The organism is Kitasatospora sp. GAS204B, from assembly GCF_029892155.1.
Classification (GTDB): domain Bacteria; phylum Actinomycetota; class Actinomycetes; order Streptomycetales; family Streptomycetaceae; genus Kitasatospora.
Genome location: NZ_JARZAG010000001.1, coordinates 339,138 through 396,455, shown reverse-complemented (window position 1 = coordinate 396,455; position 57,318 = coordinate 339,138). Strand labels below are relative to the sequence as shown.

The window sequence follows — 57,318 nt, the reverse complement described above, 5'->3', positions numbered from 1 at the left end:
TGGTGCTGCTCTCCTCGCGCCCCGGCCGGGTGGCCCGCGAGTGGCAGATCGACCTGCCGCAGCCGCGCCGCATCGAGTCCGCCTGCGTCGCGGACCTGTCCGTCGAGATCACCGAGCACCTGCGTGGGGAGATCCGCCGCCATGGCCAGCACTGAGACCGCCCCCGCCGCACCCGAGGCGCCGGCCACACCCGAGGCGGCTCCGCACCAGGACCTGGCCGGTGTCGAGGCGGGCCTGGACGCACTGGACGCCGTCCAGCCGCACCGCACCTCGCCCGCCCAGCTGTTGCGCGAGAAGGTGCTGCCGCCGGTGCTCGGCGTGCTGCTGGTGCTCGGCGTCTGGCAGCTGCTCTTCAGCCTGCACGTCACCCCCGAGTACAAGCTGCCCAGCCCGCTGGACGTCTGGCACAGCCTCACCGACCTCTGGTACCAGGGCACCCTCTTCTCGATCATCTGGACCAGCGTCTGGCGCGGCATCACCGGCTTCGCCGCCGCGGTGGTGATCGGCACGCCGATCGGCCTGCTGGTGGCCCGGGTGAAGTTCGTCCGCGCGGCGCTCGGCCCGGTCCTGTCCGGCCTGCAGTCGCTGCCCTCGGTGGCCTGGGTGCCGGCCGCCGTGATCTGGCTGGGCATCGACGACCAGGCCATGTACGCCGTGATCCTGCTCGGCGCCGTCCCCTCGATCGCCAACGGCCTGGTCTCCGGCATCGACCAGGTCCCGCCGCTCTTCCTGCGGGCCGGCCGCACGCTCGGCGCGCGCGGCCTCGGCGGCGCCCGGCACATCCTGCTGCCGGCCGCGCTGCCCGGCTACCTGGCCGGCCTGAAGCAGGGCTGGGCGTTCTCCTGGCGCTCGCTGATGGCCGCCGAACTGATCGCCAGCTCCCCCGACCTGGGCCTGGGCCTGGGCCGCTACCTGGAGAACCAGCGGGACGCCTCCGACATGTCCGGCGTGCTGCTCGGGATCATCCTGATCCTGACCGTCGGTGTCGCCATCGACCTGCTGATCTTCACCCCGATCGAGCGCCGCGTGCTGCGCAGCCGCGGCCTGCTGCAGACGGGACGCTGACCCGATGGCCGCCCCCTCCCCCACCCTGCTGCTGATCGCCCACGGCAGCCGCGACCCCCGGCACGCCGCCACGGTCGACGCGCTGGTGCGGGAGGTGCGCGCCCAGCGCCCCGAACTCGACGTCGCCACCGCCTTCCTGGACCACTGCGCCCCCCGCATCCCCCAGGTCGTGGAGCGCCTCTCCTCAGCGGTCGCCGTCCCCCTCCTGCTCAACCGCGCCTTCCACGCCAAGCACGACATCCCCGCCGCGCTGCGCGCCACCGGCGCCGACCTCCCCGTCGCCGACGTGCTCGGCCCCGACCCGCTCCTCCTCACCGCCCTGGAACGCCGGCTGGCCGAAGCAGGCCTCGACACCGCCTCCCCCGCCACCCGCGCCCGCACCGGCATCGTCCTGGCCGCCGCCGGCTCCTCCGACCCCACCGCCGACGCGGTCACCCGCACGCTCGCCGCCACCTGGCAGCACCGCCGCGGCTGGGCCGCGGTCACCGTCGCCTACGCCTCCGCGGGCGGGCCCCGGGTGGCGGACGCGCTGGCCCAGCTGCGCGCGACAACCGGCGTGCGGCGCACGGCGGTCGCGCCGTACCTGCTCGCCCCGGGGCTGCTCCCGGACCGCATCGCGGCAGGCGCGGCGGAGGGTGGCGCCGACGTGCTCGGCGCGGTGCTGGGCGCGGCCCCGGAGGTGGCACGCGTGCTGCTGCGGCGGTACGCGGCGGCGGAGGCGGAAGGCGTGGGGGCGGCGGCGGTCAGCGCTGCGTGAGCGTACTGCGGTGCGGCCTAGGTCAGCGCAGCAGAACGCTCACGCCGTGCTCCTCGAAGATCTCCAGCACCTCCGCGAGGAACGGCGCGGCCAGCCGTGACCTCGCGGCCTCGCTGTGCCGCCACTCCACGGTGAACGGCGGTGTCGCGCCCCACCGGCCGCCGGCGCAGTCGTCCAACGCGCTGAGGTTCCAACCGAAGTACCCGCCGGGCCCGTTCACCGCCTCGCCCAGAGCGCAGTAGAAGCTGTCCTCGTCCACCATGTGCCGACCGTCCAACTGGTAGACGGCCCCAGGCGGTTGCTCGGGCACCGCGCGGTAGGCCTGGTGGAAGAGCGCCACGGAGAGCCAGCCGCGCCGGCCGGACGGGCCCAGCGAGCGCCACAGGCCCGGCCGGTCCAGCGACCCGGTGCGGCGCAGTTCCCACGGCCACCCGGCATGCGGCAGCGCGTTGGCGCACCACAGACGCACCGTCAGGTCGACGAGCCCGTCCCCGTCCGCGGCGGACCCCACCGCCTGCACCGTCACGTCGTTGACGAAGTACTCGCCCATCTCCGCCCCGGCCACGTCCAGCAGCACGAGGTTCGCGTTACCCGCCACCGCGCCCCTGGTCCCGATCCGCTCGACAGCAGCGCGCAGACCGCCCTGCGGCGCGACGCCGAGCAGCCTCACCCGTCGGGAGCCGTCCTTCAGCGGTGCGAAGAGCCCGGTGGTCGCGGTAACGCGGCCCCAGACGTCGCTCTCGTCACCGTCACTGGTCAGCGTGCAACCGGGCCCGACCTCGCTCATGCGCACTCCCCCGAGTCCGTATTCCCCGCAGACAGGCCAACACTACTTCCGTTCCACGTGGGTCCCGACTGAGGGGGCAGTACCCCGCCAGCATGGCCGGGCACCGCCCCCTCATCTGTCACGGGAGCGTCGGCAGCACCGCCGCCCAAGCCGTCAAACGCTCGTCACCTTCGCATCCGCCGACCGCGTGGAGGATCGCGAGCGTTGGCACCAGAAGGTTCTTCGCCGCACGCAGGCGGCGAAGGGCCGCGATGTCACGCGTGTGCCAGTCGACCACGGCCTCCTGCGCCTCCGCGATCGACACCGGGGTCTCGCGCAGGAAGACCTCGACCACCCGATGGGCATCCAGGAGGTCGACGTCGGGATCTTCCGGTACACGGCGCAGCAGGGCAGCGGTGAGGTTCAGGCGGCGGACCACCGTCTCACCGTGCTCCATCTCACCTGCCGCGACCGCGGCGTCCAGCGCATACCCGAACGCCGCCGAGCAAGATGCCCAGAAGTCCGGCCGCAGGTTCGCGCAGCCATCGGTCAGACGTATCGTCAACAGCTCGACGACGGCGCGCCACTGGCCCGTGCCCAACTCGGACACCGCCGGATCACGGGCCGCCAGGCGGTCCACGAGTTCACGCAGATCGAGCGGAACGAGCTGATCGAGGTCAGACATCAGAGGTGGACTCCCGCCGCTGCGAAGGCATCCTGCCAATGCCCACAACGTTCCAGTTCCGTTCGAAGCAATGGCCGCTGTGATCGTCAATGTCGAGCCCAAAGTAGTTGACAAGATCCAGCGGGGCCTGCGTCAGCCGTTCACAGCAGTCCGTTCGGCATGTCGGTGGCCTCCGGACGGCTTGAGTACCTTACTCCGGATCAAGTCGGCCAAGGGTGACTTCATACTCCCCGCTGGCCACCAGGTCCTTGGCAGCGGCGAACATCTTCTGAGTGCCGGGATCGCGGATCAGCACCAGATCCGGGCAGGTGAAGTATCGACCGCCGAGGCATTCTCCGCTGGCCGCCCACCTGTCCATGAGTCTGCCCAGCTCGGCGTAGGTCAGGAAGGTCGCGGACCACCTGGACCCGTCTGGGAGCAGGAGCCAGCCGTCGGCGTTCTCCACCGTCTCGGGCGAGTCCTCACCCAACTCCACTCGCAGTCTTAGGCCGCCTTCGGCGATCTCGTACATGCTCAGCTCCCGTAAAGCTTCTTGAGCCGCTCGATCACCTTCGGCTCGTTACCCTTGTCTGCCTTGGCCACAATCTGCATGCCCTCGTTCGTGCTGCGGAAGAAGACTCGGCCGCAGTGTCGCGCGCATTCTGCGATCTGCGCCACCAGGACGCTGCGGAGCTGCTCGTCCTCACCGGGTTCAGGACCGAGGTGGGAGAAGCCGGCGTTCTGGGTCGGGCCGGCCAGGTCACCCCGGGGAGCAGTCAACTGCAGCCCCCTATCGACCGCTTCGACCGCGGGCTGCACCGTTGACTTCCGCCTATTGTAGACCTGCTAGTATTCCTGCCATTCGACGCATTCTGGACGCTTCCCCGCCGAGGCGATGAATTCCCTTAGTGCCTGACGTACCAGGGCGATCGGAATCTCAGAGTGCGCTGGAAACTCCGTCATGTGCCCCTGGATGAAGTATGCGAGCTCGCCGTCCTTTTCCGGGGAGCCGAGAGTGACAAAATTTCCATACTCGTCCATGAAGGCGAGGATCCCGACCTGCTGCTCCTTGTCGACCCCTACCAGCAGCTCGTGGTCGGGGTATCCGGACGGCAAGAGGTCTCGGTCGAGGGAGTGGATCTGAGCCAGGTTCTCGCGTGATGGACCGGTCAGGAGCGCGTCGATCAGCAGGTCGGCTTCTTCGGGTGCGCTGATGAGTTCAGGATTCTTACCGTGCTCCAACCGGTAGCGAACCTCAGCGAGGGCCTTCATGTCTAATGTCCTCCGTATGTCAGATCGTGCCAGGCGCCATCTGCATCCCGCCAGTGAACAGTGAGGGTCCGCGTGCTGCCGAGGAGCGCATCCATCACGTCATCGCAGCCCAGCCTGACGGTACAGGGTCCTGTCGGAAAGTTGATGACCAGGTCGGCTCGTGCGATCCCGTCGCGCGCCATGATGGCGGCGAATTTCTGCTCGACATCGGCTGCGCGACCGGATTTTGCCACCCCCTTCAAGATCCCCAATTGTCGGAGTGTACTGTTCACCCAGTCGATCAGTGCGGCGTCTTGGTTTCCACTCACCAGGTCGTATGCTTTTCCATTCGCGGCAATGGCGCGTCCGGAAGTAGCGCCCCCCGCATAAGCGGGAAGCTTAGCCGCCTCTGCGTCGCGATCGAAAACGGTCAACGACTTCTGGACCGCGTCGGCTTCCTGCTCGAGTCGTGCGATTGCCTCGGCGTCGAGGCTGCTGGCCTTGACTGCCTTGAGGGCGTCGGCAATGCCCACGCCGCTACGCATCGCGTCCTGGAGGATGCCGACGGCTTTGGCCGCGTCGGCGACCTTGGCCGGAGGGATGAACCAACTGGCGGCCCAGACACAGCCAGTGACGCTGCCATGGGAGCAGTCGGTGAAGTCCTTGACGGTGCTGTCCCACATGCCCTTGAGGACGGCTTTGTCGACGCTGGAGACGATGTCCCAGTTGCTGAAGTGGTGGACGACCTGCCGGGTGGCATCGATGGTCTTGGTGTCGAGCCAGGTCGTGGCGTACGGCGGGCACCCGTCTGGGCCGACGTCCCCTGGTGCGACGGTGTCGCACAGGTAGAAGTCGATGGTGACGGTGAAGTGCTGAGTGAAGGTGACATCGCAGCCGGTGTTGCCGAGGCCGAGGACGCAGGTGTTGTCCGGTGTGGGGTCTCCGTTCTGCGTGACGCTCGACTTGGTGAACACCTTGGGTGTGCTGGTCGGTCCGCCGTTGCTGACCGCCGCCTGCTGAGCTTGAGCTGCCTGGGCTGCCGCCGTTTGGGCGGCGGCTTCCTGGTCGGCCTGTGCGAGTGCCTCAGCGTTGACGGCATTCTGCTGAGCCGTCGTCGCTTGTTGCTGGGCGTCCTTGGCGGCTGCGGCGGCTGCGGCGGCGTCCTTGGTGGCCTGGTCGGCGACTTCCTTGGCGGTGGTGGCTGCGGCCTGGGCGCTGCCGGCGGCGGCCCACGCCTTGCCCGCGTCGTCGGTGGCGGCGACCGCCGAGGTGTGGGCGTCCGTGGCATCGCCGGCTGCGCCGGTGGCGGCTGCCTGAGCAGCCGCGGCGTCGGCGGTGGCTGCCGTGTCGTACTGCACCGCCCGTGCCTGCGAAGCCTGAGCCAACGCAGCAGCGGCAGCCGCCTGGGCACTGGAGGCGAGCGCGTCCTTCGCGCTGGCCTGCGCCTTGGCCGCGGAGGCGGCGGCCTTCGCGGAGGCGAGGTCGGCCGCCTGCGCATCGCCTGTAGCGGCGTTGGCCAGCGAGGCGGCCTGGTCAGCGGCCTGTTGGGCCTGCTGGGACTTGGCCTGGGCGAGGGCCTGCTGCTGGTCGGCGATCGACTTCGCGTCCTGGCCCAGCAGCACCGCCAGGCCGGCCGAGGCGTCGGTGTCCTGGTAGGGCGCACCCAACTGGACAGCGTCGTTGGCGGGTTGGGCGACCTGCTTGGCCGCCGAAGCGGCGGCTGAGGCGGCCTGGGCGGTGGCGTAGGCGTAGCCGGCCGCCGCTGCCGAGGTGGACTGCGCCGTGCCTGCCTGGGCCCAGGCCTGGATCGCGTTCTGCTGGGCGGTGTCGGCCTGGGTCTTGGCGGTGTTGGCGTCGCTCTGCGCGGCGGTCGCATCGGAGGAAGCCCGGTCTGAGGCGGACATCGCGTCGGCCGCAGCCGACTGGTCGGTGCGTACCGCGGCGTCGGCGGTGGCCTTGGCCGCGTTGGCGTCGCTCGCGTCGCTCTGCGCCTGCGTGGCGGCTGCCTGGGCCCGGGTGGATTCGGCCTCCGCTGTCTGGGCCGCAGCGGAGGCGGCCCCGGCGTCGGTGGTGGCCTGGCCGGCGGCGCTCTGCGAGTCGCCGGCGTCCCTGTCCGCGGCCGCGGCCGCGTCCTTGGCGCCCTGGGCGTCAGCGCCCGACGCCTGGGAGGCCGCGTACGCATCGGCCGCATCTGCCTTGGCCTGGTCGGCGTTGTGTTTCTGCTCCGCGTCCCACGCCTTCTGCTGGGCCTGCCGGGCGGCCTGGTCGGCTTGCTGGGCAGCGGTCTTCTTCTGATCCGCCGTCACCCCGGCCGCCTGGGCGGCCTGCGACTTGGCCACGGCGGTAGCCGCCGCGCTCTGCGCCGCGCTGCGGTCGGTGGCGGTCTTGGCCTGCGCGGCGGCCGCCTTGTTCTTCGCGTCCGCGGCGGTGGCCTGCGCGCCCTCCGCGGCCTGGCGCTTGGTGTGCGCGGTGTCGGCCGCCTGCTTGGCGCTCTGCTCAGCACCCTGAGCGGTGGTCAGGTCCGCCTGGGCGTCCTTGGCGGCCTGCGCCGCCTTCTGCGCCTGCAGCGCCGCACCGTCAGCGGCCGCCTGTGCCTGGTCCGCGGCCGCCTGAGCAGCCGTGCCGCGGAACTGGGCCTGCGCGGCAGCCGCCTGGGTCCGGGCGAGTTGCTGAAGCGCCTGCGCGTCCGCACCCGAGGCCATCGTGGCGTCGTAGGCGGTCTCGGTCGCCTTCGCCACCGCGGCCGTGGCCGCCGCCGAGGCGAGCGTGGCCTGCGCCTCCTGCTGGCCGGCCAGCAGCCCGCGCCCGCGCGGCTCACCCGCCGCATCCGCGACCGCCCAGGCCTGTTGCTGCGCCTTGACCGTCTCATCGGCCGCCGACTGCGCGATCGCCGCCTGCTGCTGAGCGACCTGCAACTGCGCCTTGGCCGCCTGCTGCGCGGCGGGCAGGGCGTTCTTCACCCGGTCGAACTCGGCCTGCTTGGGGAAGGACGGGCTGTCGCTGCCGGTTCCGGTGCCGCGGTTGTCCTGCTGGGCGTCGAACTGCTGCTGCGGGCTGCCGTTGCAGTCCGACACCTGCGAGGTCTGGCCCCAATTCGCCGTGTGCAGGTCCAGGCACAGGTTCGAGGCGGGGTTGTAGAACCGGGTCAGCCCGTTGGTTGTGGTCAACTGCCACTGCTGGTTGGAACCGCCGTTACAGTCCCAGATCTCCACCCGCGAGCCAGCATGGGTACCTGTGCTGCTCCACGGGATGTCCAGGCACTTGTTGGTCCCGTTGTTGACCAGCGCCCCCTGCGCCGTCAGGTGCCACACCTGGTTCAGCCCGCTGTTGCACCCCCACGCATCCACATCATTGCCGTTTGTCGGATCCCAACGCGGCACCTCCAGGCAAGCACCCGGCGCCGGATGCAGATGGAACGTGATCGGCCCGGTCCCGACCGCGCCCTGACCACTCGAGAAGTACGCCTGCCACGCACTCAACCGGTCCGCCGCCCAGGACTGCCCCAGCGCATTCCCCAACGCATCGGCCGAGGCCTTCAGAGCCGCGACCGCCTTGGTGTTCTGCGCGACGATCGCATCGCGCTGCGCCTGCTGGCCTGCGACCTCCGCCTGCCACTCACCGGCTGCGGTCTGCACCTGCTGACCCAGCACCTTGTTCGGATCGACCGCGTCCGGGTTGCCGAAGTCGCAGTTCGCGAACCGGGCCTTCAGGTCCTCCACCGCCACCCGGTATTCGCCGGTGCCGGGCTGCGCGGCACCGCGCGGGAACCCGCCGGCGGCCAGGAAGATCCGCAGATCGTCGGCCGACAGGGAGAACCCCGGGTGCAACTGGGTCCAGGCGGTGCTCTCCTGCGCGTCCTGAAGGTAGTTCGGATCCTTGCCCACGTCCGGGAACGTCCCGTAGCGGCCCTTACCGAGGTCCTCGGCGGCCTGCCGCGCGGCCGGATCGACCGGCAGAGCAGCCGGCTGCCCGGCCAGGTCCGACTCCGACAGACCCAGGACCTTCGAGGAGGACGAGCTGGCCCACAACTGGGAGAAGAGGTCCGGCGGCTCGTAGAAGGCGGGCTGGGTCATCCCCGGATTCGTCAGCCCGTCAACCTGCTTGTGCCAGGAGTCCTTGCTCGCCTGCTCCGCCTGGACCGCCTGCCCGTACGCCGCCTGGTCGGCGAGATACGCATCGTGGAACGGCGTGCTGTGGCTCCGCGTGTCGTCGTCCAACGCCGCGTGCAGCTGCGCCGGCGTACCGTCCATCGCGCCCGCGACCAGCGTCTTGACCGCCGGACCCCCGCGCCGCAACACGTACGACGCGACGCACTGGTCCTTGCGGTACTGCGCCGCAGCACCCGGGTCGTACCCGGCGGTCGGGGCAGGCGTCGGAGTGTCCGCCAACGCCTGGACGCCCGAGGCCGTCAGAGCGGCGGCAGTGGCCAGCGCGGTGACCGCGACCAGCCGCGACAAAGCGCTCCGACCCCGGCGGCGCCGGAGCGGAGCTATGAGAGTTTTCAAGTGCAACAGTCCTGTTTCAGGGCGCACTTGTACTCGGGAACGACGCACACGCCCCCCAGCACATGCACGCCGATCCCTCTGTGCGGCCGTCAGATGGACGGCCGGCCCCCGGAAGCGCACACGGTCCGGAGATCGCGTGCGCGAACACTCAGTATTTACTCAGGAAACCCTCAGGGTCAACGCTTTTTTGGCGCTGCCCCAACACCGACTTCACACCTCCGCCACCGCATCCGACTCCTCCCCCGCCCCCGCCATCGACCCGCGCAGCGGCACCTCGCGGATCAACCAGCTGACCGCGAACGCCACCAGCGCCAGTACCGCTCCGCCCAGGAAGACGGCGTGCACCCCGTTGGTCACCGCCGCCTCGAACGCCTGCCGCACCGGCGACGGCAGTGCCTTCAGCGCCTCCGGTGGGATGTGGGCCGAGATCAGCGCGTGCCCCTTGGCCGCGCCGAGTTGGGCCGTGAGGTGGCGGTCCAGGCCGCGGGTGTAGAGGGAGCCGAGGAAGGCGATCCCCAGGGAGCCGCCGATGGTGCGGAACAGGGTGACCGAGCCGCTGGCCGCCCCCATGTCGCGCAGGGCCACGCTGTTCTGGGTGATCAGCATGGTGTTCTGCATCAGGAAGCCCATGCCGATGCCGACCACCACCGTGAGCAGCGAGGCGACCAGCAGCGGGGTGTCCACCTGGAGCAGCAGCAGGACCAGCATCCCGCAGGTCAGCACCGCGCCGCCGATGATCACGAAGATCCGGTAGTGCCCGGTGCGGGTGGTGATCTGACCGACCGTCAGCATCACGGCGAGCATCCCGAACATCAGCGGCAGCAACAGCAGCCCGCTCGCGGTCGGCGACGCGCCCTGCACGTACTGCATGTACTGCGGCAGGAAGTTCACCGCGCCGAACATGGCGGCGCCGACCAGGAAGCTGAGGAGTTGGGCGACGGTGAAGTTGCGGTCCCGGAACATGTGCGGGGGCAGGATCGGCTCGGCCACCCGCTGCTGCGAGCGGACGAACGCCACGAGTGCGAGCAGCGCGACCACGCTCAGCAGCAGGATCGGCGCCGAGCCCCAGGCGTACTGGCCGCCGCCCCAACTGGCGACCAGCGTCACGGCGACCACCGAGACGGTGAGCAGCGCGCCGCCCAGGTAGTCGAGCCGGGCCTGGATCCGGCGGCGGGGCAGCCGCATGCCGAGGCCGGTGACCAGCAGCGCGATGACGCCCAGCGGCACGTTGACGTAGAAGCACCAGCGCCAGCTGAGGTGCTGGGTCAGGAAGCCGCCGAGCAGCGGACCGCCGACGAAGGCGATCGGCATCATGCCGCCGATCGCCGCCATGTACCGGCCGCGTTCGCGCGGTGGCACCAGGTCGCCGAGGGTGGCCATCGCGCCGACCATCAGGCCGCCGGCGCCCAGGCCCTGCAGAGCGCGGAAGCCGATCAGCTGGTTCATGTCCTGGGAGATCCCGGCCAGCGCCGAACCGATCAGGAAGACCACGATGGCGGCCATGAACATGATCTTTCGGCCGTGCAGGTCGCCGAGCTTGCCCCAGAACGGGGTGGTGACGGCGGCTCCCAGCGCGTACGCGGTGACCACCCAGGAGAGCCGGGCCAGGCCGCCCAGGTCACCGACGATGGTGGGCAGTGCGGTGGAGACGATGAGGTTGTCCAGCATCGCCATCAGCATGCCGAGCATCAGCCCGGCCATCGCGATGTGGATGGTGCGGCGACTCGGGGGCTGTTGGTCGGTCTCGATGGGGAGAGCCTTGGTGCCGGTCATCGACACACTCCTTGCTCAAGCTGCTCGAGCGACTGGGCTCAGGAGCCGATCCGCTCGTGGAACTGGAACCGATCCTGCGTTCCAGCTTACCCATTCGTTGGCATTCGCGAACGATTTCCCAGCCCCGATCATCGGCCCGGCGATACGATGAGAACGTGACCCCTACGTCGACCCAGAGCGCTCCGGCCATCGACCGGCTGGGCTTCCTGCTCGCCCGGCACGGCCGGCTGATGAAGGCGCGCATCCGCGAGGCGCTGAGCGTCAGCGGGCTCGGCCCCCGGCACGGCGCGCTGCTGCTGCACCTGGCGCAGGCCGGCGCGACCAGCCAGCAGGCGCTGATCGAGGCGCTCACCGTGGACCCGAGCACGCTGGTGGCGATCCTCAACGACCTGGAGCGCGACGCGCTGGCCGAGCGCCGCCGCGACCCGGCCGACCGCCGCCGGCACATCGTGCGGATCACCCCGGCCGGGCGCGCCGCCGCGGCCGCCGTGGAGGAGGCGGTCAGCGCCGTCGAGCGGGAGGCCTTCGCCGATCTGGACGAGGACGAGATCGCCCAACTGCACGCGCTGCTGGCCCGGGTGCGGATCTGCCCGGAGAACGGCGGGTACGAGGCCTGACGGTTACGTGCAGAACCTGCGCCGACTTCTTTGACATGTGTACAACATCCTCGTTCGGGGCCTAACTTGTGGCACGACCGGCGGTCGCACCTGACCGCCCTGACGAGGAGGCCCCCTTGCCGCTTCTTCACGTCGGACGGAACCTCACGCCCCGTCAACCCGTCGAGATCGCCCGGATCGGCAACCGCTACCGCGTGACCCGCCCGTGGCACCCGGGCCTGCGCCCGTTCGTGCGCGGCTACGCCGGTTACGCGGAGTCGGAGGTGACGCCCTACCAGGTGCGGCTCATCCCGAGCGGCCGCGCCGTGCTGGTGATCAGCCTGGCGGAGCCGTTCACCCAGGTTCGCCGGCTGGGGGCGGCGGGACCGGGCAGCGGGCGGATCGGCTCGCTGGTCACCGGCCTGGAGTCCGCGCCCGCCGTCTGCGAGCACCCCGGCGGCCAGGAGGCGATCCGGGTCGAGTTCACACCGCTGGGCGCCTATCGGCTCTTCGCCATGCCGATGGCCGAGTTGACCAACCGCGTGGTGGAACTCGCCGACGTCCTGGGCCCCGGCACCGGGCAACTGGTCGAGCGACTGGCCACCACCGACGACTGGACGGCCAGGTTCGACCTGCTGGACGCCGCGCTGCTGGCCCGGATCGACGGCGGCCCGGATCCCGCGCCGGAAGTGGGCCAGGCCTGGCGGCTGCTGGCCGACAGCTGCGGCGCGGTGCCGATCGCCCGCCTCGCCGACGAAGTGGGCTGGAGCCAGAAGCACTTGATCCGCCGGTTCACCGAACAGGTCGGCCTGACACCGAAGCTGTCCGCCAGGGTGCTGCGCTTCCACCGCGCGGTGGAACTGCTGGGGCGCGGGGCCGGCACGCCGGCCGAGATCGCCGCGCTCTGCGGGTTCTACGACCAGGCGCATCTCAACCGCGAGTTCCGCGCCCTGGGCGACACGACGCCCGGCCGGCTGGCGGCCGCCCGCCGGGTGGAGGGCGCGCTGACGCTGTGAGCAGCGGCGAGCAGCGGCGCGCGGCGATGCATGGGAGGCGAGGTCAGATTTGTCCAAGCCCGGCCCACCCCCGCCCCGGTAGCGTCACCGCACGGGGGTCGGAAGTACGGGCACGGGCGAGGCGGGGACGTCCGCGCCCGTACTTCCGAACTCGCCGCCCGGTCATGGCGCCAGGCCCGCACGGCGCATTCGGGAGCGCAGCATCGGCGCGCACCGTGGGCAGTTGCACGGCGGCCACTCGCCGCTGACCGGGCCGCTCCAGTAGGACTCGCCGGGCCAGACCTCCTGACGCGAGAGTTCGATCCGCTCGCCGGAGCTGGTGATCCGGTAGACCTGCAGCGTCATGGAGCCGAGCCGGGGTTCGGGCTCGGGGTCACTGCTTGGGTCGTGCATGGGGTCGTACATGGGTGGCTCATTTCGCTTCGCACACCAGGCAGTTCGGCCAGCCGAGCGGGCAGGGCCTCGCCCCGGACGACGCGGCCGAGGCAGTGCGCGTGATCAACGACGTAGTGCGTGAGTGCTTCGAGCGTCCGGACGCCGCACCCACCGATCTCGACGTGGAAGCCCGCCGGGGTACGGCTGATCCGGCCGCCGCCGGCCAGGCCAGGCAGCGTAGGCAGTCCAGCCACCGCGAGAGCGTCCGCGAAGGCTCGGACGGCACGCTCGGCGGCCTCGCGCAGCTCACGGATCTCGCGGTCCTCGGGCAGCTCAACTCGACTGCTGGGCACGGGCGGCCAACCCCTCGCGGAGCAAGGCGGCGATCCCGCGCACCACATCCGGATGCGCCCGCCCGAGGTCGACCAGGACCAGCCCGGTGAACCAGCCCTCGTGCGAATCCTCGCCGAGCGAGGGCAGGGTGAGCCCCGCTTCGGCGAGTACGGTGAGCAACGCGTCGACCGCGTCACGGGCGTTCGCGCGGGCCTGGGCGGCGAGTTCGCCAATGCGAGTGGAACCGTGGCGGTTCACCATTGAACAACTTCCTTTCGTCGCATTCTGCTAACAAGCATCGGCACTCCGTAGTACCTTGGCGAGACCTAATCCCCTGACATCAGCCGCATGGCAAGAAAGAAGGTTGGGACATGGCCGCACGGCGTTCCGCAGGACAGGCCGTTCCCCCGCTCAGCCGAGAGGCGTTCGGCTGGCTGCTGCGGGACATGCGGGAGTCGGCTGGTATGACAATCGCTTCGCTCGCTCCCCAAGTTCCCTGTGACAGTTCGCTGTTGTCACGCTTCGAGTCGGCCGAACGGGTGCCGAAGCTGTCGACGGTGCAGCGGTTGGACGTACTGCTGGAGACCGGTGGGCGGCTGGAACGGGCCTGGCACAAGGTGGATTGGCATCGGGAAATCGAGCATCCAGATTGGTTCAAGGAGTTCGCCGAAACGGAGGCGATCGGGGTTCGTCTGGGCGAATACAACATTTCGCGAATCCCCGGCCTGCTGCAGACCCCGGAATACGCCCGCGCGCTTCTTGTGAGAGGTCCCGCGCGTAAGGACGGCCCTTCTCTTGAGCAGCGTGTGGTGGCTCGAATGAGCCGTCAGGAACGCTTCCTCGTCGAGGACGGGCCGCTGCTCTTCTTCGTCATCGACGAGGGCGTCCTGCGGCGGATGGTGGGCGGCCGCCTGGTGATGTACCACCAGCTGAAGCACATCCTGGACGTGATCGAGCGCTATCCCAACATCGTGGTGCAGATCGCCCCGGACGAGTTGGGTGAACGAGTCGCCTCTTCCAGGAGCTTCACCCTGGTGGAACTACCCAACGGCTCCAAGGTCGTCTACTCGGAGAGCGTGACGCGTGGCCATCTTTCGCGCCATCCAGACGAGCTTGAGCGGCTCTCGCGGGCCTATGATCGGCTACGAGCGGATGCCCTCTCGGCGTCCGAGTCAGCCGACTTGATCCGCCGCATCATGGAAGGACTGCTCAACGTGAGCCCAGAAATCCAGCCGCTCCCGACCCAGATCTCGTGGTTCAAGGCCAGCTACAGCGGCGAGGACGGCGGTCAGTGCATCGAGACCTCGCACGACCTGCGCCCCACCGGCCTCATGCCCATCCGTGACTCCAAGAACCCCGATGGCCCCGCCCTGTTCTTCCCCACCGACTCCTTCGCCGGCTTCATCAACGGCGTCAAGGACGGCGGTTTCGGCACCGTCTGACCCTGGAAGGACAGCGGACATGACCCTCACCTGGTTCAAGTCCAGCTACAGCGGCAGCAACGGCGGCCAGTGCATCGAGGCCTCCCACGATCTCCTCCCCACCGGCCTCGTCCCCGTCCGCGACTCCAAGAACCCCGACGGCCCCGCCCTCACCTTCCCCGCCGCCTCCTTCAGCACCTTCGTCACCGCTCTCAAGACGGGTGCCCTGCCCACCACTTGAGCCCCCCGACCCCGCACCCCGTCACCACCAGGGGTGCGGGGTTCGGCCTGCGCGGTCGGCTTTCGGCGAAGTAGGAAGCACGAACCACCCGGACACGGCACACTGGGCGCACCAAAAGTCATCTGACGAAACGTCAGACCGCACACACGCCGAAGTGGAGCCTCCCGGTGCCCGATGAGATAGTCCTCGCGCTGAGCGCGTCCGAAGCCGCCGCAGGTACCACCGTGACGCTTCGGCTCCCGGACAGCGCCGAGTCGATGACGATCCGCATCCCACCCGTCGAGCACGGCACCGTCCTGCGCATCCCCACCGCCACGGGTGATCTGATCGTACGCATCCAGGTCACCTCCGACGGGGTGCCCGGCGCGCCCCTCGGGCCCGCGTTCGCGCCCAAGCCCAGGCCGCGCAGCGGGGCCAACGGCAAGCTGATCGCCGGTTTGCTGGCCGTCGGCATCGCCATCGTCGTCGGGGTGATGAACAGCGGCCATCACGGCGCGTCGACAGGGGATTCCGCCTACACGCCACCGACGTTCGGCCCCGTCCCCTCGTTCACCTACTCCCTCCCGACACTGCCCGCCCTCCCCATCCCCACCCTCCCCATCCCCACCTTCAACTACGACCCCAGCCAACTGGTCCACCCCATCACCACGCCCAACGATGCCCCGAGCGACACCCCCAGCAGTGCGCCGACCTTCGCCGTCCACGACTGCCTGTCGGGGACCCTGCCCGACTCCACCACCGCGCAGAGCGTCGACGGGGTCGACGTGATCTCCTGCTCCTCCGCGAACGCTCATTACAAGGTGATCCAGAGCTTCTTCGGCACCACGGACCTGAGCAAGTGTCAGGACAATCCGGACAGCCAGTACTCGTTCTCGGAGGAGACGACCTACGGCGGTGCCACCATCTCCTCCGAGGTCTACTGCGTGGTCGGCCTGGGTTCCTACGCCCGGTAGTGCCGCAGACCCGCTCCGGCTCGCACCGGCCCCGCCGTGCAACGCGGTCCGTGCAATTCGACGCGGGGTGGCCGATCCCTGAGCGTGGAGGTGCGGTGTACGTATCGACGGTGTCGATCTCAGGTGTCCGGGGGTTCCTCGGTAACCGCCGGGTCGAACTCGACCTCCGACGGCCCGACGGCTCGCATGCCGGCTGGACGGTCATCGCCGGGCGCAACGGGGCCGGCAAGACCACTCTGCTCCGCGCGATCGTGGTGGCCTTGGACATCCACCGGCCTGACGACCTCGCCGGCTGGCGCTCCGCGGCGGAGGGGCGAGCGGCGGTGCGGCTCAGCGGCGACATCGAGGAAGTGGAACTCCTCCTCGACGATGGCGAAGGGGAGTCCCCATGGGCGTTCGTCGGCCGGTCCCAGCGGCTGCCGCAGGTCCTGGCCAGCTGCGTCTGGCCAGGACCGCTGGGGAAGGCGAGGCGGCGGGCGCGGCCACGCTGGCGCCAGGTCCTGCTCTCCTCCCGTGGCAAGTCCGGTGGGCAGCGGCTCATCGATGAGGACCTCTGGCAGATCGCCGGGGTGGAGAACATCCTGGCCTTCGGCGCGTTCCGTCGGCTGGGCCGCCGCGCCGGCTCAGCCGACGAGTCGACCTATTCGAACGTCGCGACCCTCTTCGATGAGGATGCCACTCTCGCGGGGGGGCATGGAGTGGCTGATCCATCTTCATCATCGCGGCCTGACAGGTGACGCTGAAGCTGCCCGAACGGTTGACGCCGCGATCGCCCTGCTGAACGACGGCCTCCTCCCGGACGGGCACGTGGTCACCGAGGTGACGCCGGAGGGCCTCAGGCTGCGGGACGGCGATTCCGAGTTCCTCATCACGGAGATGAGTGAAGGCCACCGTGCGGCCGTGGCGTTGGTGATCAACATTCTGGCGATGCTGTCAGCTCCGCTGATGCCGGGCCAAGAGGAGTCCGAGGCGTTCGACGTCTTCACACTCGGGCCGTCACCGACGGTTTGGGTCCCCGGCGTGGTGCTCATCGACGAGGTGGACGCGCACCTGCATGTCAGCTGGCAGCAGCGGATAGGCGGTTGGCTCAAGACGCACTTCCCGAATGTCCAGTTCATCGTCACCACGCACAGCCCCCACATCTGCCAGGCCGCCGACCCCGGTGGGCTGATCCGACTGGCCGGCCCCGGAGAGGACGAGCCACCAAGGGTGGTGGACGAGGAGCTCTACCAGCGCATCGTCTACGGCAGCGGGGACGATGCCGCCATGTCCGCGCTTTTCGGCCTGGAGAGCCCGTACTCACCGCAGGCCGAGGCGGAACGGCGGCGCTTGGTGGCGCTGGAGCGGCGCGTGTACGCCGAACAGGCCTCGGCCGAGGAGATCGCCGAGTACGAGGCACTCGGCGAGAAGCTGAACAGCTCGCTGAGCGCCTCGGTCGCCGAGACGGCGGCTCGGTTGCGCACGGCCGGATGATCGGCCTGGTCCGCGCCGGGTTACCCGAGCGCGCGGAACTCGTCCGCAGCCGACGAGCCACCTTCATCGAGGCCAGATCGATGCTCCGGGACTGGGCCCGCTGCTCCGATGAAGGCCTGGCGGACGAAGCAGCCGAGATCGCGGCGGTCCTGACCTCGCTGCGTCACGCGGACGTCCTGGCCACCATGGTCGCGCTCGCCCGTCGCGGTGACGGGGCCGCGCGTGCCGTTCTGGGAGCCGAACTGACAGCCGTGATCCGGATGTTCGACGGCCGCCTGGCGACGTCGGCGATCCCCAGGCAGCTGTCGTCGTCGCACTCGACGGACCGCGCCGACACGACTGCCTAGGGTCGGCCCGCGCCCACCGGCACCCAGCCGCCACTGAGGCCGGGTCAGTCCTCGCCCTCCCCGCCGCCGGCGTCGGCGCGCAGCCCGGACCAGTCGAGCACCAGCTGCTGGCGGCGCGGCAGCCGGCTGACGATCAGGTCGTAGGAGTCCTCGATCATCTCCAGCAGCACCTGCTCGGGGATCGACCCGTCGAGCAGCACCGTGTTCCAGTGCCGCTTGTTCAGGTGCCACCCCGGCGTGATCGCCGGGTAGGTCGCCCGCAGCCGTACCGCCGCCTCCGGCTCGCACTTGAGGCTGACCTTCAGCGGCTCGCCGTCCAGCGCGCTGATCGCGAAGATCTTCCCGCCCACCTTGAAGACCGAGGTCTCCGGATTGAACGGGAAGGTCTCCTCGGCTCCGTTGAAGTCCAGGCAGGCGGCCTTGAGCTGATCGGGCGTCATGATCGGCTTCATCGTCATGGCGCACAGTCTGCCGAACACCACTGACGACCGCCCCAAGCGGCGGGGTCACGGCCGGGGAACGCCGAAGGGCCCGCACGCCGCATGGCGGGCGGACCCTTCAGTGGTGTCGCTACGGGATCAACGCGACGCGCGGCGCTGGCGTCCGGTGCCGTAGTTGGAGCCGGACTTCGAGCCGCTGCCCGGCTTGGCGCCGGAGGCCGTCTTGCCGATGAAGCCGGCCGCCTGGCGGGTGCCACCGCCACCACCGGTGGCGGCGGCGGTCTGGCCCATCCGCTGCTTGGGGCGGCGGCGCTTCGGGTTGCCGTTGATGTCCACGTCGGCGGGGCGCGAGGAACGCGGGCCCGCCGGGCGGCGCTTGGCGGCGCCGGTACCGGCCGCGGCCGGCTCGGCGGCGGCCGGCAGGGCCACCGTGACCGCGACACCCGAGGGGGTGCGGGCGCCGGTGATCCGGGCCAGCTCGGCGTCGCCGGGGCGGACCTTGGTGGTGACCGGGCGGATCGCGGCGGCGGCCATCAGCTTGGACATGTCCCGGCGCTGCTCGGGCAGCACCAGGGTGACCACGGTGCCCGACTCGCCGGCGCGGGCGGTGCGGCCGCCACGGTGCAGGTAGTCCTTGTGGTCGATCGGCGGGTCCACGTTGACGACCAGGTCGAGGCCGTCGATGTGGATGCCGCGCGCCGCGACGTTGGTGGCGATCAGCGCGGTGACGTGGCCGTCGCGGAACTGGTCCAGGGTGCGGTTGCGCTGCGGCTGCGACTTGCCGCCGTGCAGCGCCGCCGCCCGAACGCCGCTGGCCAGCAGCTGCTTGGCGAGGCGGTCGGCGCCGTGCTTGGTGTGCACGAACATGATCACCCGGCCCTCGCGGGAGGCGATGTGCGCGGTGGCGGAGGCCTTGTCGGCCGCCTCCAGCTGGAGCACGTGGTGCTCCATGGTGGTGACCGCGCCGGCCGAGGGGTCCACCGAGTGGGTGACCGGGTCGGTCAGGAAGCGCTGCACCAGGCGGTCGATGTTCTTGTCCAGCGTGGCGGAGAAGAGCATCCGCTGCCCGCCGTCGGCGACCTGCTCCAGGAGCTTGGTGACCTGCGGCAGGAAGCCCATGTCGGCCATCTGGTCGGCCTCGTCCAGCACGGTGATCGCGACCTGGTCGAGCCGGACGTCCTGACGGTTGATCAGGTCGTCCAGCCGGCCCGGGGTGGCCACCAGCACCTCGGCGCCGCGCCGCAGCGCGTTGGCCTGGCGGGTGATCGACATCCCGCCGACCACGGTGGCGATCCGCAGGTTGACGGCGGTCGCGTACGGGGTGAGCGCGTCGGTGACCTGCTGGGCCAGCTCGCGGGTCGGCACCAGCACCAGGGCCAGCGGCTTGCGGGCGTCCGCGCGCTGCCCGGAGGTGCGGGCCAGCACGGACAGGCCGAAGGCGAGCGTCTTGCCGGAGCCGGTGCGGCCGCGGCCGAGCACGTCACGGCCGGCCAGCGAGTCCGGCAGGGTGGCGGACTGGATCGGGAAGGGCTCGGTGACGCCCTCGCGGGTGAGCGCCGAGAGCAGTGCCTTGGGCATCTCCAGCTCGGCGAAGGTCGCGGCCGGCGGGCGCGCGGGGGTGCCGGTCACCACGGTGAACTCGGCGGGCTCGGCGGTGCGGCTCTTGCCCGCGCCGCGACCGCGGCCCTGGGACTGCGACTGGCTGCGCAGCCCGCCCGAGCTGCGGCCGGCGCGTGCCTGGGCGTCACTGAAGCCGCCGGCGCTGCCGGAGCCCTGCGAGCGGCTGCTGCCCGAGCCCTGTGAGCGGGATCGGCCGCGGCCGCCGGTGGGGCGTGCCTGATCGGTCATACGGTGGTACTCCGTCCTGAGCGGTCACCATCGATGGGTGACCCGTCGGTTCGGCCGCCAGGAGTGGAGTGCGCCGCCCCGGCCGTTGGGCGACATGGGCGAAGGCCCGCACCGTGCGGTACGGGCCTTCGCTGCGTCTAGCGCGTTCAGCGAGAAGCTGGAACGTCAGATGACGCGGATGTTCTCGGCCTGCGGGCCCTTCTGGCCCTGCGTCACGTCGAACTCGACGTGCTGGCCCTCAACGAGCTCGCGGAAGCCGTTGGCGCTGATGTTCGAGTAGTGCGCGAACACGTCAGGGCCGCCCTCGGCCTGCTCGATGAAGCCGAAGCCCTTTTCGCTGTTGAACCACTTCACGGTGCCGGTAGCCATAACCGTCTCCTTCAAATACTGGGGCAACGAGATCCACACCTCGTGAACCTCGCGTAGCCGCGATCCCCATCCGGAGATGACACCGGACAAAACAAATGCGCCTGTTGGTTGGACCAGCAGGCGCACACAAACGTTCATGGGAACCAAAACTGCAACTGGTTCGACTGTAGCACGACCAGCCCCGAAGATGATCGGACTATTTTCGGCCCGCCTGGCACCTCCCGCACGCGGGACGGGCGGGCCGCCCCGGGGAGGTCCCCGGGCCGGCCCGCCCGTCGCGATGCGGTGCGCCGACGAGTCGGCGCCGGCAGGTCAGTGGTGTCCGACCGGCTCCCGCTCACCGCGCGCGGTCGGCAGCTCGACCGGCGCCACGTGCTCGGGCATCCCCTGGTGGCCGGGCCACCAGGCCGCCTTGCCGAGCAGCGCGGTCAGCGACGGGGTGAAGAACATCGCCATCACGAAGGCCGAGACCCCGATGCCGAAGGCCACCGAGAAGCCGATCTGGCTGAACAGGCTGTTGCCGGCCAGCAGCATGGTGGCGAAGGTCGCCGCCAGGATGCCACCCGCCGCCGCGACGGTCGGACCGCCGTGCCGCAGCGCCATCGCGGCCGCCTCGCGGGGGCTGCGGCCCTCGCGGGCCTCCTCGCGCAGGCGGGCGATCATCAGGATGTTGTAGTCGGTCCCGATGGCCACCACGAACAGGTAGATGAACATCGGCAGCATGAACATCAGCCCGGACTGGTGCTGGATGTTCTGGAACAGCAGGGTCGTCGCGCCGACCGTGGCACCGAAGCCGAGGCCGACGGCCGCCATCAGGTACCAGGGCGCCACCGCGCTGCGCAGCAGCAGGCCCAGGATCAGCATGATCAGCAGCGCCGCGACCGGGAAGACCAACGAGTAGTCGTGGGCCATCGCGGTGTTGATGTCCTTGTAGATGGACGTGATGCCGCCCACGTACGCCTTGGTGCCCTGCGGGGCGTCGGCGTGCGCCGCCGAACGCAGCTTGCCGACGGTGTCGATCGCCTTGTTGGAGGCGGGGTCGTCCTTGAGCATCACGGTGAAGTTGGCGGTCAGGTGGTCACCGCTCAGCTTCGGCTGCGGGTTGACCTCCGCCACGCCGTCGACGCCCTTGAGCTGGGCGACGTAGGCGGGGAAGGCGTTCTGGTCCAACGGGGCGCCGTTGGTCGAGGTCAGGTAGACCTGCGACGGGTCGGCCGCACCGGCGGAGAAGGCGCTGGACATCGTGTCAGAGACGACCATCGACTCCTTGGTCTTCGGCATCGAGCCGGCGGCCAGGTCGAAGTTGCCCTTGTAGCCGGTGGCGCCGAGCGCCAGGGCGACCAGGATCAGACCGGAGACGGCGGCCACCATGGCCGGACGGCGCTGCACCAGCCCGCCGAGCGCCGCGAACTTGGCACCGGCCGGCTCGAGGCGCCAACGCGTCTTGGGCTGCACGTTCTTCTGCCGGAACACGACCTTGCGAATCGCGTAGATCAGGCCCTTCTCCCAGAACAGCACCCGCTCCGGGATCAGCGAGAGCACGGCCGGCACCAGGGTGACCGAGGCCAGCGCCGTGACGGCGACCGCGATCGCCAGCGAGGGGCCCATCGCCTTGAACATGCCCAGGCTGGAGAGGACCAGCACGCTGAAGGCCACGATCACCGCGCCGGCCGCCGAGGAGATCGCCTCGCCGACGCGGCCGACGGCGTTGACCATCGCGGTCTTGCGCTCGTCACCGGCTCGCAGCCGTTCGCGGTAACGGAAGATCAGGAACAGGAAGTAGTCGGTGCCGACGCCGAAGAGCACCACGATCAGGATCGCCGAGACCGAGCTGTCCGCCTTGAGGCCGAAGGCCTTGCTGGCGTCCGCGATCAGGCCGTTGGCGACCATGGAGAAGACCGCGATCATCGCCACCGGCAGCAGGGCGACGATCGGGCTGCGGAAGATCAGGAAGAGCGTCAGCAGGATGATGACGACGGTGCCGCCGCCGATCAGCGCGTTGGCCAGCTTCGAGGAGTCCTGCTGGTCCAGGTTCTGCGCGGCCGGGCCACCGAGCTGCACCTTGAGGTTGCTGCCGGCCGCCAGCGTCTTGGCGTCGTCGCGCAGCGCCTTGGCGGCGTCCGCGGTCTCGGTCCCCGCCTGCGGGGTGTTCTTGTCGAAGCCGATCATGGACAGCGCGTACTTGCCGTCCGCCGAGAACGACCCGGGCGAGTTGGCCGTCTTCGGGCCGACCGGGAGGATCGTCTGGACGTACTTGATGTTCTCGGCGGTGAGGCCCTGGGTGACCTTGGTCATCGCGGCCTGGTCGCCGGCGTCCAGCTTCCCGCCGTCGGTGCGCTCGAAGAGCAGGATCGCCGAGGGGGTGAAGTTGCTCGGGAAGGCCTGCTGCTGGAGCTCCGAGGCCTGGATCGACTCGTAGTGGGTGGGCAGGAAGGAGCTCTCGTCCGTCTGCGCCGTCAGCGTCGGGGCCGACGCCACGATGGCGACAGCGGCGACGATCCAGGCGACAATCACCCACCACGCCCGCTTGACGACGAACTGTCCGATTCGGTGGAACATGCTTGTGATGCCTCCTGGCATGGTTCACCGCAGCCCTTGGGGGACGGGACGCCGGGCGACGGCTGAGACGGCTGTACCCCCCACAGGGCATTAGCCGGTCGGCAGGTAAGTACTGGAGCGAGCATCATACGAGAACTTACTAGCCGACCGGCAAGCCAGCCCCCCGTGGGCTGCAGTCCGCGCATCGACGTGCTCCGCAGGACCGTCCAGCGGCCCCGCACCATCGTGACCTGACAGCCCCTGTCAATACCTCGTCCCCCGGGTGGAGAGGCCTCCCCCTCAGGGTGGACATCCCGCCGTACCCAGGTCGGAGAGAACCGGTACCCAGGTCGGAGCCGGTACCTGGGGAAAACCCCACCCCGACCCCTGGGGGAAGACCCAGGGTGGACTCCCCCGCTGGCCGGATTACCCGTCAAGGCCCGTCTCCCTAGGGTCGGTTGTGAGCCCGGAAACACCGCCGGGCACCGCACCGCGGCCCGCACCGCCGCGTCCCAGGGGGAGAATCCCGTGTCCACGACCCACCGCCCGGCCCCGCGTGAGCGCGGAAACCAGCGCGACCGAGCAAAGCCGGGGTTCGCCGCCACGATGGGCGCCTGGAGTGCCCGGCACCGCAAGGCCGCCGTCTTCGGCTGGCTGCTCTTCGTGGTGCTCGCCGCGTTCCTGGGCGGCGCGAGCGGCAGCCACCAGATCACCGACAGCGAGTCGATGCCGGGCCAGGTGGCCCAGGCGGCCAGGATCCTCGACCAGGCCGGGATCAAGAGCCCGCAGGGCGAGACGGTGCTGGTGCAGAGCGCGGCACGCACCGCCGACGACCCGGTCTTCCGGGCCAAGGTCGACCAGGTGATCGCGGCGGTCGACGGCACCGGCAAGACCACCGACCTGCGCTCGCCCTACGACACCAAGGCGATCTCGGCCGACCGGCACTCGGCACTGGTCCAGTTCACCGTGATCGGCGACCAGGACCAGGCGGCCACCGACGTCGCCGCACCGCTGAACGCGGTGGCCGGCGTGCAGCAGGGCGACCACGCGTTCACCGTCGCGGAGTTCGGGCAGGCCAGCGCCACCAAGCTGTCCCAGGACCAGTTCAAGAACGACTTCTCCTCCGCCGAGTGGACCGCCGTGCCACTGGCGCTGGGCATCCTGCTGATCGCCTTCGGCGCGGTGGTCGCCGCCGTGCTGCCGGTCGGCCTCGCGCTCACCGCCTTCATCGCGGCCGGCGGGCTGGTCGCGCTGAGCAGCTCGTTCCTGCACACCAGCAACGACGCCAGCTCGGTGATGCTGCTGGTGGGTCTGGCCGTCGGGGTCGACTACTGCCTCTTCTACCTGCGCCGTGAGCGCGAGGAGCGGGCCGCCGGGCACAGCGCCGAGCAGGCGCTGAAGATCGCCGCCGGCACCTCGGGCCGGGCGGTGCTGGTCTCCGGGATCACCGTGGTGGTCGCCATGGCGGGCATGTTCCTCACCGGGATCGCCGACTTCCAGGCGATGTCCTACGCGACCATCGTGGTCGTGATCACCGCGGTGCTCGGCTCGCTGACCGTGCTGCCGGCCCTGCTGTCGATGCTCGGTGACCGGGTGGACAAGGGCCGGGTGCCGTTCCTGCACAAGCTGAAGGCGAAGGACCTGAACAGCGGCAGCCGGATCTGGAACGCCGTCCTCACCCCGGTGCTGCGCTTCCCGCTGGCCGCCGCCGTGCTCGCCGCCGGCCTGCTGCTCGCGCTGGCCGCCCCGCTGGTCACCATGCACACCGCCAACCTGACCTTCGAGCAGTCGCAGCCCAAGGGCACCCCGCTGGTCGTCACCTCCCAGCGGATCGAGGCCGCCTTCCCCGGCAGCCCGGCCCCCGCCGAGGTGGTGGTCAAGGCCGCCGACATCTCCTCCCCCGCGATCAGGCAGGCCATCACCGATCTGCAGAACCAGGCGCTGGCCAGCGGCCGGATGCACGGCCCGTTCGAAGTCACCGTGCACCGGGCGCAGAACGTCGCCACCATCGCCGTCCCGCTCAACGGCAGCGGAAACGACGCGACCAGCACCGCCGCGCTGGACACGCTGCGCAACCAGATCGTGCCGAACACCCTGCTCAAGGTCCCGGGCACGCAGGCGCCGGTGACCGGTGACACGGCCGCCTCGCACGACTTCAACCAGCAGATGACCGACAGCATGCTCCCGGTCTTCGGCTTCGTGGTGCTCTTCGCCTTCGCGCTGATGCTCGCCTCGTTCCGCTCGCTGGGGATCGCGGTGACGGCGGTGCTGCTCAACCTGCTCTCGGTGGGCGCGGCCTACGGGGTGCTGACCCTGGTCTTCCAGCACGGCGTGGGCGCCTCGCTGCTCGGCACCGCCGGGGTCGGCGCGGTGGAGTCCTGGGTGCCGCTCTTCCTCTTCGTGATCCTCTTCGGCCTGAGCATGGACTACCACGTCTTCGTGGTCTCCCGGATCAAGGAGGCGCACGACCGGGGCCTGGGCACCCGGGCCGCCGTCGCCCACGGGATCCGCTCCACCGCCGGGGTGGTCAGCAGCGCGGCGATCATCATGGTGGCGGTCTTCGCGGTCTTCGGGACGCTGTCGATGGAGTCGATGAAGCAGATGGGCGTGGGCCTGGCGGTGGCGGTGCTGGTGGACGCCACGCTGATCCGCGGGGTGCTGCTGCCCTCGGTGATGACCTTGCTGGGCGAGCGCAACTGGTACCTGCCGAGCTGGCTGGCCTGGCTGCCGAACCTCTCGCACGGCGAGCCGGCCGCGGCGCCGACGGCGGGGGACGGCTCCTCGGAGCAGCCGGCGCGGCACGAGGGCTCGCGGCACCGTCGGGTGGCCGTCTGACGCACGGCCTGACCGATCGTCAGGCGCGCGCCGAACCTGCCGCCCGACCCCGCTTCCGGGGGTCGGGCGGTAGGTTTTCGGCCATGATCTTCTCCGAAGCCCTGGCCCGTGAGCTGCTCGCCCGGGCCTGCGCGGCGGTCGGCCTGCCCGACCCGGCCGGTGCCCGGCTGCTCGGTCTGACCGAGAACGCGGTCTTCGATCTCGGCTCCCCCGCCCTGGTGGCCAAGGTCGGCCGGGGCGGCGGACCGACCGAGCGGGCCACCCGCGAGCTGGCCGTCGCCCGCTGGCTGGACGGCGCGGGGATCCCGGTGGCCCGGCCCGCCGACGAACCCGGCGAGGTGGTGACCGCCGCGGGGCACCCCGTCACCTTCTGGCAGCGCCTGCCCACGGCCGTCCGCCCCGCCACGCCCGCCGACCTCGGTCCGCTGCTGCGCGCGCTGCACCGGTTGCCGGCGCCGCCCGCCACGCTGCCGAGGCTGCCGCGCCGGGAGTTGCTCGCGCCGGTGGCGCGGTGGCTGGCCGCCGCCGACGGGGCGGTCGACCCGGCGGACGGCGGCTACCTGCTGGCCCGGTGCGCCGAACTGGCCCTCGCCGTCACGGAGTTGGTCCCGGTGCTGCCCGCCGGGGTGATCCACGGGGACGCGCTGCCGCGCAACGTGCACATCGGGCCCAGCGGTCCGCTGCTGCTGGATCTGGAGACGGTCGCCGACGACCTGCGCGAGCACGACCTGGTACCGATGGCGCTCAGCCGCGACCGGTACGGCGTGCCGGAGGCCGACTACCGGGCCTTCACCGCCGGATACGGCTGGGACGTGCGGGACTGGGCGGGCTGGGCGGTGCTGCGAGCGGCCCGCGAGACGGCGAGCGCTGCCTGGGTGGCGCAGCGGGTGCCCGGGAACCCGGCGGCGCGGGCGGAGTTCCGGCGGCGGGTGGCCTCGCTGCGGGAGGGGGACCAGCGGGTGCGCTGGCACGCGTTCTGAGGGGGCTCCCAGGAAGCGGTGAGAATTCTCTCAAGATAGTTTCATCGTTTCGGAACTGCCTGATCAGCGGCCATCGTCGTAGGGAGCAGTCGCCACCACCCCGGGGCGGCTGTCCCACGTCAGGAGCTGCCGCATGCCCGTCCTCGGCACCCACCGCACCGCGCTCCGCCGCGCCGCCGCCGGCTGCGCCGCGGTCCTCACCCTCGCCCTCGCCTGCGCGTGCGGTCCGAGAGGCGCGACGTCCCAGGACGCGGCGGCGGCCCACCCGAGTACGAGCGGCACGCCGAGCGCGAACCTCACGCTGAGCCCGAGCGCCGACCCGAGTGGGAGTGCCGCTGCGAGTGCCAGCGCCGGCGCGGGCGGTGCCGCGAGCGAGAGCGTGAACCCGAGCCCGCGTGCCAGCTCCAGCGCGAGCGCGAGCATGAGTGTGACGCCGACCACCGCCGCGGCCTCACCGACCGCACCGAACTCCGCGACCGCGACCACCACCCCGTCGAGCAGCGCCACGCCCACCGCCCCCGCCACCACCGCCGGCGCACCGCGCCCCGCCGAGGACGCGCCCGGCTCCTCGATCGTCTACTCGACCGCGAGCGGCGGCCGCACGGTGGCGCTCACCTTCGACGACGGCCCGGGCCCGGCCACCGGCCAGATCCTGGACCTGCTCGCGCAGTACCACGCCAAGGCCACCTTCTGCGAGATAGGCCCGCAGGCCAGCGCCAACCCGGCCCTGGTCGAGCGGATCCTGGCGGGCGGCCACCGGCTGTGCGACCACACGGTGCACCACCCGCAGCCGATGCACACGCTCTCGCACGACAAGCAGGTCTACGAGATCGACGCGGCCAAGGACATGATCACCCAGGCCGGCGGAGCGGGCACCCAGGTCAGCTGGTTCCGGGCCCCCGGCGGCGACTTCAGCGCGGACAACCGCCAGATCGCCGTCCAGGACGGCCTGCGGCCGCTCGGCTGGACGGTCGACACCCGCGACTGGTCCAAGCCCGGCGTCCCGGCGATCATCGCCAACGTCCAGAAGGAGCTGCACCCCGGCGGCATCATCCTGATGCACGACGGCGGCGGCGACCGGAGCCAGACCGTGGCCGCACTGAAGCTGCTGCTGCCGTGGCTGGTCCAGCAGGGCTACACCTTCGACTTCCCGGCGAGCTGACGAACCGTCAGCCCTCTCGGGGCGCGCCGCCCGCTCAGCGCATCGGCCAGCGGGCGTCGACCACCGCCTGCGGATCCTTGCCCTTGCGCAGCCAGGCCTGGAAGCCCTCGGCCCACTCCCGGTACCAGCCCACCTGCTGCTCGTGCAGCGCGGTCAGGCTCAACTCGCCGACCTGGGCCGGGTATCGCTCGCCGAGCACGACCGCGACCCGCACGGCCGCCAGCGCGTCGCTGGCGGCCTCGTGCGCGTCCAGCAGCTCCACCCCGTACACCTCGCAGACCCGCTGCAGTCCGCGCGAGCCCTTGCGGTAGCGGTCCACCGCGCGATCGATCACCAGCGCGTCCAGCACCGGCGCGACCAGCCGGCCCGACAGCCGATCGGCCAGCGGCGGCAACTCGTGGCGGCGCAGCTCGGCGTCGAGCAGCGACAGGTCGAACGGCGCGTTGAAGGCCACCACCGGGACACCCTCGGCCAGCAGCGCGCAGAGCGCGGCGGCGACCTCCGCCACCGCGGCGGCGGCCGGGCGGCCCCTGGTGCGGGCGTGCTCGTCGCTGATCCCGTGGATCGCCCGGGCCTGTTCGGGTATCGGCACTCCGGGATCGAGCAGCCAGCGGCTGGTGCGCACCGGCAGGCCGCCGACCGTCTCGACCAGCGCGGCCGAGACGATCCGTGACTCGGCCGGGTCGGTCCCGGTGGTCTCCAGGTCGAATCCGACCAGCGGGCCCTGCCACCAGTACGGCCGCTTCTGGCGGCCCGTCGGGCCGACCGCAGCCCCGGCCGTGGCCACGGCGGCGGCCAGTGCCCCGTTGTTCAGCTCACCCATCAGCAGTGCCTTCCGTCGGGGTGTCACCTTGACGGACCCCATCATCCCCGCTGCCTGTGACAACGCGGCTGCCGACCGGTCGCGGACCGGCACGGCGCTGCCCCGCCCCCGGGCCAGGGGAGGCGGGGCAGCGCGGCGGCCGGGGCGCGGGGGCGCCCGGCCCGGGGAAGGCGCGCGCCGGAGGTCGGACGGCACGCGCCGTGGCAGGTGGTGGGCTCGGACAGAGCGGTCTACGCGGCGGCGAACATCCCGCGCCCGAGCCAGTCGTTCGCGTCCCGCACGCCCGGCAGCACGAAGAAGTAGCCGCCGCCGGTCGGCGAGATGTAGTCGACCAGCGGCTCGTCGATCAGCCGGGTCTGGGTGGCCTCGAACTGGCGCTCCACGTCCTGCTGGTAGCAGCAGAAGGCGAGACCCATGTCGAGGTTGCCGACCTTGTCCACGCCCCGGTCGTAGTTGTAACCACGGCGCAGGATCCGCGAGTCGTCGCTCTGCTGGGTGCGCGGGTTGGCCAGCCGGATGTGCGCGTCCAGCGGGATCGCGTTGCCCTGCGGGTCCTTGGCGTAGTCGGGCGCGTCGGTCTCGTTGGCGCCGTCCAGCGGTGCGCCGGTGTCCTTGCGGCGGCCGAACATCTTCTCCTGCTCGGTCAGCGAGACGCGGTCCCAGAACTCGACCAGCATCCGGATGATCCGGACGACCTGGTAGCTGCCGCCGGTGGCCCAGGCCGGCTCGCCGGCGCCGTTCACGACCCAGACCAGACGGTCCATCTCCCGGCCCGACTTGACGTCGGGATTGACGATGCCGTCCTTGAAACCGAGCAGGTTGCGCTGCGCACCGGTGGGGCGCGGGGCGCTCTGGAATCCGTCGATCCGCCACTTGACCTGCATCGCGCCGCGGGTGTGCCTGGCGATGTCGCGCAGCGCGTGCAGCACGGTGTCCTGGCTGTTGGCGCAGATCTGCAGCGAGAGGTCGCCGTGCAACTCGGCGGCCTGGAGATTGTCGTTGGGGAAGGTCTTCATCGGCTTCAGCTTGACCGGCTTGGCCTTGGCCAGCCCGTAGCGCCCGTCGAAGAGCGAGGCACCGACGCCGACCGTCACGGTGAGGTTGTCGCTCGGCACGGTCGGGCCGAGGATCCCGTTGTCGGCGGGCGGCGCGCCGACGCCGAGGTCCGGCGGGGTGCCGCCGGCGGTCAGGAACCGGATCCGGTCGGTGAGGGTGTGGAAGAGGTCCTCCAGCGCCTTGCGGTCGGTGGCGATGACGTCGAAGGAGACGAACATCGCCGCCGTCTGCTGCGGGGTCAGGACGCCCGCCTGGTGCTCGCCCTGGAACGCCACCTGGGCGTGCGCGCCGGTCGCGTCGGCGGCCTCGGCCCGCCCGCCGCCGGCGGTGAACGCCAGCGCGCCACCGGCCACCGCGGCACCGACCGCGCCGACGCCCAGCGCCGCGCCCAGGAAGCTGCGGCGAGCCGGCACTGCGGGGCAGCCGGCGGCTTCGGCGGCGGAGGCGGCAGCGACAGCCTCGTGCGGGAAGGGGCAGGAGCCGGTGGAGCTGGGCTGGCTGGTCATCAGGCGGACTTCCGGATCTCAAGAAGGTCGGGAATCGGGGCGAGGTCTTCGAGCAACTGCCCGGTGGCGCCGTTGAGCTGGGCGCGGGTCGGGCCGTCGAGCTGCTCGACCGGGGTCCAACCGCCGTCGGCGTGGTGCGCGGCGTTCAGCAGGTCGGTCAGCCGCTGGACGTCGCCGTTCACGGTGTCGAGCAGCTGCGGGCTGCGGGCCTGGATCAGCGGCTGAAGCACCGTCAGCAGCTCGCGGGTGCCGGCCAGGTTGGCCTGGGCGGTGGCCAGGTTGCTGCCGCTGCCCTCGTCGGTGTCGCCGGTCAGCTCGAACTGGAGGGTGTTCTCCAGGATCTCGTGGGTGCGCAGCGGCAGGTCGGTGGGGTCGAAGTCCTGGGTGGGGAAGGCCTTGCCGAGCCCGTCCACGTCGCTGACCAGCTGGTCCGCCACCGGGCTCAGGTCGGCGGCGCCCTGCCCGTGCCACAGGCCGTACTCCAGGCGGTGGAAGCCGCTGAAGCCCTGGTCCTGGACGCCGTCGGGCAGGCCGTCGGCCCGGCCGTTGATCTTCTTGTCGAAGTCGGCGAAGGTGCCGTAGGCCGCGCCCAGCGAGCTGTACTGCAGGTGGGCGGTGAGCCAGTCGGTCTTGGCGGCGTTCAGGTCACCGCCGTGCAGGTCGGCCTGCAGCTTCTGGGTCTCGGTCAGCAGGGTGGCCAGGCCCGCGTCGACGTAGGCCCGGTACTGGTCGAGCGGGGCCTTGAGGTCGTCCTCCGAGACCGGCAGCACGGCCGCCACCTGCTGCCCGCCGCTGACGTGGACGGCGGCCGAGGTGACCGCGTCACCGCCGGTGGGCACGCAGCGCCAGGCGAGGTCGCCGCCGCCGATGGTGGCGGTCAGCGGGCGGGTGGTGCCGGGCGCCAGGCCCTCGATCTCGCCGTAGACGGCGTTGGTGGCCGGGTTGACCAGGTAGACCTCGGAGGTCTTGCTGCCCGTGTTGTGCATCTGGAAGGTCTGCTGACCGGGCTGCGGGGTGCCGAACCCCTTTCCGCACTCGGTCCTGGACTCCGAGACGGAGACCGTGCCGGCCGCGGCCGGCTTGCCGCCGCTGACCGCGATCACCACCCCGGCCAGCACCGCCGGGACGGCGACCAGCGCGGTCGGCACCAGCCAGCGCGGCGGGCGCTGACGGGGCGGCAACTCCGTCTCGGGCTCGGCGGCGACCGCCTGCGGCTCGGACTCGGCGGCGACGACGGGCGTGGCAGCCGGCGCCGGCTTGGGGGCGGTGGTCCGCATCCCACGGACGAAGAGCGTCATCACCACGCCCAGGTAGAGCAGGTAGGCGACCACCTGGACCCAGGTCATGGTGACGGTCAGGTTGAAGACGCCCTGCACCAGCGTCGCGTACCAGGAGCCGGCGTCCAGCGAGCCGCTCAGGTCGAAGGCGTAGGCGTGCGCGCCGGGCAGCACCCCGCCCTCCTGAAGGTCGCGCAGGCCGTAGCTGAGCACCCCGGCGGCGATGACGATCAGCACCATGCCGGTGTAGGTGAAGAACCGGGTCAAGTTGATCTTCAGCACCCGCCGGTACAGGCCCCAGCAGAGCCCGGCGGCCAGCACCAGGCCGACGCCGGCGCCGATCGCGGGTCCGGTGGCCTCACCGGCCGAGCGCGCGGTGGTCCACAGGAAGAGCGAGGTCTCCAGGCCCTCCCGACCCACCGCCAGGAAGCTGGTGAGGACCAGCATCCCCGCGCCCAGGCCCAGCGCGGCGGTCACCTTCTCGCGGATCTCGGAGGAGAGGTTCCGGGCCGACCTGCGCATCCAGAACACCATCGCCGTGACGAAGGCCACGGCGATCAGGCTGAGGGTGCCGCCGAAGGCCTCCTGCGCGGTGCCGGAGAGGTTGGCGGCGGTGAAGGTGAGCACCGCGCCGAAGCTGAGCGCGAGCGCGATGGCGGCCAGCACCCCGGTCCAGACCTGGGGCAGACGGGCCTTCTGCCCTGACCGGACCAGGGTGGCGACCAGGATCGAGACGATGAGTCCCGCCTCCAGGCCCTCCCGGAGCCCGATCAGAAAGCTTGGAAAAGCGTCGTCCCACATGGGTGCTGAACTCCCCTAGGCGTGCGTCACCGCTAGCGCAGCCGCGCTTAGCTTAGGCATACCTTAGCTAGGGGAGGTTCAGGAGTCCACGCCGGGGTTAGCCAAGCCTTAGCTGACCGAGCGTGAGTCGGTCCAGACGCCCTCGAACTCCTCGCGGTAGACCTCCAGCAGGCCGGGCTCGGCGTCCTCGCCGGCGCTCGGTGCGGCCCGCAGCACCAGGGCCGGCGACTCCATCCCCCGCGCGCGCCGCAGGTAGGGCTGGACCACGCCGAGGTCCCCGCCGCGCCGGCGCGAGCCGGGCAGCCGGGCCCCCTCGACCAGGTAGGCGGTGAACCGGGGCATCTCGTCGAAGACCCGGATCTCGAAGGCGCCCGGATCGCGCAGCCGGGCCCGCACCCGCCGCACGTGCATGATGTTCATCTCGATCGAGCGGGACAACTCACCGCGCCCGAGCCCGAGTTCGCGCTCGCGCCGGCGCACCGCGCTGCTGGCCGGATTGAGGAAGAGCAGCCGCATCCGGCAGCCCTCGGCGGCCAGGCGCGCCAGGCGCTTGCCGGTGAAGTTCTGGCAGAGCATGCCCAGCGCGATGCCGAGCGCGTCCAGCCGCCGGGCCCCCTCCAGCAGGTCCTCCACCGGCAGGTCGCGCTGCAGCAGGATCCGGTCGGCGTGCACGGCGGCGACGTCCGCGTACCGGCCCGCGACCAGCTCCTCGATGATGTCGGCCGGCAGCCCGGCGCCGGCGGCGGGCCGCCCGTCCAGCAGGCCGAGCACCCGGGCGGCGGCCCGCTCGGTCTGCGCCAGCACGGTCGGCGAGAGGCTGCGGTTGCGCGAGACCACGTGCCGGGCGACCTCCAACTCGTCCAGCGCCAGCTCGATCTCCCGGCGGTCGTCCAGGTACGGCTCGAAGCACGGCCAGTGCTGCACCATCAGCTCGCGCAGCTGGGGCAGGGTGAGGAAGACCAGCGGGTCGTCGTCGGCCGGGTCGAGCAGGAAGCCCTTGCGCCGGCTCACCTCGCGGACGGCGGCGGCCCGGCGCACCCACTCCTCGCCGACAGGGCCGGCGGCGGCCGTCACCCAGTCCGCGCCGTGCGCGGGGGCGTAGACCGGACGCAGCAGGTCGTCCAGCAGGGACCGCAGCCGCTGCTCCACCAGGTTGAGCCAGACGTAGGCCCGCCCCGTCAGCCGCACCCGCTGGTAGGCGCGCTGCCACTGCTCGCCGCTCCAGCCGGGCACGCTCGCCACCTCGGGGCCCGACTGGGCCGGAATCAGCCGACCGCCGCCGGGCGAGCCCAGCACCGCGGTCGGCGCCTCCGCCCGGGCTCCGGTACCCGCCGTTCCGCTCGACCCATCGGGCCATTCGTCGGCGGGGAAGACCATCTGATTACCTCGACTCTCGGCACCCGGCCCTGTGACGATCAAGACTACTGCCCGGCCGCCCCGGCGGGCAGGCCGTTGCCTTTCCGCAATCCGACTCGGTCAGTCGAGGGTGCGCCGACTCTGCGCAGTACCGACTCGCCGGACACCCGTTCGGGCGAAAGCGCCCGGAAAGAGCGTCAGAATGCGGGCGGAGCGGCAACGATGGCAATCGCCAAGGGAAAATGACAGCGCGTAGAGGCAGTCTGTGCCGTGCGTCACGCTTGGCGGCGTGCGGACATGTGCCGCGCGGCACCGGGCATACCGCAGCCAGCGGTGCGCCGACATCCCGAGGGAGCATCAGCTCCTCTTGACGCCAGGGAAGTTGAGGCTTATGCAGGTCTGGCCGGGGCAACCGTACCCCCTGGGTGCCACCTACGACGGGGTGGGCACCAACTTCGCGGTGTTCTCCGAGAGCGCGGACCGGATCGAGCTGTGCCTGCTCGGCCCGGACGACACCGAGACCGTGATCGAGCTGCGCGAGACCGACGCGTTCGTCCGGCACGCCTACCTGCCCGGCATCCAACCGGGCCAGCGCTACGGGTTCCGGGTGCACGGTCAGTACGATCCGGCGCGCGGCCAGCGGCACAACGGCGCCAAGCTGCTGCTCGACCCGTACGCCAAGGCGATGAGCGGCACCATCGACTGGGACGAGTCGGTCTACGGCTACCACTTCGGCGCGCCCGACCGCCGCAACGACCTCGACTCGGGCCCGCACACCATGCACTCGGTGGTGATCAACCCGTACTTCGACTGGGGCAACGACCGCCCGCCGCGCACCGACTACCACCGGTCGGTGATCTACGAGGCCCACGTCAAGGGCCTGACCATGCTGCACCCGGGCATCCCCGAGGAGATCCGCGGCACCTACGCCGCGCTCGCCCACCCGGCGCTGATCGAGCACCTGGCCAAGCTCGGCATCACCGCGATCGAGCTGATGCCGGTGCACCAGTTCGTCCGCGACCACCGGCTGCGCGACCTGGGGCTGACCAACTACTGGGGCTACAACACCATCGGCTTCTTCGCCCCGCACGGCTCCTACTCCTCGGTCGGCGACCGCGGCCAGCAGGTGCAGGAGTTCAAGTCGATGGTCAAGGCGCTGCACGCGGCCGGCATCGAGGTGATCCTCGACGTGGTCTACAACCACACCGCCGAGGGCAACCACCTGGGCCCCACGCTCTCGATGCGCGGCCTGGACAACGCCTCGTACTACCGGCTGGCCGCCGACCGCCGGTACTACACGGACACCACCGGCACCGGCAACAGCCTGCTGATGCGCAGCCCGCACGTGCTGCAGCTGATCATGGACTCGCTGCGCTACTGGGTCACCGAGATGCACGTGGACGGCTTCCGCTTCGACCTGGCCGCCACCCTGGCCCGGCAGTTCCACGAAGTCGACCGGCTCTCCTCGTTCTTCGACCTGGTCCAGCAGGACCCGGTGGTCTCCCAGGCCAAGCTGATCGCCGAGCCCTGGGACGTCGGCGAGGGCGGCTACCAGGTGGGCAACTTCCCGCCGCTGTGGACCGAGTGGAACGGCAAGTACCGGGACACCGTGCGCGACCTGTGGCGCGGCGAGCCCGCCACGCTGGCCGAGTTCGGCTCCCGGCTGACCGGCTCCTCCGACCTCTACCAGCACGACGGCCGGCGCCCGATCGCCTCGATCAACTTCATCACCTGCCACGACGGTTTCACCCTGCGCGACCTGGTCTCCTACAACGAGAAGCACAACGAGGCCAACGGCGAGCAGAACCGGGACGGCGAGTCCTTCAACCGCTCCTGGAACTGCGGGGCGGAGGGCCCGACCAGGGTCCCCGAGGTGCTCGAACTGCGGGCCCGTCAGCAGCGCAACTTCATCGCCACCCTGCTGCTCTCCCAGGGTGTGCCGATGCTCTCGCACGGCGACGAGCTGGGCCGCACCCAGCGGGGCAACAACAACGCCTACTGCCAGGACGGCGAGCTGTCCTGGGTGAGCTGGCCGGGCGATGCCGAACTGCTGGAGTTCACCCAGGGCATGGTCTGGCTGCGCCGCAACCACCCGGTCTTCCGGCGCCGGCGCTTCTTCCGCGGCCGCCCGGTGGCCGCGGCCCACGACGACCTGACCGACCTCGCCTGGTTCACCCCGAACGGGGAGGAGATGACCGCCCGGGACTGGGGCGCCAGCTACGCCAAGTCGCTGACCGTCTTCCTGAACGGCGCGGCGATCTCCGAGCCGGACCGGCGCGGCGGGCGGATCACCGACGACTCCTTCCTGCTGCTGTTCAACGCGCACTACGAGTCGCTGCAGTTCACGGTGCCCAAGGAGCACGGCGAGGAGTGGCAGGTGGTGGTGGACACCACGCTCGCGACACTCCCGACCCCGGGTACCGGACTTCGGGTCAAGGAAGGCGACGGGCTGTGGCTCGCCGAACGGTCGTTGCTGGTGCTTCAGCGGCAGACCGGGTAGGCATGGGGGGTGATCTCACCACCACCTACGGCGACCTACCGCCTGCAGCTGCAGCCCTCGTTCACCCTCGCGGACGCCGCGGCGGCCGTCCCGTACCTGGCCGGGCTGGGCATCTCCCATCTGCATCTCTCCCCCCTGTTGGAGGCGACGCCCGGCTCCACCCACGGATACGACACGGTCGACCACACCAGGATCAGCGAACAGCTGGGCGGCGAGCACGCCTTACGCGCGCTCGCCGCCACCGCCCGGGAGCACGGGCTCGGGCTGATCGCCGACATCGTCCCCAACCACATGGCCGTACCGGTGCCCGAGCGGCTCAACCACCCGCTCTGGGAGGTGCTCCGGGACGGCCCCGAGTCCCGCTACGCACACTGGTTCGACATCGACTGGGCCGCCCACGGCGGCCGGATCCTGCTGCCGGTGCTGGGTGACCGGCTCGGCGCGGTGCTCGACCAGCTGAAGGTGGATCAGGACACCCTGCGGTACTACGACCACGTCTTCCCGCTGCGCCCCGGGACCGCCCACCTGCCGCTGCGCCAGCTGCTGACCCGTCAGCACTACCGGCTGGCCTGGTGGCGGCTGGCCGACACCGAGCTCAACTACCGCCGGTTCTTCACCATCAACGACCTGATCGCCCTTCGGGTGGAGGACCACGAGGTCTTCCGGGCCACCCACGGCGTGCTGCTGCGGCTGCACGCCGAAGGTGTGCTCGACGGGTTCCGGGTGGACCACCCGGACGGGCTGGCCGACCCGCGCGGCTACCTGCGCTGCCTGGCCGAGAGCAGCGGCGGCGCGTACACGGTGGTGGAGAAGATCCTCACCGGCCTGGAGCGGCTGCCCGAGGACTGGCCGTGCGCGGGGACCACCGGCTACGACGCGCTGCGGCACATCGACGGCGTGCTGACCGACGGCGCCGGGGTGCGCCGGCTGACCGAGCTGTACGGCCGGTACACCGACACCCGCGGCACCGCCGCCGAGGCGGCCCGGCTGGGGCGGGCGGAGATGACCGTCCCGCACGGCGAGCTGGCCGCCGAGCTGAACCGGCTGGTCCGGCTGGCCGAGCGGATCTGTACCGAGGAGCCGGAGCTGGCCGACCACGCGCCGCTGCAGATCCGCACCGCGCTGTGCGACCTGTTCACCCACTACACGGTCTACCGGCCCTACCCGTTCCCGGCCGAACGGACCATAGTGACACCGGAGTCCACCAAGCAGTTCGTCGAGCTGCTGACGCAGGGCCATCTGGGCTCCAGCCCGGCCAAGGAGGAGTTCCGCACCCGCTTCGCCCAGACCGCCTCGGCGGTCGCGGCCAAGGGCGTGGAGGACACCGCCTTCTACCGCTGGTACCCGCTGCTCTCGCTGAACGAGGTGGGCGGCGACCCGGCCCACCCGGGGCTCGACCCGGCCGACTTCCACCACTGGTGCGAGGACATCCAGCGGAACTGGCCGCTGACCATGACCGCGCTCTCCACCCACGACACCAAGCGCAGCGCGGACGCCCGGGCCCGGCTGACGGTGCTCGCCGAACTGCCCGAGCAGTGGGTGGCCGAGTGCACCGCCTGGTCCGAGCTGGCCGGCGGCCTGGCCGACCGCAACGCCGAATGGCTGCTCTGGCAGACCCTGGTGGCTGCCTGGCCGATCGAGCCGGACCGGCTGGTGGGGATCCTGCTCAAGTCGGTCCGCGAGGCCAAGCTGCGCACCGGCTGGACCTCCCCGGACGCCGCCTACGAGACCGCCGTCACCGACTACGCGCACCGGGTCCTGGCCTCGCCCGAACTCGTCGACCGGATCGCGCGGTTCGTGGCCTTCCTGGAGCCGTTCGCGCAGTCCAACAGCCTCTCGGCCGCGCTGCTCCACCTCACCCTGCCGGGCGTGCCCGACCTCTACCAGGGCTCGGAGAAGCCGCTGTACACCCTGGTCGACCCGGACAACCGGGCGCCGGTGGACTTCGCCGCCCCGGAAGTCGGCCTGACCGACTTCGCCCGCCGCAAGCTCCACCTGACCCGGACCGCCCTGGGGCTGGCCCGTCCGCTCGGCCCGTACCAGCCGCTGCCGGCCGATCCGCACCTGATCGCCTACCAGCGCGGGCCGGACTTGACGATCATCGCCACCCGTCTGCCGTTCGCCCTCGCCCAGCGCGGCGAGCAGGCTACGCTCGATCTTCCGGGCCACTGGCGCGACCTGCTGACCGACCGTCAGTTCACCGGGACCGTCGAGACCGTCGCTCTGCTCACCCGGGAGTCACCGTGAAGTACCAGGTCTGGGCCCCGTCCGCCGGCCGCGTCGAGGTCGAGGTGGACGGGGCGGCCCATCCGCTGACGCCGGGCGAGGGCGGCTGGTGGCACGGCCAGGCGCCGGCCGGGCAGGACTACGGCTTCCGCCTGGACGGCGGGCGCGCGCTGCCCGATCCGCGTTCGGCCCGCCAGCCGTACGGGCCGGACGGGCTGAGCCGGCTGGTGGACCACGACGCATACCCCTGGTCGGCGGCCGGCTGGCACGGGCGCCCGCTGCCCGGTGCGGTGGTCTACGAGCTGCACGTCGGGACCTTCACCCCGGCCGGCACCTTCGCGGGGGCCGAGGAGAAGCTGGACCATCTGGTCGAGCTGGGCGTGGACTTCGTGGAGCTGCTGCCGGTCTGCCCGTTCCCCGGCCGGTACGGCTGGGGCTACGACGGCGTCTCGCTCTGGGCCGTGCACGAGCCCTACGGCGGCCCGGACGGGCTCAAGCACTTCGTGGACGCCGCGCACCGCAAGGGGCTCGGCGTGATCCTCGACGTGGTGCACAACCACCTCGGCCCGTCCGGCAACTACCTGCCCGCCTTCGGCCCGTACTTCACCGAGCGGCACCAGACTCCCTGGGGCTCGGCGGTCAACCTGGACACGGCCGGCTCCGACGAGGTGCGCGCCTACCTGCGGGAGAGCGCGCTGACCTGGCTGCGCGAGTACCGGATCGACGGGCTGCGGCTGGACGCGGTGCACGCCCTGGTGGACGAGCGGGCCGTCCACTTCCTGGAGGAACTCGCCACCGCGGTCCGCCGGTTGGGCGCCAAGCTGAACCGGCCGCTGTTCCTGATCGGCGAGTCGGACCTGAACAACCCGCGGGTGACCGACCCTGGGCAGGCCGGCGGATACGGGCTGGACGCGCAGTGGAGCGACGACTTCCACCACGCGCTGCACGCGGCCGCGACCGGCGAACGGCAGGGATACTACGCCGACTTCGGCCGGGCCCCGATGGCCGCGCTGGCCCGGACGCTGACCCGCGGCTGGTTCCACGACGGCACCTGGTCCTCGTTCCGCGACCGGCACCACGGCCGCCCCTTCCCGCAGGCGCACGGGCACCGGCTGCTCGGCTACGCCCAGACCCACGACCAGATCGGCAACCGCGCGGTCGGCGATCGGCTGACGGTCTGTCAACTCGCGTTGACCGCAGCCCTGGTCCTCACCTCACCGTTCACCCCGATGCTCTTCATGGGCGAGGAGTGGGGCGCCGCCACCCCCTGGCAGTACTTCACCGACCACACCGATCCGGGCCTGGCCGAGGCGGTGCGCCAGGGCCGGCGGCGGGAGTTCGAAGCGTACGGCTGGACGCCCGAGGAGGTGCCGGACCCGCAGGCGGCCGAGACGGTACGCCGCTCGACGCTGGACTGGAGCGAGCCGCGCGGCGGTGAGCACGCACAACTGCTGTGCTGGTACCAGCGGTTGATCCGGCTGCGGCGCGAGCAGCCGGCCCTGATGGACCCCGACCTGACGGCGGTGCGGGTGGAGTTCGACGAGGCTGACGGGCAACTCACCGTTCACCGAGGCGAGTTCCGGATCGCGGTGAACTTCGGCGAGAAGCCCGGCGAGCTCCCGGCCGGCACGCCGCTGGCGCACTGGGGCGAGCCGGCCGCCGGCCGCCTCGGCCCGCGCTCCTGCGTGATCACGCGGGCGGCAGAAAGCTGACGATCCGCGCCCGCAGGCCGGCCGCGTCCAGACCGTAGGCGGCCAGGTGCTCGTCCATCGAGCCGTAGTGGCGGTGCTCCTCGCGCGGGACGCCGAGGCCCAGCACCCGGTGCGGGAGGTCGGCGAGGGCCTGGTGCGCCTCGTTGTTGGAGGTGCCGGCCAGGTAGGGCTCGACCAGCACCACATCGGTGGGGCCCGCGGCGCGCAGCGCGACGGCGTCGAACGGCCGCACCGAGGCGGCGTACAGGACGGTGACGTCCAGCCCCTCGGTCGCGGCCAGCACCGCGTCCAGCATCGGGCCGACCGCGACCACGGTGGCCGCAGCTCCCTGACGTACCGTCAGGAACCTTCCGGGCTCGACCGCCCGCGCTTCGGCGTTCTGGTGCTCCGACAGCCGGACCTACACGTTGCGGTCCCCGTCGGCCACCGCGTGCCGAAGCAACGCCTCGGCCTCGTCGGGATGCCCCGGCACGTGCACCGTCCAGCCGGGCAGCGTGTCGAGCAGCGCCACGTCCCCCGGGCTCATGTGGGTGCGGCCACCGGCCGGCCAGTCGTACGAGCCCAGCGCGCTGACCAGCACCGCGCCCACGCCCTGGTGGCCGAGGTCCAACTTGACCTGCTCGAAGGGCCGCTCGATCAGGAAGCTCGCGAAGGTGTGCGCGATCGGCCGCAGCCCGACCAGCGCCAGGCCACCGGTCACCCCGATCAGCAGCTGCTCGCGGATGCCCACGTTGAGCACCCGGTCCGGGTGCGCGGCTGCGGCCTCGGCCAGGCTCGCCGCGCTGATGTCGGCGAGCACCAGCGCGGTGCGCGGGTCCTGGTCCAGCAACTCGGTCGCGACGGTGATGAAGCGTTCCCGCATGGTGTCCATCTCTCTGTCTCCCCCTGCTAGTTCTTCGGCTCGACGCGGGCGATCACGGCGTGCGGCCGGCCCGGGTGCTCGGTGGTGAAGGCGGCGTACAGCGCCTGGTGGTCGTGGCCGTCGACGGTCACCGCCGACCAGCCGGCCGCCGCGAAGCGGGCCGCGATCCCGCCCGGCCAACCGTGCGTGGCCGAGGAGTTGTCGATCACGACGGCGTGCAGCCGGTCCAGCGCGACCGCCCCGGCGTAAGCGACGGCCTCGTGGTTGCTGCCCTCGTCGAACTCGGCGTCCCCGAGCAGCGTCCAGACGGCCGGCCCGGTCAGCCCCTGGGCGCGCAGCCCGAGCGCGGTGCCGACGGCCAGCGGCAGACCGTGCCCGAGCGAGCCGGAGCCGATCTCCACGCCCGGGATCAGCATGCGGTCGGGGTGGTGGCCCAACGGCGAGTGGTAGCCGCCGAAGCCGTCCAGCCACTCCTCGGGCAGTAGGCCCTTGGCCGCGAGCACCGCGTAGTAGGCCATCGGCCCATGGCCCTTGGAGAGCAGGAACCGGTCCCGCTCGGGGTCGGCGGGGTCCGCCACCCGCAACACCCGCTCGTACAGCACCCAGAGCGCGTCGAGGGTGGAGGTGGCCGCCGGGCCGTGCTTCTCGGCTCCGGTCATCCGGCTCAGCAGGCCGGGCAGTTCCCCGTAGGTCTTCGTCATGCGACCAGCCTGCTACTTCAAGCCGACTTGAGGTCAAGCCCTAGGATCTGACCCCATGAACGCCCACCTCAGCATCGGCGAACTCGCCGCCCGCAGCGGCCTGGCCCCCTCCGCGCTGCGCTACTACGAGGAACTCGGCCTGATCCACGCCGACCGCACCGCCGGCGGCCGGCGCGTCTTCGCCCGCCAGACCCTGCGCCGGGTCGCCTTCATCCGCGCCGCCCAGGCTGTCGGCCTCTCGCTGGAGGAAGCCCGCGCCGCGATGGCCGGCCTCCCCGTCGACCGCTCCCCCACCAGCGCCGAGTGGCGCCCGGTGGCCACCAGCTGGCAGGCCAGGATCGACGAGCAGATCGCCGACCTACAACGCCTGCGCGACCACCTCACCGGCTGCATCGGCTGCGGCTGCCTCTCGCTCGGCAAGTGCGCCCTCTACAACCCGCACGACGTCCAGGGCGCTCAGGGCCCGGGTGCCCGCAAGCTGCTCGCCCGGCACGCTCGCTCCGTCTAGCGAGCGCCCTCCCCCAGAGCCGATGCTTCGCATTCCATCGAAAGTGGGGTTTGGCTCACGTCGAGCACTGCCGGCTGCCGATGATCCCGGTGGAGCGAGACCCCGGTCCCACGGGCTCGCCACACGCTGTAAGGAGACGACGCAGATGATGCGAAGCAAGATCGTGCTGGGCGCCTGTGCGTTGGCGGTCACGCTGGCCGCCGGCGCGGGTTTGACCGCGCAGGCCAACGCCGATGCCACCGACGGCGCGCAGCAGGGCCAGCCGGCGGCCGCCAGCCGGGCAATCGAGGGCTACCAGCTCGTCACGCTGCCCAACGCGAACGTGCGCAACTTCGAGCGCCGGACCGTCCGCTGCCCGGAGGGCAAGAAGGCCCTCGGCGGCGGCGCCGAGGCCCGGGGCAACAACTCGGTGCTGAACGGCAGCTTCCCGACCGACGACGGCAACGGCTGGATCGGCATCGGCCACCAGCCCGGAAGCGAGAGTGTGGGCATCAGCGTCTACGTGATCTGCGCCCGGGCCTGAGCCTGACCAGCTGAGGTGACGGGGCGGCGGCAACCGGCGCTGCCGCCCCGTGGCCCTAGGCTGCCGCCATGATCCCTGCGGCAACCGCTGGGACCTCATCCAGCCGTCGAACTGAGCCGCTCCCACAGGGCCTTGACCCGCTCGGCCAGCTCGGCCGGCGAACCGTTGTTCTCCACCACCAGGTCGGCCACCGCCAGCCGCTGCTCGCGACTGGCCTGGGCGGCCATCCGGGCCCGGGCCTCCGATTCGGCCATCCCGCGCAGCCGGACCAGGCGGTCCAGCCGGACCTCCTGGTCGGCGTCGACCACGATCACCTGGTCGAAGAGCGGCCGCAGCCCGTTCTCGGCGAGCAGCGGCACGTCGTGGACCACGATGGCATCGGGCGCGGCGGCCGCCTCCAGCTGCGCCGAGCGCTCCCGGACCAGTGGGTGGACGATCGCGTTCAGCGCCGCCAGCCGCTCGGGGTCGCCGAAGACGATCGCGCCGAGCGCGGGCCGATCCAGCGCGCCGTCCGCGCCGAGCACGCCGGGACCGAACTCCGCGACCACCGCCGCCAGTCCGGGCGTGCCGGGGGCGACCACCTCACGGGCGATCAGGTCGGAGTCGATCAGCACCGCGCCGTAGGAGACCAGCAGGTCCGCCACCGCGCTCTTGCCCGCCCCGATGCCACCGGTGAGTCCGATCTTCCGCATGGCGGCAGACTACACAGCGCCCAGTTCCAGGCCCGTGCCGGGCTGCAGGAAGGAGTACGGCGCCCCGGTCCCGGGCCCGTGCTCGCCCAGGAAGCGCTCGCCGATGCTGCGACCGATCTCGCTGAGCACCGCGTCGTGGATGCCCAGCACCCGCTCCGGCTTGACCTCGCGCACGTAGTCGATCAGCTCGCCGACCTTGTTCCACGGGCCGGCCATCGGCAGCAGCAGGGTCCGCACCGGGTGCTCGGGCACGGTCAGCGCGTCCCCGGGGTGGAAGAGCAGCCCGCCGGCCAGCCGGAACCCGATGTTCCCCACCTGCGGAAGGTCGGGGTGGATGACGGCATGCCACTCGCCGTGCACCGAGACGTCGATCCCGCCGACGTCGAACGCGTCCCCGGCGCCGACCACGGTGACGGCGGCGCCGAGGCCGGCCAGCTGGTCGGCGACCGCGCGGTTGGTCCAGATCCGCAGGCCGGGGTTGGCGGCCAGGGCGGCGCGGACCTGGTCCTCGGTGAAGTGGTCGAAGTGCTCGTGGGTGATCAGCAGCGCGTCGGCACCCTCGACCGCCTCGGGTTCGGTGAACAGACCCGGGTCGATGACGAGAGTGGTGTCGTTCTGCTCGATGCGGACGCACGCATGTCCGAACTTGGTCAGCTTCATGAGCAGAACTGTACAGCAGTGCTGTGCAGTTCTGCTGTGCATATTTTCGTTAGACTGGGTCCATGACCAGTGCGCCGCCCCCTGCCCCCGCCTCGCTCCAGCTGGCCGCCGACCTGCGAGCCACCCTCGGCGAGCTGGTCCGCCACGTTCGGCAGGAGTCGGCGCTGCCGCAGAACCAGGCCGGCGCGCTCGGCTGGCTGGTCCGCGAGGGCCCGCACACCACCGCCGAGCTGGCCGACCGCCAGCGGGTGCGCCACCAGTCGATGGCCCGCACCGTCACGCTGCTGCTCCAGGCCGGCCTGATCCGCCAGGAACGCCACCCCACCGACGGGCGCAAGCTCGTGCTGACCGCCACCGAGGCGGGCCGGGCCACCCTTCAGGACCAGCGCCGGCGCCGGGAGAACCAACTGGCCGAGGCGATCGAGCGCGAGCTGACCGAGGCGGAGCGGCTCACTCTCGCCCAGGCCGTCGACCTCCTGCGGCGGATCAGCTGACCCACAGTCACCTTTGCACCCCGACACGCGTTAGCAGGACGCACTGTCCCGTCCACCCCTAAGGACCCTCGCGTGATCTCCCTGCGCAACTCGCTGCTGCTCACCGTCGCCCTCTGCGGCCTGATCCTGACCGGCGCAGGCGCCGCCGCCGCCTGCGACTCCGCCAACCTCGGCGGCGCGCTCAACTCCGGCTTCGGCAACGCCTGCGTCAACGGCGAGTGAGCTCCGGTTCGACGAGCTCCACCTCGACGGGCTCCGGTTCGGGGCTGCGCGGGCCGGGCACCGAGGCGCCGGCGGCCACCTCCAGCGGCGGCAGCGCCACGTGCTCGCGCAGCCCGAACCGGGCGTAGAGCTTGCGCAGCGGCGCGGGCGCCCACCAGTTGAACTCACCGAAGAGCGACATCATGGCCGGCACCAGCAGGCACCGGACCACGGTGGCGTCCACCGCCACCGCCACCGCCAACGCGATGCCCATCTCCTTGACCATCAGCATCTGCCCGGCCGCGAACCCGGCGAAGACGATCACCATCAGCAGCGCCGCCGAGGTGATGATCCGCCCGCTGCGCTGCAACCCCAGTTGCACGGACTGCTTGCAGTCGTAGCCCTGGTCCCGCAGCTCCTTGATCCGGGCCAGCAGGAAGACCTCGTAGTCCATCGAGAGACCGAAGGCGAAGGCGAAGACGAGCACCGGGATGAAGGTCTCCAGGCCCCCGGTCGGGGCGAACCCGAGCAGCCCGCTGAACCAGCCGTGCTGGAAGACCATGGTCAGCGCGCCCAGCGAGCAGCCCAGCGAGAGCAGGTTCATCAGCAGCGCCTTGATCGGCATCACCACCGAGCCGGTCATCAGGAAGAGCAGCACCAGGGTGCCGATCGCGACCAGCCCCAGCGCCCACGGCCCGCGACTGGCCAGCTCGTGCTGGAAGTCGACCACGCTCGCCGCGTCCCCGGTGACGTAGGTGGTCAGCCCGCCCCGATCCGCGCGCAGCTCGTCCACCACCTGCTTGGCCGTGCCGCCCTGCGGGTCGCCGTGCACCAGCACGTCGACGGTGCTCAGGTCCGGGCCGACCGACTGCACCGCGCGCACCCCGGCGACCCCGGGCAGCTTGGCCACCACGTCGTCGGCGTAGTGGGCGACCGCCTGCTCGGCGCCGTGCACCACCACCGTCACCGGTGCAGGCGCCAGCTGCGGGAACTGCTGCGCGATGGTGTCCGAGACCTGACGGCCGGCCGAACTGGTGGGCAGCACGGCGGCGCCGGTGGAGCGCATGTCGGCGTGCAGGAACGGCGCGCCGGCCAGGGTCAGCAGCGTGACGCAGACCAGCGCGACCGGCACCGCGCGGCGCTGCACCCGGCGCACCGTCCGAGCGAAGAAGCCCTCGTCGGGTTCGGCGTGCTTGGGCGGCTTGATCCGGTGCCCGGCGAAGCCCAGCAGCGCGGGGATCAGGGTGAGCGCGGCGAGTACCGCGATCACCACCACGCTGACCCCGGCGGCGGCCACCGCCCGGAAGACCGGACTGGTGAAGACGAAGAGCCCGCTGAGCGCGACCGCCACGGTCAGTCCGGAGAAGGCGACGGTGCGCCCGGCCGTCGCAGCCGTCCGCTCGACGGCGGCGGCGATCTCGGCGCCGCGCCCGCGTTCCTCCCGGAACCGGTTGACCATCAGCAGCGCGTAGTCGATCGACAGGCCCAGGCCCAGCACGGTGGCGATCGGCAGCACGGTGGTGTCGATGCTCATGATCTGGCTGAAACCGAACATCGCCAGCAGCGCCCCACCGACCGAGGCGACCGCGCCGATCACCGGCAGGCTGGCCGCGGCGAGGCCGCCGAAGACCAGCACCATCACGATCAAGGTGAGCGGCAGGGTGACGATCTCGCCGAACTTGGTGTCGGACTGGGTCTGTGCCTTGACCTCGTGCTGGAGCACCAGGTCGCCGCCGATCGTGACGTGCGTGCCGGGCGCCTGCACGGCCGCGAGCCGCTGGCTGACCGCCTGCTGCTGCGCGGAGCCGGCGTCCGCAGTCATCCGCACGTTGACCAGGCTGGACGCACCGTCGGCGGAGCGCAGCGCCTGCTGCCCGCTCTGGTAGGCATCGGAGACCGAGAGCACGCCGGGCAGCTTGGCCAGGTCCTGCGCGGCGACGGTCACCGCGTCGCGCACCGCCGGGGTGTCCACCGGCTGCCCGGCGATCACGGCGGTGACCGTCCCGGAGGACGGATCGGCGGCGGCGACCAGGTTGGTCCCCTGAACCGACTCGTAGCCGCCGGAGGAGGTGTTGGTGACCGACCCCTCGAAGACCCGGCCGCCGATCAGCACCCCGAGCGCGAGCACGGCAACCCAGAAGGCGAGCACCCAACGCCGGTGACGATGGCAGAACCGGCCGAGCGCGGCGAGCTTGCCGGGAGCGGCAGCCGACGATGAGGGTGGAGCAGCGGAAAGGCGCATCAAGCGGAAGGCCTAGCGTGCGGGGCGAGGTGGCCCAGACGGGCAACTCATCCAACGCTAGGTGTTCCGCCCTAAAACACTCATAAGATCGCGATGAGCGCCTTATCACACCAAAGCGACACCACCGGGGGAACCCGGACAGAACATGACAGTGGGCCCCCACCCGGTAACCCCGGGTGGGGGCCCACTCAGTTCAACTCACGCGGAGTCGCGCTGTGCGATCAGCTCTGGCCGCCGGCCAGCTTCTCGCGCAGGGCGGCCAGCGCCTCGTCCGAGGCGAGGGCGCCGGCGCCCTCGTCGCTGGAGGAGGAGTAGTTGCCACCGGCGGCGGCGGCAACCGCGTCGCCACCCTCGGCAGCGGCCTCGGCGTCGGCCTCGCGGCTCTTGATGACCTGGGCCTGGTGCTGCTCGAAGCGGGTCTGCGCCTCGGCGTACTGGCGCTCCCACTCCTCACGCTGCTTCTCGTAGCCGGGCAGCCAGTCGTTCGCCTCGGGGTCGAAGCCCTCCGGGTAGATGTAGTTGCCCTGGTCGTCGTACGAGGCGGCCATGCCGTACAGGGTCGGGTCGAACTCGACCGAGGCCGGGTCGGCACCGAGCGACTCGTTGGCCTGCTTCAGCGAGAGGCTGATGCGACGACGCTCGAGGTCGATGTCGATGACCTTGACGAAGATCTCGTCGCCGACCTGGACGACCTGCTCCGGGATCTCCACGTGGCGCTCGGCCAGCTCGGAGATGTGGACCAGACCCTCGATGCCCTCGTCCACGCGGACGAACGCACCGAACGGAACCAGCTTGGTGACCTTACCGGGGACGACCTGACCGATCTGGTGCGTCCGCGCGAACTGCTGCCACGGGTCCTCCTGGGTCGCCTTCAGCGACAGGGAGACGCGCTCGCGGTCCATGTCCACGTCGAGAACCTCGACGGTGACCTCCTGGCCGACCTCGACAACCTCGGACGGGTGGTCGATGTGCTTCCAGGACAGCTCGGAGACGTGAACGAGACCGTCGACGCCACCCAGGTCCACGAAGGCACCGAAGTTGACGATCGAGGAGACGACGCCGGAGCGCACCTGACCCTTCTGCAGGGTGGTGAGGAAGGTCTGGCGGACCTCGCTCTGGGTCTGCTCCAGCCAGGCACGGCGGGACAGGACCACGTTGTTGCGGTTCTTGTCCAGCTCGATGATCTTGGCCTCGAGCTCCTTGCCCACGTAGGGCTGCAGGTCGCGCACGCGGCGCATCTCGACCAGCGACGCCGGGAGGAAGCCACGGAGGCCGATGTCGAGGATGAGACCACCCTTGACGACCTCGATGACGGTACCGGTGACGATCCCGTCCTCTTCCTTGATCTTCTCGATCGTGCCCCAGGCGCGCTCGTACTGTGCGCGCTTCTTGGACAGGATCAGACGACCCTCCTTGTCCTCCTTCTGGAGAACCAGGGCCTCGATCTCGTCGCCGACCTTGACGACCTCGTGCGGGTCAACGTCGTGCTTGATCGAGAGCTCGCGGGAGGGGATGACACCCTCGGTCTTGTAACCGATGTCGAGGAGCACCTCGTCACGGTCGACCTTCACGATGATGCCCTCAACGATGTCGCCATCGTTGAAGTACTTGATGGTCTCGTCGATCGCCGCGAGGAATGCTTCCGCGTCGCCGATGTCGTTGACCGCAACCTGCGGGGTGGTGCTGACAGAGGTGTCGGTGGGGCTCGTCATTAGGAAAAGGGCTCCGGTACGGACATGAAGTCGTAGGTAATGCCACGCGGGGGCCCGGTTCGCTACCACCGAAAGCCGGACAGCCAAGAGCACGGCCCACCATTCCCAGATTCCAGGAGGTGTCCGTCTTGCGACCGTGGGGTCTTCGACAGATGCGAGCGCGACCTGCTCCGTCCGAGGCGCACAGGCCCGCAGCGCAACTTGTAGCATACGGGGACAGCCGGACACGGTCAACGCCGAAGGCGACGAGACCGTCCAGGCTGGTATGGATCAGGCCATATCCTCCAACTGCGCACCTCACGCGACCTGCCGGCCGACGTGGGGAGTGGCAGCCGACAGGGGCCCGGCTCCCCGGATGCCACCGCCTGATCCCGTCCCCGAGGGGCCGGTGCCAAGCAGCGGCGCTTTCCGCAACCCCTACCCTACGCGAGGCGCATCATGACTCTTGACACCACCCCTGGCACCTGGGGTGCGGAGCCGGAGGGGGGCCCGGACAGCGGCCCGGAAGATGACGACGTCGCGCTGCGCCGCCAGGCCGCGCCCGAGGAGAGCAGCCGGGCCAGCCGGCACTGGTGGGACCGCAACGCCGACGAGTACCAGGACGAGCACGGGGCGTTCCTCGGCGACGACCGCTTCACCTGGTGCCCCGAGGGGCTGGACGAGGCGCAGGCCGAGTTGCTCGGCGAGGTGGCCGGCCGCGAGGTGCTGGAGATCGGCGCGGGCGCGGCACAGTGCTCGCGCTGGCTGCGCGCGCAGGGTGCCCGCCCCGTGGCACTCGACATCTCGCACCGGCAGTTGCAGCACTCGCGGCGGATCGACCTCTCCCGGGGCGACGAGCCGATCGCCCTGGTGCAGGCGGACGCCGCGGTGCTGCCGTTCGCGGACGGCTCCTTCGACCTGGCCTGCTCGGCCTACGGGGCGGTGCCGTTCAGCGCGGACACCGCGGCGCTGATGCGCGAGGTGCACCGCGTGCTGCGGCCCGGCGGGCGGTGGGTCTTCTCGGTCACCCACCCGATCCGCTGGGCGTTCCCCGACGAACCGGGGGCGGCCGGACTGACCGCGACCGCCTCCTACTTCGACCGCACGCCCTACGTCGAGCAGGACGAGCAGGGGCGGGCCAGCTACGTGGAGCACCACCGCACGCTGGGCGACCGGGTGCGCGAGCTGGTGGCGGCCGGGTTCACCCTGCTCGACCTGGTGGAGCCGGAGTGGCCGGCCGAGCTGGAGCAGGAGTGGGGCGGCTGGAGCCCGCTGCGCGGCCGGCACATCCCGGGGACGGCGATCTTCGTCTGCGGGCGGGGCTGAGTCTCCGGGCGGTCTGGATACTTGGCCTCGTGACTCTCGACCTGCCCGTCCGCACCGCGCTGCCCGCGCTGACCGCCGCCCTCGACGAACGCGCGGTGGCCGTGCTTTCGGCCCCGCCCGGCACCGGGAAGACGACGCTGGTGCCGCTCGCGTTGGCCGGCCTGCTGGACGCCGGCGCGCCCGTGCGCCGGGTGCTGGTGGCCGAGCCGCGGCGGCTCGCGGTGCGGGCGGCCTCGCGCCGGATGGCCTGGCTGCTGGGCGAGAAGCCGGGCGGGCGAGTGGGGCACACGGTGCGTGGGGAGCGGGTGGTGGGGCCGCAGACGGTGGTCGAGGTGGTCACCACCGGGGTGCTGCTGCAGCGGCTGCAGCGCGATCCGGAGCTGCCCGGCGTGGACCTGGTGCTGCTGGACGAGTGCCACGAGCGGCACCTGGACGCGGACACCGCGCTCGCCTTCCTGCTGGACGTCCGCGAGACGCTGCGGCCCGAGCTGGCGGTGCTGGTCGCCTCGGCCACCTCGGACACCGCGGCCTGGGCCGAACTCCTGGGCGACGCACCGGTGGTGGCGGCACACGGGATCGCCCACCCGGTCGAGGTGGTGTGGGCGCCCCCGCCGCGCGCCGTCCGCCCGCCGCACGGCACCCGCACCGACCCCGCGCTGCTGGAGCACGTCGCGGCCGTGGTGCGCCGGGCGCTGGCCGAGCGCGGCGGTGACCTGCTCTGCTTCCTGCCGGGCGTGGGCGAGATCGCCCGGGTGGCCGGGCAACTCGGCGCGCTGCCCGGCGTCGACGTCCTCCAACTGCACGGGCAGGCTCCGGCGGCCGTGCAGGACGCGGCGCTCGCGGTCGGTGCGCGGCGGCGGGTCATCCTGGCCACCTCGGTCGCCGAGTCCTCGCTGACCGTGCCGGGCGTGCGGATCGTGGTGGACAGCGGGCTGGCCCGCGAGCCGCGCACCGACCACGCGCGCGGGCTGGGCAGCCTGGTCACCGTGCGGGCCTCGCTGGCGGCCGGCCGGCAACGGGCGGGCCGAGCAGGGCGCGAGGCACCGGGGACGGTCTACCGCTGCTGGGCCGAGGTGGCGGACGCCCGCGCACCGCGCTTCCCGACCCCCGAGATCGCCCTGGCCGACCTGACCGGCTTCGCCCTGCAGGCCGCCTGCTGGGGCGACCCCGACGCCGGCGGGCTCGCGCTGCCCGATCCGCCACCGGCCGGGGCGATGGCGGCCGCCCGGCAGACGCTGCTCGCGCTCGGGGCGGTGACACCGGACGGGCGCGCGACCGAGCGCGGCCGCCGGTTCGCCCGCACCGGCCTGCACCCGCGGCTGGCACGTGCGTTGCTCGACGGTGCGTCGGCGGTGGGCGCCCGGCGCGCGGCCGAGATCGTCGCGCTGCTCTCCGAGGAACCCCCGCGCGAGCTGGGTGACGACCTGTCAGCGGTGTGGCGTGCGGTGCGGGACGCAAGCACGCCGTACGCGGCCCGCTGGCGGCAGGAGGTCCGGCGCCTGCGGGCCCAGGTGACCGCAGGCGACCGCGAGCTGCCGGACGCGGCCGCCGCCGGCCTGCTGGTCGCGCTGGCCCACCCCGAGCGGGTGGCCCGGGCCCGCAGCGGCGCCTTCCTGATGGCCTCCGGCACCGCCGCCGAGACCGCGCCGGGATCGCCGCTGAGCGGCGCACCCTGGCTGGCCATCGCGGTCGCCGACCGGCCCGCCGGCGCCGCCTCGGCACGCATCCAGCGGGCGGTGCCGATCGACGAGAGCACCGCGCGCAGCGCCGCCGCGCACCTGCTCACCGAACGCGACGAGGTGTACTGGGCCGTGCCACCCGGCAGCCGGCGCGGCGAACTGACGGCCCGTCGGCTCACCGCGCTGGGCGCGCTCGAACTGGACGCCGCCCAACTCGCCCGCCCCGACCCGGCGCTGGTGCGGGCCGCGCTGCTGGACGGCCTGGCCCGCGAGGGCGTCAGCGAACTGCTGCGCTGGCCGGAGGGCGCGAGCTCGCTGCGCGCGCGGCTGGCCTTCCTGCACCAGGCGCTCGGCGCGCCCTGGCCGGACGTCAGCGACCAGGCCCTGCTCGCGGCAGCCGACGACTGGCTGGAACCGGAACTCTCCCGGGCCCGGCGGCGCGCCGACCTGGAGCGCCTCGACGTCGGCTCGGCGCTGCAGCGCCTGCTGCCCTGGGCCACCGGCGAGGCCGGCCGGCTGGACGAGCTGGCCCCCGAGCGGATCACCGTCCCGACCGGCTCGCGGATCCGGGTGGACTACTCCACCGAGCGCCCGGTGCTCGCCGTCAAACTCCAGGAACTCTTCGGCTGGGCGTCCGCCCCGGCCCTGGCCGGCGGCCGGATCCCGCTCACCATCCACCTGCTCTCCCCCGCCGGCCGCCCCGCCGCCGTCACCGGCGACCTGGCCACCTTCTGGCGCGAGGGCTACCGCGCCGTCCGCGCCGACCTGCGCGGCCGCTACCCGCGGCATCCGTGGCCCGAGGACCCGACGACGGCGGAGCCCACCCGGCGGGCGAACCCGAGGAAGTGACGGGGCGTCAGGGGATCGGGGGGTACTGGATGGGCAGCGGCGCGGTCGGCAGGGGCAGTGGGATGCCGCTCTGGACCGGGTCACAGGGCGGGTACTGATTGATGCTGTGCGGCGGGCAGGGCGCCGGTCCCGGTGGGGTACCGACGACGCAGGATGTTCCGCAAGGCACCGGTGGGATGTCGTGCGGGTCCGTCGAGCGCGGCTGAGCCGAGGGCTGGGCCGGCTTGGCGGTCGCCCGTGCCGTGCTGCGCGGCTTGGGCGCGGCCGTGGTGGCGGGCGGCTCGGTACGGGTGGGCGCGGCGCTGGTCGCGGGCGGCGTGGCCGATGGCGGGGGCGAGCTCGGGGTCGGCGAGGCGGACGGCGTCGGGCTGTCGCTGGCCGACGGCGCAGCGCTGCTCGCCGCCGGAACCGGCGCCGAGTGGGCCCGGGCCGTGGAGCCCCCGCCCGCCGCGAGCCAGGTGGCGCCGCCGGCCAGCACCAGCACCCCCGCCGCGACCGCGAGCGCGCCGCCCCGGCGCTCGCCGAGCCGTCCGAGCAGGGCGCGCATCGCTCCGCTGCCCTCGTCGCTCGGCTGCTGCTGCTCGTTCTCGGACGCCTGCCCCGCCCTCGTATAGGTCCACCAAGATCAGGAGCGGATCCTAGCGGGCGGACCGGGCCGGCACGCGAGCCCCCGCGAGTGACCCCGGGCCATGAGTCGGCCGTCTACGCTGGGGCGAGTCGGCCCTGGAGGACAGATGTACGCGCACCACCTCGACCTGATCGAGCAAGCCCGAAGGATCGCGCCGAAGAACATCAAGGTCGAGTTCTCCGGCGAGGTGATCATCATGCAGGCCTCGCCGTCGGGTATCCACCAGCGCAACCTCGCCCTGATCCAGCGCCAGTTCGAGGCGCACGCACCCGAGGGCTACCTGGCGACCGGGAACTCCGATCTGTCGTCGCCCGCGGTCGGCAAGCTACGCAACCCGGACCTGACCTACCTCCCCGAGGACGCGATGGCGACCACGGAGAACAGGATTCCCGCCGAACTCGCCCTGATCGCCGTCGAGATCGTCTCGCCCTCGAACCCGGAGAACGACTGGGAGGGAAAGGTCCGGGACTATCCCCAGATGGGGATCCCCGCCTACCTGATCGTCGATCCCGGGCAGAAGACCGTGACGCTGCTCAGCGAACCCGAGAACGACCGCTACCGGCTCCGGGAGGACGCCGTCTTCGGGGAATCCGTCCACATCCCGGCGCCCTTCGGTTTCGTCCTGGACACCACCGGCCTGCTGCCGTACTGATCGCAGCCGGCCGCCGGACCCCGCACGGAGCCCGGCGGCCCGACCATCAGTGCGCCGCCGCCTCCCAGTCGGGCCCGACGCCGACCGAGACGTCCAGCGGGGCGCGCAGGTCGTAGGCGCCGGCCATCTGCTCGCGGACGATCGCCTCGACGGGCTCGCGCTCGCCCGGGGCCAGCTCCAGGACGATTTCGTCGTGCACCTGGAGCAGCATCCGGGAGCTGAGCTTCGCCTCGGTCAGCGCCGCGTCCACCCGGAGCATCGCGATCTTCACGATGTCGGCGGCCGAGCCCTGCACGGGGGCGTTGAGGGCCATCCGCTCGGCCATCTCGCGGCGCTGGCGGTTGTCGCTGGTCAGGTCCGGCAGGTAGCGGCGGCGGCCGAGCAGGGTCTCGGTGTACCCGGTCGCGCGGGCCTCCTCGACCACCCGGTGCAGGTACTCGCGGATCCCGCCGAAGCGCTCGAAGTAGGTGTCCATCAGGCCCTGCGCCTCGGCCGGCTTGATGCCGAGCTGCTGGGAGAGCCCGAAGGCGGAGAGCCCGTAGGCCAGACCGTAGGACATCGCCTTGATCTTGCGGCGCATCTCGGCGTCCACCTGGGCGGGCGCCACGCTGAAGACCGAGGAGGCGACCGTGGTGTGCAGGTCCTCGCCGGTGGCGAAGGCCTCGATCAGCGCCTCGTCCTCGGAGAGGTGGGCCATGATCCGCAGCTCGATCTGCGAGTAGTCGGCGGTCAGCAGCGACTCGTACCCGTCGCCGACCATGAAGGCGCGCCGGATCAGGCGGCCCTCCTCGGTGCGGACCGGGATGTTCTGCAGGTTCGGGTCCTGCGAGGAGAGCCGGCCGGTGGCGGCGACCATCTGGTTGAAGGTGGTGTGGATCCGGCCCTGCGGCGAGACCGTCTTGAGCAGGCCCTCGACCGTGGTGCGCAGCTTGGCCTGGTCGCGGTGGCGCAGCAGGATGACCGGCAGCTCGTTCTCGGTCTGGGCGGCCAGCCAGGTCAGCGCGTCGGCGTCGGTGGTGTAGCCGGTCTTGATCTTCTTGGTCTTGGGCAGGCCCAGCTCGTTGAAGAGGATCTCCTGGAGCTGCTTGGGCGAGCCGAGGTTGAACTCCCGCCCGGCGGCGCGGTGCGCCTCCTCCACCACCCGCTGGATCTCGGCGGCGAACTGGCTCTCCAGCGACTGCAGCCATGCGCGGTCGGCGGCGATGCCGGTGCGCTCCATCCGGGCCAGCAGCGCGGCGATCGGCAGCTCCATGTCGCGGATCAGCTCGACCGCGCCGTGCTCGGCCAGCCGGCCCTCGAAGAGCTCGGCCAGGTCGAGCACGGTGCGGGCCTGGACCATCAGCGCCTGGGCGCCTGCCGTCGGGTCGTCCTCGGGGGCGTCGAAGGCGAGCTGACCGCTCTCGGCGGCCTCGACGGGCGCCAGCGAACGGCCCAGGTACTCCTCGGCGAGCACCTCCAGGGTGAAGGTGCGCCGGCCCGGCTTCTCCAGGTAGGCGGCGAGCGCGGTGTCGGCGGCCACGCCCTCGATCTGCCAGCCCTGTTCGGCGAAGGCCCGGATCACCTGCTTGGCGATGTGCAGCGCCTTGGGGCGCGCGGCATCGGCCAGCCAGCCGGCGAAGGCCCGCTCGTCGGCCTCGGTCAGCTGGGCGGGGTCGAACCAGGCGGCACTCTCGGCGGTGGCCAGCGCCACCTCCTGGACCGAACCGCTGCCCAGCGCCCACTGGTAGACGGCGGCCAGCGCGACCGGGGCGGGCCCGGCGGCGTGATCAGCCAGCCAGCCGGCCAGCGCGCCAGGCTCGGTCAGCAGCTCGCCCGCGACCTCCACACCCGGCGCGGTCTCGGCGGCGGCCGTCTCCGAGACGGCGCCCACGTCCAGCGCGAAGACCCGCTCGCGGAAGTTGGGGTTGCGGAACTCCAGGGACTCCATCAGCTGCCCGACGGCCTCCCGGTCGAACGGCTCACGGCCCAGATCGGCCACCCCGAGCGGCAGTTCGACGTCCCGCACCAGCTCGGTGAGCACCCGGTTGCGCTTGACCGAGTCGAGGTGCTCGCGCAGCTTCTCGCCGATCTTGCCCTTGACCTCGTCGGCCCTGGCCACCAGCTCGTCGAAGGAGCCGAACTGGTTGACCCACTTGGCGGCGGTCTTCTCGCCGACGCCGGGGATGCCGGGGAGGTTGTCCGACGGGTCGCCGCGCAGCGCCGCCAGGTCCGGGTACTGGCTGGGCGTCACGCCGTACTTCTCGGCGACCTTCTCGGGGGTGTAGCGGGTCAGCTCGGAGACACCCTTGGTGGGGTAGAGCACGGTGGTGTGCTCGGTGACCAGTTGCAGTGCGTCGCGGTCGCCGGTGACGATCAGCACCTCGAAGCCGGCCGCCTCGGCGGCGGTGGCCAGGGTGGCGATGATGTCGTCGGCCTCGAAGCCCTCCAGCGACATCCGGGGCACCTTCATCGCGTCCAGCAGCTCGCCGATCAGGCCGACCTGGCTGCGGAACTCGTCGGGGGTCTTGGCCCGGTTGGCCTTGTAGTCCGGGAACTCCTCGGAGCGGAAGGTCTTGCGCGACACGTCGAAGGCGACCGCGAGGTGGGTGGGGGCCTCGTCGCGCACCGTGTTGGCGACCATCGAGGCGAAGCCGTAGACCGCGTTGGTCGGCTGCCCGGTGGTGGTGTTGAAGTTCTCCACCGGCAGGGCGTAGAACGCTCGGTACGCCAGGGAATGGCCGTCGAGCAGCATCAGCCGGGGCCGCGCCCCGGCCGCCCCGCCCGTACTGCCCGCGCTCTGCCCCGCACTCCGCTGCGCCACGTCAACGTCCGTTCCTAGCCGATCCAGCAACTACCGCCCTCGATCCTAGGGCGCCGCACCGACAACCCGAACCGGCAACACCGCCCGCTCGCGGGCGGGCCAGCGCCCACATCGGACGGTCCCGGTCGTACGATCACGAAAGGCGATCACGACCGAAGATCACGACCGAAGATCAGATCACCGGCGACCAGGAGAGATGACCGATGACCGAGCAGCCCCCCACCGAAACCGTCGCCCAGGCCCCCCTGGTGCTGGACGTGCCGCAGGACGTGCTGGACCACTTCGCCAAGCTCGGCGTGGAGCCCAGCACCTTCTCCGGGGGCACCCTCGGCGACAAGATGGGCATCCGGGTGGTGGAGGCCTCCGGTGACCGGGTGGTCGGCACCATGCCGGTCGAGGGCAACCAGCAGCCCTACGGCCTGCTGCACGGCGGCGCCTCGGCGGCGCTGGCCGAGACGCTCGGGTCGATAGCGGCGATGCTGCACGCGGGCCCCGGCCGGTACGCGGTGGGCGTGGACCTCAACGTGACCCACCACCGCTCGGCCACCTCCGGGCTGGTCACCGGCGTGGCCACCGCCGTCTTCAAGGGCCGCACCGCGGCCACCTACGAGATCGCGATCACCGACGACACCGGGCGCCGGATCACCAGCTGCCGGCTGACCTGCGCGCTGCGCGACCTCTGACCGCACCACCGGCGACCGCTCCACCGGCGACCGCACCACCGGCACGAATCGCCGGCCCGACCAGACCCACGCGCCCCCTCCGTTTGGCCACCGCCCGCACTGGGCAGGTCCTTGGCCGACGAGGGGGCGCCGTCATGTGCAGGGCCGGCCGAGCAGGCGACA

General features: G+C 71.6%; 49 protein-coding genes and 1 pseudogene (1 of these 50 cut by a window edge). 26 read left to right on the top strand and 24 right to left on the bottom strand.

What is annotated here, in order from left to right; genetic code table 11:
* The 3 genes in view from P3T41_RS01855 to P3T41_RS01845 are tightly spaced (at most 4 nt apart) and all read left to right on the top strand, a layout consistent with a single transcriptional unit that may run on beyond the window.
* On the top strand, window positions 1-155 hold the end of the coding sequence (locus tag P3T41_RS01855) for an ABC transporter ATP-binding protein (RefSeq protein WP_280687138.1). It extends 652 nt beyond the left edge of the window; only the last 155 of its 807 coding nucleotides appear in the window; the start codon falls outside the window, past its left edge; it ends in the stop codon at window positions 153-155.
* Window positions 142-1,065, top strand: a complete 924-nt coding sequence (locus tag P3T41_RS01850) for an ABC transporter permease (RefSeq protein WP_280687137.1) — start codon at window positions 142-144, stop codon at window positions 1,063-1,065. The genes P3T41_RS01855 and P3T41_RS01850 overlap by 14 nt, the downstream gene beginning before the upstream one ends.
* 4 nt (window positions 1,066-1,069) lie before the next feature.
* Complete coding sequence (locus tag P3T41_RS01845) at window positions 1,070-1,822, top strand: sirohydrochlorin chelatase (protein WP_280687136.1); 753 nt, start codon at window positions 1,070-1,072, stop codon at window positions 1,820-1,822.
* A gap of 22 nt (window positions 1,823-1,844) precedes the next feature.
* Here P3T41_RS01845 and P3T41_RS01840 read toward each other — a convergent pair whose 3' ends face one another.
* The 7 genes from P3T41_RS01840 to P3T41_RS01810 all read right to left on the bottom strand — a co-directional run bounded on the left by P3T41_RS01840 (window position 1,845) and on the right by P3T41_RS01810 (window position 10,781).
* Window positions 1,845-2,609, bottom strand: a complete 765-nt coding sequence (locus tag P3T41_RS01840; RefSeq protein WP_280687135.1) for a barstar family protein — start codon at window positions 2,607-2,609, stop codon at window positions 1,845-1,847.
* 118 nt (window positions 2,610-2,727) lie between these two features.
* Window positions 2,728-3,273 carry a hypothetical protein gene (locus tag P3T41_RS01835; RefSeq protein ID WP_280687134.1) on the bottom strand — a complete coding sequence of 182 codons (546 nt, stop codon included), beginning with the start codon at window positions 3,271-3,273 and terminating at the stop codon, window positions 2,728-2,730.
* A 190-nt stretch (window positions 3,274-3,463) separates the two neighbouring features.
* The gene (locus tag P3T41_RS01830; protein WP_280687133.1) at window positions 3,464-3,784 is read right to left on the bottom strand and encodes a hypothetical protein; all 321 of its coding nucleotides are present in this window, start codon (window positions 3,782-3,784) and stop codon (window positions 3,464-3,466) included.
* A 2-nt stretch (window positions 3,785-3,786) separates the two neighbouring features.
* Window positions 3,787-4,071 carry a hypothetical protein gene (locus P3T41_RS01825; protein ID WP_280687132.1) on the bottom strand — a complete coding sequence of 95 codons (285 nt, stop codon included), beginning with the start codon at window positions 4,069-4,071 and terminating at the stop codon, window positions 3,787-3,789.
* 27 nt (window positions 4,072-4,098) lie between these two features.
* Window positions 4,099-4,524: an Imm1 family immunity protein gene (locus P3T41_RS01820; RefSeq protein WP_280687131.1), complete on the bottom strand. Its 426-nt coding sequence runs from the start codon at window positions 4,522-4,524 to the stop codon at window positions 4,099-4,101.
* Window positions 4,525-4,526: 2 nt separating this feature from the next.
* Window positions 4,527-8,960 (bottom strand): ricin-type beta-trefoil lectin domain protein, encoded by a 4,434-nt coding sequence (locus P3T41_RS01815; RefSeq protein ID WP_280687130.1) that lies wholly within the window; start codon window positions 8,958-8,960, stop codon window positions 4,527-4,529.
* 258 nt (window positions 8,961-9,218) lie between these two features.
* A complete protein-coding gene (locus P3T41_RS01810; RefSeq protein ID WP_280687129.1) occupies window positions 9,219-10,781 on the bottom strand; it encodes an MDR family MFS transporter in 1,563 nt (520 codons plus the stop codon).
* Between the two features lie 155 nt (window positions 10,782-10,936).
* Between P3T41_RS01810 and P3T41_RS01805 the strand changes: the two genes are divergently transcribed.
* Window positions 10,937-11,398: a MarR family winged helix-turn-helix transcriptional regulator gene (locus P3T41_RS01805; RefSeq protein WP_280687128.1), complete on the top strand. Its 462-nt coding sequence runs from the start codon at window positions 10,937-10,939 to the stop codon at window positions 11,396-11,398.
* Window positions 11,399-11,514: 116 nt separating this feature from the next.
* Window positions 11,515-12,393, top strand: coding sequence for an AraC family transcriptional regulator (locus P3T41_RS01800; protein WP_280687127.1), 879 nt, complete (start codon window positions 11,515-11,517; stop codon window positions 12,391-12,393).
* 162 nt (window positions 12,394-12,555) lie between these two features.
* Here P3T41_RS01800 and P3T41_RS01795 read toward each other — a convergent pair whose 3' ends face one another.
* On the bottom strand, window positions 12,556-12,798 hold the full coding sequence (locus tag P3T41_RS01795; protein WP_280687125.1) for a hypothetical protein: 243 nt from the start codon (window positions 12,796-12,798) through the stop codon (window positions 12,556-12,558).
* A gap of 303 nt (window positions 12,799-13,101) precedes the next feature.
* Window positions 13,102-13,362 (bottom strand): hypothetical protein, encoded by a 261-nt coding sequence (locus tag P3T41_RS01790; RefSeq protein WP_280687124.1) that lies wholly within the window; start codon window positions 13,360-13,362, stop codon window positions 13,102-13,104.
* A gap of 110 nt (window positions 13,363-13,472) precedes the next feature.
* Here P3T41_RS01790 and P3T41_RS01785 point away from each other — a divergent pair, with 110 nt between their 5' ends.
* From P3T41_RS01785 to P3T41_RS01760, 6 genes are all read left to right on the top strand, one after another.
* Entirely contained in the window at window positions 13,473-14,543 is a 1,071-nt protein-coding gene (locus P3T41_RS01785) for a Scr1 family TA system antitoxin-like transcriptional regulator (protein ID WP_280687123.1), read from the top strand.
* A gap of 19 nt (window positions 14,544-14,562) precedes the next feature.
* Entirely contained in the window at window positions 14,563-14,763 is a 201-nt protein-coding gene (locus P3T41_RS01780) for a DUF397 domain-containing protein (RefSeq protein ID WP_280687122.1), read from the top strand.
* Between the two features lie 167 nt (window positions 14,764-14,930).
* Window positions 14,931-15,716 carry a hypothetical protein gene (locus P3T41_RS01775; protein WP_280687121.1) on the top strand — a complete coding sequence of 262 codons (786 nt, stop codon included), beginning with the start codon at window positions 14,931-14,933 and terminating at the stop codon, window positions 15,714-15,716.
* A 50-nt stretch (window positions 15,717-15,766) separates the two neighbouring features.
* Window positions 15,767-16,453: an ATP-binding protein gene (locus P3T41_RS01770; protein WP_280687120.1), complete on the top strand. Its 687-nt coding sequence runs from the start codon at window positions 15,767-15,769 to the stop codon at window positions 16,451-16,453.
* A complete protein-coding gene (locus tag P3T41_RS01765) occupies window positions 16,410-17,189 on the top strand; it encodes an AAA family ATPase (RefSeq protein WP_280687119.1) in 780 nt (259 codons plus the stop codon). Before P3T41_RS01770 ends, P3T41_RS01765 begins: the two co-directional genes overlap by 44 nt.
* Complete coding sequence (locus P3T41_RS01760) at window positions 17,186-17,536, top strand: hypothetical protein (protein ID WP_280687118.1); 351 nt, start codon at window positions 17,186-17,188, stop codon at window positions 17,534-17,536. Before P3T41_RS01765 ends, P3T41_RS01760 begins: the two co-directional genes overlap by 4 nt.
* Before the next feature lie 44 nt (window positions 17,537-17,580).
* On the opposite strand, the gene P3T41_RS01755 is transcribed toward P3T41_RS01760, so the two are convergent.
* The 4 genes from P3T41_RS01755 to P3T41_RS01740 all read right to left on the bottom strand — a co-directional run bounded on the left by P3T41_RS01755 (window position 17,581) and on the right by P3T41_RS01740 (window position 22,752).
* Window positions 17,581-17,976, bottom strand: coding sequence for an MmcQ/YjbR family DNA-binding protein (locus P3T41_RS01755; protein WP_280687320.1), 396 nt, complete (start codon window positions 17,974-17,976; stop codon window positions 17,581-17,583).
* A gap of 138 nt (window positions 17,977-18,114) precedes the next feature.
* Entirely contained in the window at window positions 18,115-19,824 is a 1,710-nt protein-coding gene (locus P3T41_RS01750; RefSeq protein ID WP_280687117.1) for a DEAD/DEAH box helicase, read from the bottom strand.
* A gap of 165 nt (window positions 19,825-19,989) precedes the next feature.
* Window positions 19,990-20,193 (bottom strand): cold-shock protein, encoded by a 204-nt coding sequence (locus tag P3T41_RS01745; protein ID WP_280687116.1) that lies wholly within the window; start codon window positions 20,191-20,193, stop codon window positions 19,990-19,992.
* A 312-nt stretch (window positions 20,194-20,505) separates the two neighbouring features.
* Complete coding sequence (locus P3T41_RS01740) at window positions 20,506-22,752, bottom strand: MMPL family transporter (RefSeq protein ID WP_280687115.1); 2,247 nt, start codon at window positions 22,750-22,752, stop codon at window positions 20,506-20,508.
* 507 nt (window positions 22,753-23,259) lie between these two features.
* Here P3T41_RS01740 and P3T41_RS01735 point away from each other — a divergent pair.
* The 3 genes from P3T41_RS01735 (at window position 23,260) to P3T41_RS01725 (ending at window position 27,708) form a co-directional block, all read left to right on the top strand.
* Window positions 23,260-25,566, top strand: a complete 2,307-nt coding sequence (locus tag P3T41_RS01735) for an MMPL family transporter (RefSeq protein ID WP_348533617.1) — start codon at window positions 23,260-23,262, stop codon at window positions 25,564-25,566.
* An 83-nt stretch (window positions 25,567-25,649) separates the two neighbouring features.
* The gene (locus P3T41_RS01730; protein ID WP_280687114.1) at window positions 25,650-26,546 is read left to right on the top strand and encodes an aminoglycoside phosphotransferase family protein; all 897 of its coding nucleotides are present in this window, start codon (window positions 25,650-25,652) and stop codon (window positions 26,544-26,546) included.
* Window positions 26,547-26,679: 133 nt separating this feature from the next.
* Window positions 26,680-27,708: a polysaccharide deacetylase family protein gene (locus P3T41_RS01725; RefSeq protein WP_280687113.1), complete on the top strand. Its 1,029-nt coding sequence runs from the start codon at window positions 26,680-26,682 to the stop codon at window positions 27,706-27,708.
* A gap of 34 nt (window positions 27,709-27,742) precedes the next feature.
* On the opposite strand, the gene P3T41_RS01720 is transcribed toward P3T41_RS01725, so the two are convergent.
* From P3T41_RS01720 to P3T41_RS01705, 4 genes are all read right to left on the bottom strand, one after another.
* A complete protein-coding gene (locus P3T41_RS01720) occupies window positions 27,743-28,531 on the bottom strand; it encodes an exonuclease domain-containing protein (RefSeq protein ID WP_280687112.1) in 789 nt (262 codons plus the stop codon).
* Window positions 28,532-28,761: 230 nt separating this feature from the next.
* Complete coding sequence (efeB, locus tag P3T41_RS01715) at window positions 28,762-30,093, bottom strand: iron uptake transporter deferrochelatase/peroxidase subunit (protein WP_280687111.1); 1,332 nt, start codon at window positions 30,091-30,093, stop codon at window positions 28,762-28,764.
* On the bottom strand, window positions 30,093-32,171 hold the full coding sequence (gene efeU, locus P3T41_RS01710; protein ID WP_280687110.1) for an iron uptake transporter permease EfeU: 2,079 nt from the start codon (window positions 32,169-32,171) through the stop codon (window positions 30,093-30,095). Before efeU ends, efeB begins: the two co-directional genes overlap by 1 nt.
* A gap of 108 nt (window positions 32,172-32,279) precedes the next feature.
* Window positions 32,280-33,548, bottom strand: coding sequence for an SAV2148 family HEPN domain-containing protein (locus tag P3T41_RS01705; protein ID WP_280687109.1), 1,269 nt, complete (start codon window positions 33,546-33,548; stop codon window positions 32,280-32,282).
* A 370-nt stretch (window positions 33,549-33,918) separates the two neighbouring features.
* Here P3T41_RS01705 and glgX point away from each other — a divergent pair, with 370 nt between their 5' ends.
* The 3 genes from glgX to treZ are packed head-to-tail and all read left to right on the top strand — an operon-like array spanning window position 33,919 to window position 39,965.
* A complete protein-coding gene (glgX, locus tag P3T41_RS01700) occupies window positions 33,919-36,027 on the top strand; it encodes a glycogen debranching protein GlgX (protein ID WP_280687108.1) in 2,109 nt (702 codons plus the stop codon).
* Window positions 36,028-36,036: 9 nt separating this feature from the next.
* On the top strand, window positions 36,037-38,274 hold the full coding sequence (treY, locus tag P3T41_RS01695) for a malto-oligosyltrehalose synthase (protein WP_280687107.1): 2,238 nt from the start codon (window positions 36,037-36,039) through the stop codon (window positions 38,272-38,274).
* Window positions 38,271-39,965, top strand: a complete 1,695-nt coding sequence (gene treZ, locus P3T41_RS01690) for a malto-oligosyltrehalose trehalohydrolase (RefSeq protein WP_280687106.1) — start codon at window positions 38,271-38,273, stop codon at window positions 39,963-39,965. Before treY ends, treZ begins: the two co-directional genes overlap by 4 nt.
* Here treZ and P3T41_RS01685 read toward each other — a convergent pair.
* Window positions 39,943-40,836, bottom strand: a pseudogene (locus tag P3T41_RS01685) (transketolase C-terminal domain-containing protein). The gene treZ and the pseudogene P3T41_RS01685 overlap by 23 nt on opposite strands.
* Before the next feature lie 17 nt (window positions 40,837-40,853).
* Window positions 40,854-41,528 carry a transketolase gene (locus P3T41_RS01680; protein ID WP_280687105.1) on the bottom strand — a complete coding sequence of 225 codons (675 nt, stop codon included), beginning with the start codon at window positions 41,526-41,528 and terminating at the stop codon, window positions 40,854-40,856.
* A gap of 55 nt (window positions 41,529-41,583) precedes the next feature.
* On the opposite strand from P3T41_RS01680, the gene soxR reads away from it, so the two are divergent.
* Both soxR and P3T41_RS01670 read left to right on the top strand, forming a co-directional pair.
* Complete coding sequence (gene soxR, locus P3T41_RS01675; protein WP_280687104.1) at window positions 41,584-42,036, top strand: redox-sensitive transcriptional activator SoxR; 453 nt, start codon at window positions 41,584-41,586, stop codon at window positions 42,034-42,036.
* Between the two features lie 145 nt (window positions 42,037-42,181).
* Window positions 42,182-42,559: a hypothetical protein gene (locus P3T41_RS01670; RefSeq protein WP_280687103.1), complete on the top strand. Its 378-nt coding sequence runs from the start codon at window positions 42,182-42,184 to the stop codon at window positions 42,557-42,559.
* 95 nt (window positions 42,560-42,654) lie between these two features.
* Here the strand turns inward: P3T41_RS01670 and coaE are convergent, their stop codons facing one another.
* Together coaE and P3T41_RS01660 are read right to left on the bottom strand one after the other, a co-directional pair.
* Complete coding sequence (gene coaE / locus P3T41_RS01665) at window positions 42,655-43,251, bottom strand: dephospho-CoA kinase (protein ID WP_280687102.1); 597 nt, start codon at window positions 43,249-43,251, stop codon at window positions 42,655-42,657.
* A gap of 9 nt (window positions 43,252-43,260) precedes the next feature.
* Window positions 43,261-43,911: an MBL fold metallo-hydrolase gene (locus tag P3T41_RS01660; protein WP_280687101.1), complete on the bottom strand. Its 651-nt coding sequence runs from the start codon at window positions 43,909-43,911 to the stop codon at window positions 43,261-43,263.
* Window positions 43,912-43,973: 62 nt separating this feature from the next.
* Here P3T41_RS01660 and P3T41_RS01655 point away from each other — a divergent pair, with 62 nt between their 5' ends.
* Together P3T41_RS01655 and P3T41_RS01650 are read left to right on the top strand one after the other, a co-directional pair.
* Window positions 43,974-44,405 carry a MarR family transcriptional regulator gene (locus tag P3T41_RS01655; RefSeq protein ID WP_280687100.1) on the top strand — a complete coding sequence of 144 codons (432 nt, stop codon included), beginning with the start codon at window positions 43,974-43,976 and terminating at the stop codon, window positions 44,403-44,405.
* A 72-nt stretch (window positions 44,406-44,477) separates the two neighbouring features.
* On the top strand, window positions 44,478-44,627 hold the full coding sequence (locus P3T41_RS01650) for a hypothetical protein (protein WP_280687099.1): 150 nt from the start codon (window positions 44,478-44,480) through the stop codon (window positions 44,625-44,627).
* Here P3T41_RS01650 and P3T41_RS01645 read toward each other — a convergent pair.
* Both P3T41_RS01645 and rpsA read right to left on the bottom strand, forming a co-directional pair.
* The gene (locus P3T41_RS01645) at window positions 44,614-46,755 is read right to left on the bottom strand and encodes an MMPL family transporter (RefSeq protein ID WP_280687098.1); all 2,142 of its coding nucleotides are present in this window, start codon (window positions 46,753-46,755) and stop codon (window positions 44,614-44,616) included. The genes P3T41_RS01650 and P3T41_RS01645 overlap by 14 nt on opposite strands.
* 314 nt (window positions 46,756-47,069) lie before the next feature.
* Complete coding sequence (rpsA, locus tag P3T41_RS01640) at window positions 47,070-48,560, bottom strand: 30S ribosomal protein S1 (protein WP_280687097.1); 1,491 nt, start codon at window positions 48,558-48,560, stop codon at window positions 47,070-47,072.
* Between the two features lie 438 nt (window positions 48,561-48,998).
* Here rpsA and P3T41_RS01635 point away from each other — a divergent pair, with 438 nt between their 5' ends.
* The 4 genes from P3T41_RS01635 (at window position 48,999) to P3T41_RS01620 (ending at window position 53,673) form a co-directional block, all read left to right on the top strand.
* Window positions 48,999-49,865: a class I SAM-dependent methyltransferase gene (locus P3T41_RS01635; protein ID WP_280687096.1), complete on the top strand. Its 867-nt coding sequence runs from the start codon at window positions 48,999-49,001 to the stop codon at window positions 49,863-49,865.
* Window positions 49,866-49,894: 29 nt separating this feature from the next.
* Window positions 49,895-52,393, top strand: coding sequence for an ATP-dependent helicase HrpB (gene hrpB, locus P3T41_RS01630; RefSeq protein WP_280687095.1), 2,499 nt, complete (start codon window positions 49,895-49,897; stop codon window positions 52,391-52,393).
* Window positions 52,394-52,617: 224 nt separating this feature from the next.
* On the top strand, window positions 52,618-53,007 hold the full coding sequence (locus P3T41_RS01625) for a hypothetical protein (RefSeq protein WP_280687094.1): 390 nt from the start codon (window positions 52,618-52,620) through the stop codon (window positions 53,005-53,007).
* Window positions 53,008-53,127: 120 nt separating this feature from the next.
* The gene (locus P3T41_RS01620) at window positions 53,128-53,673 is read left to right on the top strand and encodes a Uma2 family endonuclease (protein WP_280687093.1); all 546 of its coding nucleotides are present in this window, start codon (window positions 53,128-53,130) and stop codon (window positions 53,671-53,673) included.
* Window positions 53,674-53,719: 46 nt separating this feature from the next.
* Here the strand turns inward: P3T41_RS01620 and polA are convergent, their stop codons facing one another.
* Entirely contained in the window at window positions 53,720-56,473 is a 2,754-nt protein-coding gene (polA, locus tag P3T41_RS01615; protein ID WP_280687092.1) for a DNA polymerase I, read from the bottom strand.
* 203 nt (window positions 56,474-56,676) lie between these two features.
* On the opposite strand from polA, the gene P3T41_RS01610 reads away from it, so the two are divergent.
* Window positions 56,677-57,156: a hotdog fold thioesterase gene (locus P3T41_RS01610; RefSeq protein WP_280687091.1), complete on the top strand. Its 480-nt coding sequence runs from the start codon at window positions 56,677-56,679 to the stop codon at window positions 57,154-57,156.
* Window positions 57,157-57,318: the final 162 nt, after the last annotated feature.

Coding starts and splice junctions, on each gene's coding strand:
- P3T41_RS01850 (WP_280687137.1), top strand. CDS start 142: ATGGCCAGCACTGAGACCGCCCCCGCCGCACCCGAGGCGCCGGCCACA.
- P3T41_RS01845 (WP_280687136.1), top strand. CDS start 1,070: ATGGCCGCCCCCTCCCCCACCCTGCTGCTGATCGCCCACGGCAGCCGC.
- P3T41_RS01840 (WP_280687135.1), bottom strand. CDS start 2,609: ATGAGCGAGGTCGGGCCCGGTTGCACGCTGACCAGTGACGGTGACGAG.
- P3T41_RS01835 (WP_280687134.1), bottom strand. CDS start 3,273: ATGTCTGACCTCGATCAGCTCGTTCCGCTCGATCTGCGTGAACTCGTG.
- P3T41_RS01830 (WP_280687133.1), bottom strand. CDS start 3,784: ATGTACGAGATCGCCGAAGGCGGCCTAAGACTGCGAGTGGAGTTGGGT.
- P3T41_RS01820 (WP_280687131.1), bottom strand. CDS start 4,524: ATGAAGGCCCTCGCTGAGGTTCGCTACCGGTTGGAGCACGGTAAGAAT.
- P3T41_RS01810 (WP_280687129.1), bottom strand. CDS start 10,781: ATGACCGGCACCAAGGCTCTCCCCATCGAGACCGACCAACAGCCCCCG.
- P3T41_RS01795 (WP_280687125.1), bottom strand. CDS start 12,798: ATGTACGACCCCATGCACGACCCAAGCAGTGACCCCGAGCCCGAACCC.
- P3T41_RS01790 (WP_280687124.1), bottom strand. CDS start 13,362: ATGGTGAACCGCCACGGTTCCACTCGCATTGGCGAACTCGCCGCCCAG.
- P3T41_RS01785 (WP_280687123.1), top strand. CDS start 13,473: ATGGCCGCACGGCGTTCCGCAGGACAGGCCGTTCCCCCGCTCAGCCGA.
- P3T41_RS01780 (WP_280687122.1), top strand. CDS start 14,563: ATGACCCTCACCTGGTTCAAGTCCAGCTACAGCGGCAGCAACGGCGGC.
- P3T41_RS01765 (WP_280687119.1), top strand. CDS start 16,410: ATGGAGTGGCTGATCCATCTTCATCATCGCGGCCTGACAGGTGACGCT.
- P3T41_RS01760 (WP_280687118.1), top strand. CDS start 17,186: ATGATCGGCCTGGTCCGCGCCGGGTTACCCGAGCGCGCGGAACTCGTC.
- P3T41_RS01755 (WP_280687320.1), bottom strand. CDS start 17,976: ATGACGCCCGATCAGCTCAAGGCCGCCTGCCTGGACTTCAACGGAGCC.
- P3T41_RS01750 (WP_280687117.1), bottom strand. CDS start 19,824: ATGACCGATCAGGCACGCCCCACCGGCGGCCGCGGCCGATCCCGCTCA.
- P3T41_RS01745 (WP_280687116.1), bottom strand. CDS start 20,193: ATGGCTACCGGCACCGTGAAGTGGTTCAACAGCGAAAAGGGCTTCGGC.
- P3T41_RS01740 (WP_280687115.1), bottom strand. CDS start 22,752: ATGTTCCACCGAATCGGACAGTTCGTCGTCAAGCGGGCGTGGTGGGTG.
- P3T41_RS01730 (WP_280687114.1), top strand. CDS start 25,650: ATGATCTTCTCCGAAGCCCTGGCCCGTGAGCTGCTCGCCCGGGCCTGC.
- P3T41_RS01725 (WP_280687113.1), top strand. CDS start 26,680: ATGCCCGTCCTCGGCACCCACCGCACCGCGCTCCGCCGCGCCGCCGCC.
- P3T41_RS01720 (WP_280687112.1), bottom strand. CDS start 28,531: ATGGGTGAGCTGAACAACGGGGCACTGGCCGCCGCCGTGGCCACGGCC.
- efeB (WP_280687111.1), bottom strand. CDS start 30,093: ATGACCAGCCAGCCCAGCTCCACCGGCTCCTGCCCCTTCCCGCACGAG.
- efeU (WP_280687110.1), bottom strand. CDS start 32,171: ATGTGGGACGACGCTTTTCCAAGCTTTCTGATCGGGCTCCGGGAGGGC.
- P3T41_RS01705 (WP_280687109.1), bottom strand. CDS start 33,548: ATGGTCTTCCCCGCCGACGAATGGCCCGATGGGTCGAGCGGAACGGCG.
- glgX (WP_280687108.1), top strand. CDS start 33,919: ATGCAGGTCTGGCCGGGGCAACCGTACCCCCTGGGTGCCACCTACGAC.
- P3T41_RS01680 (WP_280687105.1), bottom strand. CDS start 41,528: ATGACGAAGACCTACGGGGAACTGCCCGGCCTGCTGAGCCGGATGACC.
- soxR (WP_280687104.1), top strand. CDS start 41,584: ATGAACGCCCACCTCAGCATCGGCGAACTCGCCGCCCGCAGCGGCCTG.
- P3T41_RS01670 (WP_280687103.1), top strand. CDS start 42,182: ATGATGCGAAGCAAGATCGTGCTGGGCGCCTGTGCGTTGGCGGTCACG.
- coaE (WP_280687102.1), bottom strand. CDS start 43,251: ATGCGGAAGATCGGACTCACCGGTGGCATCGGGGCGGGCAAGAGCGCG.
- P3T41_RS01660 (WP_280687101.1), bottom strand. CDS start 43,911: ATGAAGCTGACCAAGTTCGGACATGCGTGCGTCCGCATCGAGCAGAAC.
- P3T41_RS01655 (WP_280687100.1), top strand. CDS start 43,974: ATGACCAGTGCGCCGCCCCCTGCCCCCGCCTCGCTCCAGCTGGCCGCC.
- rpsA (WP_280687097.1), bottom strand. CDS start 48,560: ATGACGAGCCCCACCGACACCTCTGTCAGCACCACCCCGCAGGTTGCG.
- P3T41_RS01635 (WP_280687096.1), top strand. CDS start 48,999: ATGACTCTTGACACCACCCCTGGCACCTGGGGTGCGGAGCCGGAGGGG.
- P3T41_RS01620 (WP_280687093.1), top strand. CDS start 53,128: ATGTACGCGCACCACCTCGACCTGATCGAGCAAGCCCGAAGGATCGCG.
- P3T41_RS01610 (WP_280687091.1), top strand. CDS start 56,677: ATGACCGAGCAGCCCCCCACCGAAACCGTCGCCCAGGCCCCCCTGGTG.